The 57,129-nt window shown below is 66.9% G+C and carries 52 protein-coding genes and 3 tRNA genes (2 of these 55 cut by a window edge); 28 read left to right on the forward strand and 27 right to left on the reverse strand.

Translation table 11 applies throughout. The features are described 5' to 3' along the window. The 4 genes from murJ to trxA all read left to right on the forward strand — a co-directional run. On the forward strand, nt 1-1,417 hold the 3' portion of the coding sequence (gene murJ / locus ACX80F_RS05755; protein ID WP_459335437.1) for a murein biosynthesis integral membrane protein MurJ. 311 nt of this gene lie to the left of the window's left edge; only the last 1,417 of its 1,728 coding nucleotides appear in the window; the start codon falls outside the window, past its left edge; the stop codon is at nt 1,415-1,417. A gap of 74 nt (nt 1,418-1,491) precedes the next feature. Beyond that, nucleotides 1,492-3,108 carry an ABC transporter substrate-binding protein gene (locus ACX80F_RS05760; RefSeq protein WP_459335438.1) on the forward strand — a complete coding sequence of 539 codons (1,617 nt, stop codon included), beginning with the start codon at nt 1,492-1,494 and terminating at the stop codon, nt 3,106-3,108. Nucleotides 3,109-3,242: 134 nt separating this feature from the next. After that, nucleotides 3,243-4,334 (forward strand): thioredoxin-disulfide reductase, encoded by a 1,092-nt coding sequence (trxB, locus tag ACX80F_RS05765; RefSeq protein WP_459335439.1) that lies wholly within the window; start codon nt 3,243-3,245, stop codon nt 4,332-4,334. Between the two features lie 28 nt (nt 4,335-4,362). Further along, entirely contained in the window at nt 4,363-4,689 is a 327-nt protein-coding gene (gene trxA, locus ACX80F_RS05770; RefSeq protein WP_199278902.1) for a thioredoxin, read from the forward strand. Between the two features lie 1,984 nt (nt 4,690-6,673). Here trxA and ACX80F_RS05775 read toward each other — a convergent pair. From ACX80F_RS05775 to rpmH, 8 genes are all read right to left on the reverse strand, one after another. Further along, the gene (locus ACX80F_RS05775; RefSeq protein ID WP_459335651.1) at nt 6,674-7,948 is read right to left on the reverse strand and encodes a ParB/RepB/Spo0J family partition protein; all 1,275 of its coding nucleotides are present in this window, start codon (nt 7,946-7,948) and stop codon (nt 6,674-6,676) included. 322 nt (nt 7,949-8,270) lie between these two features. Continuing rightward, nucleotides 8,271-9,158, reverse strand: a complete 888-nt coding sequence (locus ACX80F_RS05780; protein ID WP_459335652.1) for a ParA family protein — start codon at nt 9,156-9,158, stop codon at nt 8,271-8,273. Between the two features lie 302 nt (nt 9,159-9,460). Beyond that, complete coding sequence (gene rsmG / locus ACX80F_RS05785; protein WP_459335440.1) at nt 9,461-10,129, reverse strand: 16S rRNA (guanine(527)-N(7))-methyltransferase RsmG; 669 nt, start codon at nt 10,127-10,129, stop codon at nt 9,461-9,463. Beyond that, nucleotides 10,122-10,679, reverse strand: a complete 558-nt coding sequence (locus ACX80F_RS05790; RefSeq protein WP_459335441.1) for a Jag family protein — start codon at nt 10,677-10,679, stop codon at nt 10,122-10,124. Before ACX80F_RS05790 ends, rsmG begins: the two co-directional genes overlap by 8 nt. Beyond that, nucleotides 10,676-11,638 carry a membrane protein insertase YidC gene (gene yidC / locus ACX80F_RS05795; protein ID WP_459335442.1) on the reverse strand — a complete coding sequence of 321 codons (963 nt, stop codon included), beginning with the start codon at nt 11,636-11,638 and terminating at the stop codon, nt 10,676-10,678. The genes ACX80F_RS05790 and yidC overlap by 4 nt, the downstream gene beginning before the upstream one ends. A 2-nt stretch (nt 11,639-11,640) precedes the next feature. Then, entirely contained in the window at nt 11,641-12,006 is a 366-nt protein-coding gene (gene yidD / locus ACX80F_RS05800; RefSeq protein ID WP_459335653.1) for a membrane protein insertion efficiency factor YidD, read from the reverse strand. Continuing rightward, nucleotides 12,000-12,377 carry a ribonuclease P protein component gene (gene rnpA, locus ACX80F_RS05805; protein ID WP_459335443.1) on the reverse strand — a complete coding sequence of 126 codons (378 nt, stop codon included), beginning with the start codon at nt 12,375-12,377 and terminating at the stop codon, nt 12,000-12,002. Before rnpA ends, yidD begins: the two co-directional genes overlap by 7 nt. Nucleotides 12,378-12,459: 82 nt before the next feature. Continuing rightward, entirely contained in the window at nt 12,460-12,597 is a 138-nt protein-coding gene (gene rpmH / locus ACX80F_RS05810; RefSeq protein ID WP_022892375.1) for a 50S ribosomal protein L34, read from the reverse strand. Between the two features lie 458 nt (nt 12,598-13,055). Between rpmH and dnaA the strand changes: the two genes are divergently transcribed. The 12 genes from dnaA (at nt 13,056) to ACX80F_RS05870 (ending at nt 25,965) form a co-directional block, all read left to right on the forward strand. Beyond that, a complete protein-coding gene (gene dnaA / locus ACX80F_RS05815) occupies nt 13,056-14,477 on the forward strand; it encodes a chromosomal replication initiator protein DnaA (RefSeq protein ID WP_459335444.1) in 1,422 nt (473 codons plus the stop codon). Nucleotides 14,478-14,961: 484 nt separating this feature from the next. After that, entirely contained in the window at nt 14,962-16,086 is a 1,125-nt protein-coding gene (dnaN, locus tag ACX80F_RS05820; protein ID WP_459335445.1) for a DNA polymerase III subunit beta, read from the forward strand. A gap of 64 nt (nt 16,087-16,150) precedes the next feature. Then, nucleotides 16,151-17,047: a phosphogluconate dehydrogenase (NAD(+)-dependent, decarboxylating) gene (gene gnd, locus ACX80F_RS05825; protein ID WP_459335446.1), complete on the forward strand. Its 897-nt coding sequence runs from the start codon at nt 16,151-16,153 to the stop codon at nt 17,045-17,047. Between the two features lie 10 nt (nt 17,048-17,057). Next, nucleotides 17,058-18,362: a DNA replication/repair protein RecF gene (gene recF / locus ACX80F_RS05830; protein WP_459335447.1), complete on the forward strand. Its 1,305-nt coding sequence runs from the start codon at nt 17,058-17,060 to the stop codon at nt 18,360-18,362. After that, nucleotides 18,355-18,975: a DUF721 domain-containing protein gene (locus ACX80F_RS05835; RefSeq protein WP_459335448.1), complete on the forward strand. Its 621-nt coding sequence runs from the start codon at nt 18,355-18,357 to the stop codon at nt 18,973-18,975. The genes recF and ACX80F_RS05835 overlap by 8 nt, the downstream gene beginning before the upstream one ends. Before the next feature lie 210 nt (nt 18,976-19,185). Next, a complete protein-coding gene (gene gyrB / locus ACX80F_RS05840; protein WP_459335449.1) occupies nt 19,186-21,258 on the forward strand; it encodes a DNA topoisomerase (ATP-hydrolyzing) subunit B in 2,073 nt (690 codons plus the stop codon). 68 nt (nt 21,259-21,326) lie between these two features. Next, nucleotides 21,327-23,996 carry a DNA gyrase subunit A gene (gyrA, locus tag ACX80F_RS05845; RefSeq protein WP_459335450.1) on the forward strand — a complete coding sequence of 890 codons (2,670 nt, stop codon included), beginning with the start codon at nt 21,327-21,329 and terminating at the stop codon, nt 23,994-23,996. Then, the gene (locus ACX80F_RS05850; RefSeq protein ID WP_459335451.1) at nt 23,993-24,526 is read left to right on the forward strand and encodes a DUF3566 domain-containing protein; all 534 of its coding nucleotides are present in this window, start codon (nt 23,993-23,995) and stop codon (nt 24,524-24,526) included. Before gyrA ends, ACX80F_RS05850 begins: the two co-directional genes overlap by 4 nt. Nucleotides 24,527-24,612: 86 nt before the next feature. Next, a tRNA-Ile gene (locus ACX80F_RS05855) sits at nt 24,613-24,686 on the forward strand. A 38-nt stretch (nt 24,687-24,724) separates the two neighbouring features. Next, a complete protein-coding gene (locus ACX80F_RS05860; protein WP_219815704.1) occupies nt 24,725-24,841 on the forward strand; it encodes a DLW-39 family protein in 117 nt (38 codons plus the stop codon). 43 nt (nt 24,842-24,884) lie between these two features. Beyond that, nucleotides 24,885-24,957: transfer RNA gene (locus ACX80F_RS05865), tRNA-Ala, on the forward strand. Nucleotides 24,958-25,044: 87 nt separating this feature from the next. Next, complete coding sequence (locus tag ACX80F_RS05870) at nt 25,045-25,965, forward strand: DMT family transporter (RefSeq protein WP_459335452.1); 921 nt, start codon at nt 25,045-25,047, stop codon at nt 25,963-25,965. 98 nt (nt 25,966-26,063) lie between these two features. Here the strand turns inward: ACX80F_RS05870 and ACX80F_RS05875 are convergent, their stop codons facing one another. Next, nucleotides 26,064-27,005 carry a hypothetical protein gene (locus tag ACX80F_RS05875; RefSeq protein WP_459335453.1) on the reverse strand — a complete coding sequence of 314 codons (942 nt, stop codon included), beginning with the start codon at nt 27,003-27,005 and terminating at the stop codon, nt 26,064-26,066. 164 nt (nt 27,006-27,169) lie between these two features. Here ACX80F_RS05875 and ACX80F_RS05880 point away from each other — a divergent pair, with 164 nt between their 5' ends. After that, nucleotides 27,170-27,712 carry a peptidylprolyl isomerase gene (locus tag ACX80F_RS05880; RefSeq protein ID WP_459335454.1) on the forward strand — a complete coding sequence of 181 codons (543 nt, stop codon included), beginning with the start codon at nt 27,170-27,172 and terminating at the stop codon, nt 27,710-27,712. A 5-nt stretch (nt 27,713-27,717) separates the two neighbouring features. Then, nucleotides 27,718-28,593, forward strand: a complete 876-nt coding sequence (locus ACX80F_RS05885) for a rhomboid family intramembrane serine protease (RefSeq protein WP_459335455.1) — start codon at nt 27,718-27,720, stop codon at nt 28,591-28,593. A gap of 238 nt (nt 28,594-28,831) precedes the next feature. Here ACX80F_RS05885 and ACX80F_RS05890 read toward each other — a convergent pair whose 3' ends face one another. Further along, nucleotides 28,832-29,080, reverse strand: a complete 249-nt coding sequence (locus ACX80F_RS05890) for a cell division protein CrgA (protein WP_459335456.1) — start codon at nt 29,078-29,080, stop codon at nt 28,832-28,834. Between the two features lie 177 nt (nt 29,081-29,257). Here ACX80F_RS05890 and ACX80F_RS05895 point away from each other — a divergent pair, with 177 nt between their 5' ends. The 3 genes from ACX80F_RS05895 to ACX80F_RS05905 are packed head-to-tail and all read left to right on the forward strand — an operon-like array spanning nt 29,258 to nt 30,888. Continuing rightward, nucleotides 29,258-30,073 carry a class E sortase gene (locus ACX80F_RS05895; protein WP_459335457.1) on the forward strand — a complete coding sequence of 272 codons (816 nt, stop codon included), beginning with the start codon at nt 29,258-29,260 and terminating at the stop codon, nt 30,071-30,073. 5 nt (nt 30,074-30,078) lie between these two features. Beyond that, entirely contained in the window at nt 30,079-30,240 is a 162-nt protein-coding gene (locus tag ACX80F_RS05900) for a hypothetical protein (RefSeq protein WP_459335458.1), read from the forward strand. Between the two features lie 3 nt (nt 30,241-30,243). Next, entirely contained in the window at nt 30,244-30,888 is a 645-nt protein-coding gene (locus ACX80F_RS05905; protein ID WP_459335459.1) for an aminodeoxychorismate/anthranilate synthase component II, read from the forward strand. On the opposite strand, the gene pknB is transcribed toward ACX80F_RS05905, so the two are convergent. From pknB to ACX80F_RS05940, 7 genes are read right to left on the reverse strand one after another with little or no spacing between them, the layout of a single operon-like run. Further along, the gene (gene pknB, locus ACX80F_RS05910; protein ID WP_459335460.1) at nt 30,885-32,969 is read right to left on the reverse strand and encodes a Stk1 family PASTA domain-containing Ser/Thr kinase; all 2,085 of its coding nucleotides are present in this window, start codon (nt 32,967-32,969) and stop codon (nt 30,885-30,887) included. The genes ACX80F_RS05905 and pknB overlap by 4 nt on opposite strands. Before the next feature lie 34 nt (nt 32,970-33,003). Beyond that, nucleotides 33,004-34,812, reverse strand: a complete 1,809-nt coding sequence (locus tag ACX80F_RS05915) for a protein kinase domain-containing protein (RefSeq protein ID WP_459335461.1) — start codon at nt 34,810-34,812, stop codon at nt 33,004-33,006. Next, nucleotides 34,809-36,251 (reverse strand): peptidoglycan D,D-transpeptidase FtsI family protein, encoded by a 1,443-nt coding sequence (locus ACX80F_RS05920; RefSeq protein WP_459335462.1) that lies wholly within the window; start codon nt 36,249-36,251, stop codon nt 34,809-34,811. Before ACX80F_RS05920 ends, ACX80F_RS05915 begins: the two co-directional genes overlap by 4 nt. Continuing rightward, on the reverse strand, nt 36,248-37,678 hold the full coding sequence (locus ACX80F_RS05925) for an FtsW/RodA/SpoVE family cell cycle protein (RefSeq protein WP_459335463.1): 1,431 nt from the start codon (nt 37,676-37,678) through the stop codon (nt 36,248-36,250). Before ACX80F_RS05925 ends, ACX80F_RS05920 begins: the two co-directional genes overlap by 4 nt. Beyond that, nucleotides 37,671-39,251 carry a PP2C family protein-serine/threonine phosphatase gene (locus ACX80F_RS05930; protein WP_459335654.1) on the reverse strand — a complete coding sequence of 527 codons (1,581 nt, stop codon included), beginning with the start codon at nt 39,249-39,251 and terminating at the stop codon, nt 37,671-37,673. The genes ACX80F_RS05925 and ACX80F_RS05930 overlap by 8 nt, the downstream gene beginning before the upstream one ends. 44 nt (nt 39,252-39,295) lie before the next feature. Beyond that, complete coding sequence (locus ACX80F_RS05935; RefSeq protein ID WP_459335464.1) at nt 39,296-39,784, reverse strand: FHA domain-containing protein FhaB/FipA; 489 nt, start codon at nt 39,782-39,784, stop codon at nt 39,296-39,298. Continuing rightward, entirely contained in the window at nt 39,781-40,521 is a 741-nt protein-coding gene (locus tag ACX80F_RS05940; RefSeq protein ID WP_459335465.1) for an FhaA domain-containing protein, read from the reverse strand. The genes ACX80F_RS05935 and ACX80F_RS05940 overlap by 4 nt, the downstream gene beginning before the upstream one ends. A 316-nt stretch (nt 40,522-40,837) precedes the next feature. Here ACX80F_RS05940 and ACX80F_RS05945 point away from each other — a divergent pair. Further along, a tRNA-Leu gene (locus tag ACX80F_RS05945) sits at nt 40,838-40,920 on the forward strand. Between the two features lie 60 nt (nt 40,921-40,980). On the opposite strand, the gene ACX80F_RS05950 is transcribed toward ACX80F_RS05945, so the two are convergent. From ACX80F_RS05950 to ACX80F_RS05965, 4 genes are all read right to left on the reverse strand, one after another. Beyond that, a complete protein-coding gene (locus ACX80F_RS05950) occupies nt 40,981-44,400 on the reverse strand; it encodes an error-prone DNA polymerase (protein WP_459335655.1) in 3,420 nt (1,139 codons plus the stop codon). After that, entirely contained in the window at nt 44,400-45,971 is a 1,572-nt protein-coding gene (locus ACX80F_RS05955; RefSeq protein ID WP_459335466.1) for a DNA polymerase Y family protein, read from the reverse strand. The genes ACX80F_RS05950 and ACX80F_RS05955 overlap by 1 nt, the downstream gene beginning before the upstream one ends. Then, a complete protein-coding gene (locus ACX80F_RS05960; RefSeq protein WP_459335467.1) occupies nt 45,968-46,762 on the reverse strand; it encodes a hypothetical protein in 795 nt (264 codons plus the stop codon). The genes ACX80F_RS05955 and ACX80F_RS05960 overlap by 4 nt, the downstream gene beginning before the upstream one ends. Nucleotides 46,763-46,860: 98 nt before the next feature. After that, nucleotides 46,861-47,253, reverse strand: coding sequence for a DUF5997 family protein (locus tag ACX80F_RS05965; protein WP_459335468.1), 393 nt, complete (start codon nt 47,251-47,253; stop codon nt 46,861-46,863). Between the two features lie 55 nt (nt 47,254-47,308). On the opposite strand from ACX80F_RS05965, the gene ACX80F_RS05970 reads away from it, so the two are divergent. After that, nucleotides 47,309-48,013: a LysR substrate-binding domain-containing protein gene (locus tag ACX80F_RS05970; RefSeq protein ID WP_459335469.1), complete on the forward strand. Its 705-nt coding sequence runs from the start codon at nt 47,309-47,311 to the stop codon at nt 48,011-48,013. A gap of 95 nt (nt 48,014-48,108) precedes the next feature. On the opposite strand, the gene ACX80F_RS05975 is transcribed toward ACX80F_RS05970, so the two are convergent. Further along, complete coding sequence (locus ACX80F_RS05975) at nt 48,109-49,509, reverse strand: GntP family permease (protein WP_459335470.1); 1,401 nt, start codon at nt 49,507-49,509, stop codon at nt 48,109-48,111. Between the two features lie 40 nt (nt 49,510-49,549). Next, on the reverse strand, nt 49,550-50,068 hold the full coding sequence (locus ACX80F_RS05980; RefSeq protein WP_459335471.1) for a gluconokinase: 519 nt from the start codon (nt 50,066-50,068) through the stop codon (nt 49,550-49,552). Nucleotides 50,069-50,217: 149 nt separating this feature from the next. Here ACX80F_RS05980 and ACX80F_RS05985 point away from each other — a divergent pair, with 149 nt between their 5' ends. Continuing rightward, nucleotides 50,218-50,937: a FadR/GntR family transcriptional regulator gene (locus tag ACX80F_RS05985; RefSeq protein ID WP_459335472.1), complete on the forward strand. Its 720-nt coding sequence runs from the start codon at nt 50,218-50,220 to the stop codon at nt 50,935-50,937. A 46-nt stretch (nt 50,938-50,983) separates the two neighbouring features. On the opposite strand, the gene map is transcribed toward ACX80F_RS05985, so the two are convergent. Continuing rightward, entirely contained in the window at nt 50,984-51,760 is a 777-nt protein-coding gene (map, locus tag ACX80F_RS05990) for a type I methionyl aminopeptidase (protein WP_459335473.1), read from the reverse strand. A gap of 65 nt (nt 51,761-51,825) precedes the next feature. On the opposite strand from map, the gene ACX80F_RS05995 reads away from it, so the two are divergent. The 4 genes from ACX80F_RS05995 to ACX80F_RS06010 all read left to right on the forward strand — a co-directional run bounded on the left by ACX80F_RS05995 (nt 51,826) and on the right by ACX80F_RS06010 (nt 54,408). Further along, on the forward strand, nt 51,826-52,128 hold the full coding sequence (locus ACX80F_RS05995; RefSeq protein WP_459335474.1) for a helix-turn-helix domain-containing protein: 303 nt from the start codon (nt 51,826-51,828) through the stop codon (nt 52,126-52,128). A 50-nt stretch (nt 52,129-52,178) separates the two neighbouring features. After that, on the forward strand, nt 52,179-52,781 hold the full coding sequence (locus ACX80F_RS06000; protein WP_459335475.1) for a helix-turn-helix domain-containing protein: 603 nt from the start codon (nt 52,179-52,181) through the stop codon (nt 52,779-52,781). Next, on the forward strand, nt 52,778-53,521 hold the full coding sequence (locus ACX80F_RS06005; RefSeq protein ID WP_459335476.1) for a B3/B4 domain-containing protein: 744 nt from the start codon (nt 52,778-52,780) through the stop codon (nt 53,519-53,521). The genes ACX80F_RS06000 and ACX80F_RS06005 overlap by 4 nt, the downstream gene beginning before the upstream one ends. Nucleotides 53,522-53,604: 83 nt before the next feature. Then, the gene (locus ACX80F_RS06010; RefSeq protein WP_459335477.1) at nt 53,605-54,408 is read left to right on the forward strand and encodes an EamA family transporter; all 804 of its coding nucleotides are present in this window, start codon (nt 53,605-53,607) and stop codon (nt 54,406-54,408) included. Nucleotides 54,409-54,626: 218 nt separating this feature from the next. Here ACX80F_RS06010 and ACX80F_RS06015 read toward each other — a convergent pair whose 3' ends face one another. The 3 genes from ACX80F_RS06015 to ACX80F_RS06025 form a co-directional block, all read right to left on the reverse strand. Beyond that, nucleotides 54,627-55,235 carry a flavodoxin family protein gene (locus ACX80F_RS06015; protein ID WP_459335478.1) on the reverse strand — a complete coding sequence of 203 codons (609 nt, stop codon included), beginning with the start codon at nt 55,233-55,235 and terminating at the stop codon, nt 54,627-54,629. Between the two features lie 138 nt (nt 55,236-55,373). Next, complete coding sequence (locus ACX80F_RS06020; protein ID WP_459335479.1) at nt 55,374-56,210, reverse strand: alpha/beta fold hydrolase; 837 nt, start codon at nt 56,208-56,210, stop codon at nt 55,374-55,376. Nucleotides 56,211-56,351: 141 nt separating this feature from the next. Beyond that, nucleotides 56,352-57,129, reverse strand: the 3' portion of a protein-coding gene (locus ACX80F_RS06025; RefSeq protein ID WP_459335656.1) for an APC family permease. It continues 464 nt past the right edge of the window; only the last 778 of its 1,242 coding nucleotides appear in the window; its start codon lies beyond the right edge, outside the window; its stop codon occupies nt 56,352-56,354.

A 57,129-nucleotide genomic window follows, 5' to 3' on the forward strand; every position in this document is an offset into this window, starting at 1 on the left:
CCGGGGGGCGGACTTCGTCAGCCGGCTCCTCACCCTCGCCGCCGCGGTCCTCCTCGTGCTGACCGTGCTCGTCACCCTCGCCGCGCCGGTCATCGTCGGTGTCATCACGAATTTCACGGGCGCGAACCTCGCCCTCACCACGGCCTTCGCCTTCTGGTGCCTGCCGCAGATCTTCTTCTACGGGATCTACGCGGTAACCGGTCAGATCCTCAACGCCAACGGGTCGTTCGGCCCGTACATGTGGGCGCCCGTCGTCAACAATCTGGTGTCCATCGCCTTCCTGGTGGTCTTCATCGTGCTCATGGGCGGCGAGCAGGCGGAACAGCACCGGCCCGAGACGTGGACGGTGGAGCAGACGGTCCTGCTGGCCGGCGGCACCACGCTCGGCATCGTGATCCAGGCGCTCGTGCTGTTCGTCCCGCTCAAGCGCCTGAACCTCGGACTGCGGCCGAAGTTCGGGATCCGCGGCACGGGCCTCGGGCGGACGGGCAAGCTCGCCTCGATCACGATCGTGACGATGCTCATCGGCAACGGTCTCTACCTCGTGAACCTGAACGTCGCCACCATCGCCTCCGATGCCCGCCAGAGGTTCCTCGACCAGGATCCTCCCGTGCAGATCGCGGGCTTCACGAACCTCGAATTCGGCGCCATGGTGTACCAGCTGCCGCACTCGGTCATTGCACTGTCGCTGGCCACGGTCATGTTCAACCAGCTCTCGTCCGCGCACGCCGACGGCGACCTGCGGACGGTGCGGGCCACCCTGTCCCAGGGCCTGCGCGTGATCGGCGTGGCCACGGTCTTCGGCGCCGCGGCCCTCCTGGCGTTCGCCGGACCGCTCGGCGTCCTGTTCAGCGAATCCCCCGAGAGCGCCGCGATCAACGGTGTGATCATCGCGATCCTCGCGGTCGGCGCCCCGTTCCTCAGCGCCAACTTCTTCCTCAACCGCGTCTTCTACGCCAGCGAGGACGTCAGGACCCCGCTCAAGATCCAGGTGATCCTGTCCGCCGTCGGGGTCGGCTTCGCCCTCATCGCGAGTACGTTCGACCCCCAGCTGATCGTGCCGGTCCTCGCTGTCGCCTACTCGCTCGGCAACGTGATCGCCGTCGTCGTCAGTCATCTGTTCCTCACCCGGAAGATCGGCTCCTACGGCGCCGGACATGTCTTCGACGTCCACGTGCGCCTCACCCTCGCCGGAATCACGGCTGCCGTCGTCGGCACCGTGCTGTGCTGGGCCTTCGGCGGGTACAGCGCGGACGGTTTCCTCTGGCAGTCGAAGCTGAACGCCCTCGTGGTACTCGCGATCGGCGGAGTCCTCATGTTCGCGGTGTACCTCGTCATGCTGAAGCTGCTGCGCGTCACGGAACTCACCGAGCTCGCGGGGCCACTCCTTGCTCGATTCCGCCGGAGCGGCGCCTGACGTACCAACCCGGAAACGGACCGACCGACCGGTAGCATGGGTAGAAATCAGCCAGCGTTTCCGGGGAGGAACACGTGCCAGAAGCAGTAGACGTCGGTTCAGTACTGGGCGGCCGGTACAAGGTGACCGCTTACGTCCTGGCATCTGCTGAGAAGGATCTCGTGCTCGACGGCGTCGACCAGGTCCTCAACCGGCCCGTCAGTATTCTCGTCGCCTCGGCCGACAACGCCGACCAGGTGGCCTCGAGCGCGCGCGACCTGGCCACGGGCGACCGGGACAGCAACATCCAGGTCCTCGACCTCGGCATCACCGACTCCGGCACCTACCTCGTGACGAACCGCGCCCCTGCCGCCGACATGCTCGACCTGATCGTGCAGCAGGATGCGCCGTCCCCCGAGGCGTCGTACATCGAACCGTTCTTCACCGACACGCTCGGTTCCGAGATCTTCGGCCGTCCGCGGTCCACGGAACCCGAGACCTACGAGGACGAGGACGACGACCACTACGAGGACTACGACGACCGGTCCTGGCGTCCCTCGCTCCTGTCCGGTCTTGCGCAGCGCTTCGGTCGGCGGGGATCCAGGAACGCACAGGAGGACGACACGTCGGATCTCGCGCCCGTGCCGGCGGAGCCGGTCGCCGCGCAGCCGGTGCACGACCATCGGCCGTCCTCGCATCGCGTGCCGCCGATGCCGAGCCGGCGGCCCGCCGGCGCCTCGGCAGCAGGCTCACGGGAGGAGCCCCGCGAGGGGAACCACGACGGAGACGGCCCGGGGCGACTGAGCCCCGCAGCGGTGGTCGCCGGCGCCGCAGCAGGAGCGGCGGTTGGCACCACGTCCGCGGCCGGGCCTGTCTCCGCCCCGGTACCGCAGAAGACCGGCCGGGCGGCGTCGATATTCCCGCTCTCCGCCGCCGGCGACACCGATGACCCCCACACCTCGGGGGACGTCGATCAGGACGACTACGACACGGAACATGCGGACAGGGACCACTACGACGACAACGACGGCGGTGGCCGCAAGTTCACCCGGATCCTCGTCGGGTTGGTGCTCGCCGTGGTTCTGGTGGTCGCCGTCGTCCTGGCGACCACCCACCTCGGATCGGTCTTCAGCGGAAGCAGTCCCGTCGCCGAGGACGATCCCGTCCAGTCCACCAGCGCACCCGCCGAGGACCCTACGACGCCGCCGGCCGCCGCGCCCTCGGCGGAACCGACACCGACTGCGGCGGCAAGCCCCGTGATCGCAGGCATCACCCGGCTCGTACCCGACAACCCCGGGCTCGACGCGGGCAACGACGGCACCCTGCCGTTGATCATCGATGGCAACCCGGCGACGTTCTGGGGTAACCAGGTGTACGCGAGCGACACCTTCGGAGGGCTCGCCACGAGCCTGGCACTCGTCGTCGAGTTGGAGGAGGAATCCGCCATCACGCAGGTCACCATCGACCAGTTGAACGCGGCCGGCGGCACGTTCTCCGTCCTGGTGAACGACCAACCCACGCTCGACGGCGCCGAGCAGATCGCGCAGGGCGGTTTCACGGCACCGACGGCGAGCCTGCCCATCCCTTCGGGCGCGAACGGTCCCGTCACGGGACAGTACGTGATCATCAATTTCACCCAGCTGCCCCGGCTCTCCAACATCCAGGCCCAATTCCCGTTCGGGCTCAGGATCGCCGAGATCGAGGTCAGCTGACCCGTCCATGCAGATCGTGCGGCTTAACAGACCGTGCGACGGGCGCGCCCGGACGCCCGGCGGCGGCGGAATAAGCGCACCTGTGCCCCCGTTGTGGGAGGTGTCCGCGAAAAGCGTTCGGCACGGCAGTACCGATGCAGGAAAAGACAGGAAGGTCATCCGGAAACGTGACAACTCACACCGACGTCCAGCTGGAAGCACCCACGGCAGATGCCGCCGGTGGTGAGCACAAGGTCCACGACGTCATCATCGTCGGCTCCGGGCCCTCCGGGTACACCGCAGCGGTCTACACGGCTCGCGCCAACCTCAAGCCGCTCATGATCGCCAGCTCGGTGAAGGCCGGCGGGGAACTCATGAACACCACCGATGTCGAGAACTTCCCCGGCTTCCCGGACGGCGTCATGGGCCCTGAGCTCATGGAACAGTTCGAGCAGCAGGCCCGCAGGTTCGGCACCGAGATCCTCTATGAGGACGTTGTCTCCGCGGACCTCTCCGGCGACATCAAGAAACTCACCATCGCCACGGGCGAGGAGTTCCTCGCACGTGCGGTCATCATCTCCACCGGGTCGGAGTACCGCGAGATCGGCCTCGACGACGAGAAGCGCCTGTCCGGGCACGGCGTGAGCTGGTGCGCGACCTGCGACGGATTCTTCTTCCGGGATCAGGACATCGCCGTGGTCGGCGGTGGCGACTCCGCCATGGAGGAAGCCCTGTTCCTGACGAAGTTCGCGCGCTCCGTGACGGTCATCCACCGGCGAGACAGTCTTCGTGCGTCCAAGATCATGCAGGACCGGGCCTTCGGCCACGAGAAAATCCGCTTCCTGTGGAACTCCGAGGTCGTCGGAATTCACGGCACCGAGAAGGTCACGGGAGTTCGGGTGGCGAGCACTGTGGACGGAACGACGAAGGACGTCGATGTCACCGGCATCTTCGTTGCTATCGGCAACGATCCGCGTGTCGACCTCGTCAAGGATCAGCTCCACCTGACGGAGGAGGGCACCATCGCCGTACAGGGACGGACGTCCAAGACATCCTTGTCAGGTGTGTTCGCCGCCGGTGACGTCATCGATCCGACCTACCGCCAGGCGATCACGGCAGCCGGCAGCGGCTGCGTTGCGGCCCTGGACGTGGAGCACTACCTGGCTGACACGGTCAGCACAAGCCTCACAGCGGCGACGGTGCCTACCCCGCCGGCCGAAGCCGTTTCCGAATCAGCCACCCTCTGATCGACCACCCCACCCAAGGAGAAACTCAATGAGCAACGCAAAAGATGTGACGGACGCGTCGTTCGACGCTGACGTCCTGCAGGCCAGCAAGCCCGTCATCGTGGACTTCTGGGCCGAATGGTGCGGTCCCTGCCGCATGCTGTCGCCCATCCTCGACGACATCGCTGCCGAGCACAGCGAGAAGGTCGACGTCGTGAAGGTGAACGTCGACGACAATCCGGCCATCGCCGCGAAGTACGGCATCACGTCGATCCCGGCCGTGTACGTCTTCAAGGGTGGAGAGGTCGCGGCCACCTCCATCGGCGCGAAGCCGAAGCAGGTCCTCGAGCAGGAGTTCGCCGCGTTCATCAACTGATGACGTAAGCTCGACGAGGGGCCCGACGGAATCATTCCGACGGGCCCCTTTGTCGTATTCGCTGACGACCGACGCGGTAGGAGGGGGCCTCGAACTGCTGGTACATCCTTCCTCCTCTCGCAGTCCCTGGGTGTCGCGCTCCTCAGGGGAGCCGTCGCTCCCGAGAAACTCGCCACCCGCCGATCGCTTCACGGATAGCGGCCACAGAACAGCTCATGAGTAGTGGTCACAGACCAACGCGTGGCCCGGTTCAGCCGCCGACGTGCTGGGCTCTGAACAGAATTGGGCCGAACGGACTCAGTGCGACAGCACCGACCGGGCCCACTCAGCGGGTTTCACGTGAAACGATGCCTCGCAGATCCGGTGGACGTAGGCAAAGCAGCGGCAACTCCGGCCTTGGGAATGTCATAAGCGCACCTTGCCCACAGCAAGCGCCGCCGTCGTCGCCTGCCCACCGGAACCGTGAAAGCAACCCCACATGCCCTCCTGATAGGGGGATGTCCGCTGAGATCTCCGCCGGTCCAGGTTTCGACCCGAGTCACGGTCTCGTCGGTGCCATCAGTCCGCCGCAGACGAGGCGTCGGGTTTCACGTGGAACAACACCCGAGCGCCGACAGGACCGGTGCCTCTCTCGATCAGTGCGGTCTTTATGCGGTACGCCCCCGTCCTCGGGCCGAGAGCCCCTTGATCGTCCCCGCACTGAAGGTCGGTGGAGCGACTGGTCGATTGCGATCTCCTAGGCTGAACGGCAGCATCCGCGGGTCACGAACCCACGCCGGCCGCATACGGACCTGAACGCACTGCGTTCCGTGAACCAGGACCGCGGAGCGGCGTTCCGCCGAGGCATCCAGGCAGCAGCGTCCCGCGAGGCACCAGACGAGCGGCCGTCGGAGACCGCCACTGCAGGCGAGCGAGGTCCGCAGGTCCATCCGACCTGAGGCACAGCAGTTCCTTGAGCCTCAGCCGGGGATCCGATGCCCTCCAAAGGGATCTCCCACCATGGCATCCGGCAGACCCGGGCACGCACACTGCGTGCAGCTCACCGCCCGCTGCGTTTCACGTGAAACTTCCGCACAGGCGTCAGGGCCTTGGCCGTTCGTGCTTCCTCAGCCCGGGCCGGATCACCTGAGCCGAGTACCTTGCCAATATTCGCAGTCTTCCGGTCAGCCAGTCGAGGCGGGACGACTAACCCCGCATACCGCGGATACAACCACGAGGCCCGTTCACGCAACCAGAGATGCCACTCCTCGAGATCACGGGCTGAGGCGAAAGACCCTAGTCTCACTTCCTCGCACAGTCCTGCTGGATCTTTTCAGCGGTAGTCCTCTCCTTCGCCATCGACCTGGCGCGGCGTCGCGCCGGCCTTGCGAACGCGGGCGCGGGTGCGGGTGCAAGGAGAGGCTTTGTTCCACGTGGAACGTTGCTGTCGCGGGGCCAGCAAGCAGCGCTCACACGAGGGATCCACCAGGCAGCGGAGCGAGGCAAGCGGGTCCCTTTCGGGTGGAACCATAGTCGAGAATGTCACAACCTCACGTACGCCGGTAAAGATTGCAGCCGGGCGGCGTTAGCGAACCGAGCAGAATGAACGGGAAGCGCGGGTCACAGCTCACGACCGCGGTTTGTGCATCGAGCACACTGAGTGTCGCCTACTGTCCGCGGCCGAAGGTCGGATTCGCACCAGCGGCGCAGCATAGCCAGTTATGAGGAGCGCTCATCGTGTTTCACGTGGAACATGACCGAGGATCGCGACCAAAGTCTCGACGGGTCCCGCGAGGATCGGTTGAAGCTGACCGCGAGAGGCAAGGGGATTCACCGAAGGCGGCTGCACCTTCATCAGCGCGAGAGAATGCCCACGGAACGAAATCACCATGTAGCTATAGGACACCCAACGCTAAGGAAACCGTTTCACGTGAAACAGTCCCCTTACCCGTCCCTCTGTATGGAGCGGTTCGAAGAGCCAGATCTCCGATACCGGCCGGGCCGGCTAGTCCTTGCCGGGAGACAGGACGCCGATGATCCGGTTGAGATCGTCCACACTAGCGAACTCGATGCTCACGCGACCTTTCTTCGCACCGAGGGTGATCTTCACGCTGGTGTCCAGACGATCGGACAGCGACGTCGCGAGGTAATCCAGGCGCTCATGCCGTGCGCCGTCCTTCGGAGTGGACGACTTGTTGATGCGTCGTAGTCCTCCACTCAATGCCACGATCTCTTCCGTGGACCTCACCGATAACCCTTCGGCGACGATTCTCTGAGCGAGCTTCTCCATCTCGGCGGCGTCTGCGAGCCCGAGCAGAGCCCGTGCATGCCCGGCGGAGAGAACACCCGCGGCGACCCGACGTTGCACGAGCGGGGGGAGCTTCATCAACCGGAGCGTGTTGGAGATTTGCGGACGGGAGCGGCCGAGTCGGCCGGCCAATTCGTCGTGGGAGCACCCGAAGTCGTCCAGCAGCTGCTGGTAAGCGGCCGCCTCCTCCAGAGGGTTCAGGGCGCTCCGATGGAGATTCTCCAGCAAGGCGTCACGGAGGAGGTCGTCGTCCAGCGTCGAGCGGATGATCGCGGGAATGGTCTCCATCCCTGCCTCGCGAGAAGCCCGCAATCGCCGTTCGCCCATGACCAGCTCGTAAGGGGCATCGCCGGCCTCCTTCGACGGGCGAACGACCACTGGCTGCAGCACGCCGATCTCCCGGATGGAGTGCACCAATTCCGCTAGTTCGTCTTCGTTGAACTCGATGCGCGGTTGCTTGCGATTCGGATGAATACTGTCGAGCGCAAGATCGGCAAAGGTCGCTCCTGGTACAGCAACGAGACCGTCCTCGGCTGCTGCACTCGCGGCAGGCTCCGACACCGGCGATCGAGGTGTTTCACGTGAAACGCCGATGGAGAGCGCGGCCTCCACCACGGCCGGGTCTATTGCAGCGCCGTCCGCGGAACCTGCCGGACGCGGGCCCTTCGCGCCAGATCCTTCTGCAGACCCGGGTCGATCGTCAGCCTGCTCCCCGGTCCGGACTGAGGACGACGTACCCGCTTCATCCCTGTCGGTGTGACGGGCACCGCCCCCGACCGCGCGGCCTGTCGTCGCGGGCGGAAGGACCCCAGCCGGATCGGGTGAGGCTGCCGGCACCGGGTCGGCGGACGTCGTCGAGGTTCGGCCGGGCGCAGCCCCCGCGGCCCCCTTCGGCCTCGCACCGCCCGCAGACTTACTAGTCGATGCTTTCGCAACCCTCTTCGTTTGAGCGTCGAGGACGTTCTTGTTGATCCCGCTGCGCAGTGCTGACGAATAGGACCGCGGCTGCTCAGCTACATCATCCTCCGTGACCCGCTCGAAGAAGAGGTCCACCGGCCGTCCGCCCTGCTTGCGGGGCGCCGGCGCGCTGTCGGACTTTCCCTCCGTCGAGCGTGCCCGTGTGGGTTCGGGCTCGCTCTGCTCGGGGATCTCCTCAGCAGGGGCACTCGGGATCAAAGCACCCAGTCCCCGGCCCAGGCCACGCCGCTTCTCCACCATGTTCTTCCTTCCACGATTCGGAGCGAGGCTCCGGCTCTACGTCTTGCTGGCCCGAAGGACCGCTGATCGGTCGCTCTCAGGACCGCGATGCGATTTCGGCCGCAGCTTCCTGGTAGGAGAGGGCTCCACTGGATGAGGGGTCATAGGTCATGACGGTCTGCTGATAGCTCGGCGCTTCCGAGATCCTGACAGAGCGCGGAACCACCGCCTTCAGCACCTGCTCGGGAAAATGCTCCCGCACTTCGGCCGCCACCTGGGCGGCGAGGTTCGTACGTCCGTCGTACATCGTCAGGAGTATCGTCGAAACCGAGAGATCGGCGTTGAGGTGCTTCTGGATCATCTCGATGTTCTTCAGGAGCTGGCTCAGGCCTTCGAGCGCGTAGTACTCGCACTGGATCGGGATGAGTACTTCCTTCGCGGCGACGAACGCATTGACTGTCAAGAGACCAAGGCTGGGCGGGCAGTCGATGAAGACGAAGTCCAGACGCGGCTCGCCGTTCTGCTCGCGCTGCCTGGCGTACACATCGATCGCCCGGCGGAGGCGCTGTTCGCGGGCAACGAGCGAGACCAGTTCGATCTCGGCACCGGCAAGATGAATCGTCGCCGGCGCGACGATGAGGTTCGGCACATCCGGGCACACGGCAACGACATCGCCCAGCGGGACGTCGTCGATGAGGACGTCGTAGATGGAGTCCACGTCGGCGTGGTGGTCGATGTTCAGTGCGGTCGAGGCGTTGCCCTGGGGATCGATGTCGATCACCAGCACCTGCAGTCCCGCAGTGGCGAGGGCCGCGGCTATATTGACCGTCGTCGTCGTCTTGCCGACCCCGCCCTTCTGATTGCTGATGGTCATGATGCGGGTGCTGGTCGGCCGAGGCAGTTCTTTGCCCAGAAGCTTCTCGCGACGCCTGGTCTCACTCGCGAGCTCGCGACCGAGGGGGGAGGATTCGTCCATCGCCTCCATCACGCTTTTGCCTTTGGCGGGCTTCTTCGTAGCGGGAGACTCGACCGACCCTACTGGGCCCGCAGGAGTTTCACGTGAAACGACACCGATATTGGCCGGGTCGGCAAACGCACCCGTTTGAATTTCGCGCACACCGACGGCAAGAGCGCGTCCGCCCGCCAATTGTGGTTCGGACTTCTTCGCGGGGGCGTCCTTGATGGTCACTCAGTAGCTCACTCTCACATACCAGACGTCGTTATCTACAAGGGTAACGGGATACCCGTGCGCTACGGGACGGCGACGCCGCAGTTGCCGGGCGAACCTCAGACGGAACGAACAGGTATACGGACGACGGTCGTGGGTTCCTCGAGGACCTCGGCACCGACCACGACGATCTCCGCCGTTCCACCGCCGAGCTTCCGGATCACCTTGCGGGCCTTGTCGATCTCCTCGCCGGCGCTGCGTCCCTTGATAGCGAGAACCTGCCCGCCGGCCCTGGCGAGGGGAATGGTCCAGCCGGCCAGCGTCGAGAGGGCGGACACAGCGCGCGCGGTCACGTAGTCGCCGTGAAGGATGCCCACCATCTCCTCCGCACGCGTCCGGTGTACGGTGACATTGCCCAGCCCGAGATCGTCGACGACCTCCTTCAGCCAGATGACGCGTCGCTCGAGCGGCTCGACCAGTTCGAGGCGGAGATCAGGTCGCGCGATCGCGATCGCCAGACCGGGCAGCCCCGCACCGCTCCCGACATCCACGACAGACGCGTCTGCGTCCATCAACTCGGCCACGACGGCACAGTTCAGCACATGACGTCCCCACAGCCGGGGCACCTCCCTCGGTCCCAGTAACCCACGCTCGATCCCGGATGAGGCGAGGTGTGCCACGAAGCTGCGGGCCAGGGGGAGCCTGTCTCCGAAGACGACGGTAGCCGCCGTCAGTTCGTCGGCCGTCGGGTCAGGGCTTCCTGCGTCGAAGCGGTCAGCATCAGTCATCGCTGGGAGAGATCACGATGTGCCGCGCCTGGCCCTCGCCTTCGGACTCGCTCACGAATCCGAGATCGGCGACGACGTCGTGCACGATCTTCCGCTCGTACGCAGACATCGGTGCCAGCACCAGGTCCTCACCGGTCTCCTTGACCTTCTCGACCGCGTCCCGGGCGATCGTCGTCAGCTCGCGTCCGCGCCGATCGCGATACCCGTCCACATCCAGGATCAACCGCGACCGTGCATCAGTGGCTGTCAGGACGCTGAGGCGTGTCAGCTCCTGCAGGGCCTCCAGTACCTCGCCGTCGCGTCCGACGAGCAGGCCGAGTCCCGTGTCGGAGCCTTCCTCGGACACGATCGAGATGTACGTGCGGCCGCTGCGGACCTCGATGTCGATATCTCCGTCGATATCCGCGATGTCGAGCAGTTCCTCGAGGTAGTCAGCGGCGACGTCACCCTCCTCGTCGAGCCGGGATGCTTTGCTGGCCGAAGGAGTCCCGGCGTCGTCGTCGGACTCCGGTTCGCTGTCGGCGATCTGTTCCTCGTTGTCTACCGTCATCGCCTCTTCCTCTTCTTACGCTGGGGCTGAACACGCTGGCCCCTGGGTTCCGGTACCGTCTCGATCGCCGGTTCCGTCTTCCGCTCCCCGAGGAGCGGCACCATGGGCAAACCCTTCTTGGCTCGCCGGTCCGCGAGGGCCTTGGCGGCGGGAGACCCCGGCGTGGGCATCCTACGGATGACGTAGAACTGCTGGGCCATCGTCCACACGTTGGTGGTCGTCCAGTAGACCAGGACACCGATGGGGAAGTTGATCCCACCGATGCCGAACACCAGCGGCAGGATGTAGAGCATGATCTTCTGCTGACGCATGAAGGGGCTCTGCATGGCCTCTTCGGACATGTTCTTCGCCATGATCTGCTTCTGCGTGATGAACTGAGATGCCGTCATGGCGATGATCATGATCACGGACAGGATGATGACGCTGATGTTGCCGTCGGCGCCGAAGCTGCCGAGGAACGTCGAGGACAGCGGCGCACCGAAGATCGTCGCATCGTCGAACTGTCGCACCGATTCCGGGGACAGTGCACCGATCCCCTCGTTCTCGTCACTGGCCCGTGAGATCCCGTTGAGAACGGTGAAGAGGGCGAAGAAGAACGGCATCTGGATCAGGATCGGCAGGCACGCGGCAAACGGGTTCGTCCCGTGCTTCTTGTACAGGGCCATCTGTTCCTGCGTCATCGCCTGACGCGAGAGCTGGTCCGTCTTCCCCTTGTACTTCTGCTGCAGCTTGCGCAGGTCCGGCTGGAGCGCCTGCATGCCGCGCTGCGCCTTGATTTGCTTGACGAAGACGGGGATGAGCGCAGCACGGATGATGACGACGAGGCCGACGATCGACAGCACCCAGGTCCACCCGGATGCGGGATCCATTCCGAGGAACGTGAAGCCCTCGTGGAACATGAACATGATCCACGACACGAGCCACCTGAACGGCGCCAGGATCGTCTCAAAAAAACCCATAATCAGTCTGCTCCTCGGGCCGCGGGGCGGCTTTCGTCATCGGCCGGAATCACCGGGTGGTTCAACACAACTATCGCTGGCACGTTCCCCTCGCGGAAATGCCTGCCACCCGGCGGGACGTGATCCACACCGCCGGCGTTCCATGGATGGCACCGCGCCAGCCGCCGCGAGGCGAGCCACGTCCCTCGCAGGAAGCCGTGGACGGTCACGGCTTCGAGGGCATACGCCGAACAGCTGGGGTAGAACCGGCACACCGGGCCGTACAACGGAGAAACGACCTTCCGGTACGCGATCAGGAGTCCGATCACCGTCAGGCGCGGTATCCCGACGACGAGGGCCAGCGCTCGGGGAGCGACGTCACTCACGATACTCCGCCCTGCCTTCCCGGTGGTTCCGAGTCCTTCAGCTTCCGGGCGACCGCGGACACGCAGTTCCCGAAGTCCCTGGTCAGGGTCGGCCAGTCGCTTGCGGCAGACGCTGGGAGGGCCCGGACGACGACGTCGTATCCGCGGGGATGCGCACCGACCCACTCCGCCGCCATCTGGCGCAGCCTCCGTTTAACGAGGTTGCGCGTGACCGCGTTCCCGACGTTTTTCCCGACGATGAATCCGACCCTCGAGGGGGCCGATTCGGTCCTGACTCCATATAGCACAACGTTCCGGCGCCCTGACCGGGCACCGGAACGTACGGTACGTGCAAAATCCGCTGCCGTTCTCACCCGGTTGATCATCGGCAGCATGGGAAGTTCCTGTTCCTCATCGAGGGAGGGAACCCCGTGCCGACGCGATCACCCGGAGGATGCATGGCGAGGGAGGGACCGCTTATGCCGAGAGTTCGGTACGGCCCTTGCCGCGGCGTGCCGACAGGATGGCACGACCAGCGCGGGTCCGCATGCGAAGGCGGAAACCGTGCTTCTTGGCACGACGGCGGTTATTCGGCTGAAAAGTCCGCTTGCTCACTGTAGTTACTCCAGAACGATCTGAGATGCGTCCGGCCCATTGCAACAAGGGGGAAGAACAGACTGACGCGATGAAGGTGTACATCCGACACTCGCGTGGAGAGCTGTCACATCCCGAGGCCTCTTAGTACCCGGGAACACCTGTGATGGCATGCGAAATGCAGACATGTTGGACTACATAACGGTAGGGGACAGCGCCGATGGCCGTCAAACTCACCGCGGGCGGCCTGTGGACGGGTTATGCACTGCCCTGTGGACAACCGGTGCTCGACTCACCCTACACGCACCCTCGCCGGCCATGGCCGCCACCCGTTGCAGGGGCCCTGCGGCCGCGCCAGTCCGCTATCTTCTGTACTTTCCATCCTCTAGTCTTGGCTCTGCTCCGTTTATCCACGCCATGTGCACAACTCTGTGGAGAACGGACATTTTTGACGGGAAGCACAGCCAAGAGGGGTGTTCGTGGGTACAGATGAGGTAAACGACGTCGGGAGCTCCTGGCGTAAAGTCATCCGGACCCTCGAACAGGACGACCGCGTCACTCCCCGCCAGCGTGGCTTCATGGTTCTTGCACAGGCCCAGGGACTCATCGGGACGACGATGCTCATCGCCGTGCCGAACGAATTGACCCGCGAGGTGTTGCAGACCCAGCTCAAGGGAGCCCTCGATGAGGCGCTGCGCGATGTGTTCCGCGAGGACATCCAGTGTGCGTTCGTCATCGATCCGGAGCTGACCCCCGTCGCCGAGGACGTTCCGGACCAGGAGCCGGCCCAGCCGCCGTCACCGTCGCCGGAACCGAAGGGTGAGGCGAAACCGTCCCCGACACCGCCCAGCAATTCGCACGAGTTCGGCCGGCTCAACCCGAAGTACATCTTCGACACCTTCGTCATCGGGTCCTCGAACCGCTTCGCCCACGCTGCCGCGGTGGCGGTGGCGGAGGCTCCCGCGAAGGCCTACAACCCGCTGTTCATCTACGGCGACTCCGGATTGGGCAAGACCCACCTCCTGCACGCGATCGGCCACTACGCGAGGCATCTCTACACCGGGATCCGCGTGCGGTACGTGAACTCCGAAGAGTTCACCAACGACTTCATCAACTCGATCCGCGACGACGAGGGCTCGAGCTTCAAGCAGACCTACCGCAACGTGGACATCCTGCTGATCGACGACATCCAGTTCCTCTCCGGCAAGGACCGGACGATGGAGGAGTTCTTCCACACCTTCAACGCGCTGCACAACCACAGCAAGCAGGTGGTCATCACCTCCGACCTGCCACCCAAGCAGCTCATCGGGTTCGAGGAACGCATGCGCTCCCGCTTCGAGTGGGGCTTGCTGACCGACATCCAGCCTCCGGAGCTCGAGACACGCATTGCCATCCTCCGGAAGAAGGCGATCAGCGACAGCCTGAGCGCCCCGGACGACGTGCTCGAGTACATCGCCTCCAAGATCGCAACGAACATCCGTGAGCTCGAGGGCGCTCTCATCCGCGTCACGGCCTTCGCCAGTCTGAACCGCCAACCCGTGGACGTGAATCTGGCGGAGATCGTCCTGAAGGACCTGATCTCCGCCGACGGCGCCCAGGAGATCACGTCGACGGTGATCATGGCGCAGACAGCCGATTACTTCCAGATCAGCATGGAGGAACTGTGCAGCAAGTCGCGGACGAGGACCCTCGTGACCGCACGGCAGATCGCCATGTACCTCTGCCGTGAGCTGACCGACATGTCCTTGCCGAAAATCGGGCAGGAACTCGGCGGCCGGGACCACACCACCGTCATCCACGCAGATCGCAAGATCCGCGAGCTCATGGCTGAACGACGCGCGATCTTCAACCAGGTCACCGAGCTCACCAACCGGATCAAGCACAAACAACGCGAAACGTGAGCCCCCGGTGCGCCTCCCGGCGGCGGGTGGCGTAATTAACAGGTGTGGACACAGCTGTGGATAACCGGGGGAACATCCCGGTCCAGCCTGAGGATAAACCCCTCCTCGCCTGTGGATCCGCAGAATCACAAGGATTCTGCCCACAACCCCCACCTGTGAGGCGTCGGCCCGACGCACACCTTGTCCACAGCCCGGATCCGCGGCGCCGCGCCGAGCAGCGGGGTTATCCACAGAATCCACAGCAGTTATTAACACTACGAACCTTAAACTTCAAAAGCTCGTCAAATAACATTCCACGTCCCGCACGCCTCGCCCCGCCCTCCCAGCAGCACCGGCTGGGCCGGACGCTATCCGGCTAAGCTTTGACCCAGTAGGGTTGTAGTTCCCGTGCCGTGGGAACATCCGTCCAGGCATCGGGTCCGACCATCCGCCGGCGATTCGCCGGTGGCTGTTTTTTTGATCTGGCGAAAGGCGGCACTGCTCCGTGAAATTCAGAGTTGAGCGGGATGTACTTGCGGAGGCAGTGTCCTGGACCGCTCGTTCCCTGTCCCCACGACCACCCGTGCCCGTCCTCGCCGGTCTCCTCATCAAGGCAGAGAGCGGCATGCTCAGCCTTGCGAGCTTCGACTACGAGATCTCGGCTCGCCTCGAGATCCCTGCGGATGTCCTCGAAGAAGGAACCATCCTGGTCTCCGGACGACTCCTTGCCGACATCTGCCGCAGCCTGCCCTCGGCGCCGGTCGAGGTCGCCACCGACGGCTCCAAGGTCACGCTCACCTGCCGCAACAGCCGCTTCAACCTCGCGACTATGCCCGAAGGGGAATATCCCGAACTGCCAAAGCTTCCCGCCGTGAGTGGTGTCGTCGACGGGGACGCCTTCGCCCAGGCCGTATCGCAGGTCATCATCGCCGCAAGCCGCGACGACACGCTGCCGATCCTCACCGGTGTTCGCATGGAGATCGAGGACGACCTGATCACACTGCTCGCCACCGACCGGTACCGGCTGGCGCTTCGAGAGGTGGCGTGGAAACCCTCCACCCCCGGTATCTCCACCAGCGCTCTCGTGAAAGCCAAGACGCTGAGCGAAGTAGCCAAGACCCTCGGTGGGGCCGGTGAACTGAACATCGCGTTGTCGGACGACTCCGAGCTGATCGGCTTCGAATCCGGAGGTCGCCGCACCACGTCGCTGCTCGTGGACGGGGACTACCCCAAGATCAGGTCGCTGTTCCCCACCACCACGCCGATCCATGCGACCGTGCAGACCAGCACCCTCGTCGAAGCGGTGCGCCGGGTCTCCCTCGTCGCTGAACGCAACACCCCGGTCCGCCTCGCCTTCTCCGAGGGCCAGGTCACGCTCGACGCCGGCACCGGGGAAGACGCCCAGGCGTCCGAAGCGATCGAAGCCACACTCGACGGCGACGACATCACGGTCGCTTTCAACCCGCACTACCTCAGTGAAGGCCTCGGAGCCTTCAGCAGCCCGTACGTACGGTTCTCCTTCACCTCGCCGCCGAAACCCGCGGTCATCTCGGCCCAGCAGGACGCATCAGGTGAAGACCAGGCGGACTACAGGTACCTGCTGATGCCCGTGCGGCTGCCCAATCTGTAGCGCGCCCACCGGGTCAGCAGCCCCGGCCGACGGCCGGACGACCCCACCATCAGGAAGAGAGCTCATGCACATCGGTCTTGTCGGACTCGGCAAAATGGGATTCAACATGAGAGAACGGCTCCGGGCGACCGGTATCGAGGTCACCGGCTTCGATCGGGCTCCGGATCGTACGGACGTTCCAAGCCTCGAAGACCTCGTGTCCTCCCTCCCCACGCCCCGCATCATCTGGGTGATGGTGCCGGCCGGTGAGGTCACACATGCCGTGATCACCGATCTCTCCCGCCTCCTGTCCGAGGACGACCTCGTCATCGACGGCGGGAATTCCAGGTTCACGGATGACCAGGTCCACGCAGCACTGCTCGCCCAGCAGGGAATCCGATTCCTCGACTGTGGCGTTTCCGGCGGCGTGTGGGGACTGGAGAACGGCTACGGCCTGATGGCCGGAGGGAGCGACGAGGACATCGAGAGGGCCCTCCCGATCTTCGACGCACTGCGCCCGGAGGGCGATCGTTCCGAGAGCTTCGTGCATGTCGGCGACGTCGGCGCCGGACACTACGCCAAGATGGTCCACAACGGGATCGAGTACGGACTCATGCAGTCCTACGCCGAGGGCTACGAACTCCTCGAGGCCAAGGACATCGTGAAGGATGTGCACGGCACGTTCGCGGCCTGGCAGAAGGGCACGGTTGTCCGGTCCTGGTTGCTCGACCTGGTGGTCAAGGCGCTGGAGGAGGACCCGGGACTGGCGACGATCGCCGGGTACGTCGAGGATTCGGGAGAGGGTCGCTGGACCGTCGAGGAAGCGATTGCCAACTCCATCCCCGCTCCGGCGATCACCGCCGCGCTGTTCGCCCGCTTCAGCTCGCGGCAGGAGGACGCCCCGTCCATGAAGATGGTCGCAGCGCTGCGCAACCAGTTCGGCGGGCACGCCGTCAAGCCCGCCCGAGCGAAGCCCGAGTAAGTGCGTTCCGGTGTATGTTGAGCACCTCTCGCTCACCGGGTTCCGGAGCTATGGGCAGCTCGACACGGCCATCGAGCCGGGTATCACCGTCTTCGTGGGGCCCAACGGCGTGGGGAAGACGAACATCGTGGAGGCGATCGGCTACCTCGCGACGCTGTCCTCGCACCGGGTCAGCACCGACAAGCCGCTCATCGCCTTCGGCGAGGAGCGCGCCATCATCAGGGGCAGACTGGTCCGCGGTGCGCAGCGCACGAGCGTGGAAGTCGAGATCAATGCCGAATCACCGAACCGCGCCCGGATCAACAGGTCCAATCCCGTACGTGCCAGGGATGCCGCGGGGATCCTGAAGACCGTTCTCTTCGCACCCGAGGACCTCACCCTCGTCAAGGGTGATCCGTCGGTGCGGCGCCGGTATCTGGACGAAGTCATGGTGTCGCTGCTCCCGCACCAGTCGGCACTGCGGACGGACTACGAGCGTGTGCTCAAGCAACGCAACGCCCTGCTCAAGTCGGCCCGCGCAGCGGGCAGGTTCTCGACGGCGCACGAAGTCACCCTCGATGTCTGGGACCAGCATCTCGCCGAGTCGGGGGCCCGGTTGCTGTCTGCCCGGTTGATCCTCGTCGACAAGCTCAGACCCCATGTGCAGCGCGCGTACCAGGAGCTGACGGACGGTTCCAAGGCGGCGGGCATCGGCTATCTGTCGAGCGTTTCGTCGTCGTCGGACCCCTCCGCGGACATCGAGGGCGCCGGGCCGGGGCGGGACGGTGCCGACGACGGTCTGGGCGAACTCGACCAGGGTGCACTCGTCGAGTTGTTCACCGCCGGCCTCCTCCGACACCGCAAGAAGGAACTCGAGCGCGGGATCTCCCTCGTCGGCCCGCATCGTGACGAGCTCACGCTGCTGCTCGGAGATATGCCTGTCAAGGGATATGCATCCCACGGTGAGACCTGGTCGATGGCGCTGGCGCTACGGCTGGCGTCGTACTACCTCCTGCTGGAGGAGGACCGGACGCCGGGTGGGGATCCCGTGCTCATCCTCGACGACGTCTTCGCGGAACTCGATGTGCAACGGCGGACCCGGCTGGCGGCCATCGTGGCTCCCGCGGAGCAGGTCCTCGTCACCGCCGCCGTGGGTGACGACATCCCGGCGGCGCTCCTCGGACGCCAAGTGAGGGTGGTGCCCGGCGCGATCGCGGAGCATGGCGTCGAGAGCGCCGACGGAAGCGACGAGGTCGCTCCTGAGAGCGCGGACCAGCCGTCCGACCGCGGGGGTGTCCCCGATCATTTACATGCCGCGGGAGGAATGGATGACTGACCGGTCCGCGGGAGACGGTCCTCCCCCCGACGGACCGGCTACACCGCGCTCCGAGGGCCGATCGTCCGACCCCGCGTCGGGAAGTCAGGGATCATCGCCCGACGACGACGGGACGTTCCCTGAGCAGGATGCTCCGCAAGCCCTGCTCAACCGGTTGCGCAGCGCATCCCAGGCCAGGGGCACGCCCCGGGAGGCTGCGTCGAAGCGGTCGGCGAAGACGTCGCGTCGCCGGTATTCGCCCGAGCCGGTCTACGGCGGCAGGGATCCCGAGGGTGTGGGAAACGTGTTCTCGCGGATGCTCGCCGAGCGGGGATGGAAGTCGCCTGTCGCCATCGGATCGGTGCTGTCGCGCTGGAGCGAGATCGTCGGCACCGATATCGCAGCGCATTGCGTCCCGGAGAGCTTCGACGCGGACACCGTGCTGGTCCGGTGTGATTCGACGGCCTGGGCCACTCAGTTGCGGCTCATCACCCCGCAGGTACTGCAGCGGTTCGAGGCCGAGCTCGGCCCGGGAGTCGTCACGCGCCTGTCCGTCATCGGACCTGCCGCTCCGAGCTGGCGCAAGGGCGGACGCTCCGTGAAAGGACGAGGCCCCCGGGATACGTACGGATGATCCCGGAGTCCCGCTCGCGCTGTCCGCTGAGTGGCCTGTGGCGCAATCGGGGTCCCGGTGGTCGTATCCGGACTCACGGATGGTGGTTCCGTCCGGTCTGATGTGGGTTTATTGGCCGGGGAGGGGGTGTTCGCGCCGGACCGCGGCCCTCCTCAGGGTAGAATGGACAAGATTGTTTTGGTCGATCCAGCTGAGGAGCCGTCTACGCCTGTGGCACACGAGAACGAGTTGAATGCAAGCGACGTGAGAATAGGCGACGGCGAGTCCCCGATCCTGGAGGCCGCCACGGAGCACGCCTACGGTGCCAGCGAGATCACGGTGCTCGAAGGTCTCGAAGCGGTGCGGAAGCGCCCGGGTATGTACATCGGATCCACCGGGCCCCGCGGTCTCCATCACCTCGTCTACGAAGTCGTGGACAACTCGGTCGATGAGGCGCTGGCCGGCTACTGCGACCACATCGAGATCTCGCTCCAGACCGACGGCGGCGTCAAGGTCGTCGACAACGGCCGAGGCATCCCCGTGGACATGCACCCCACCGAGGGTCGGCCCACGGTGGAAGTGGTCATGACGATCCTCCATGCGGGCGGCAAGTTCGGGGGCGGCGGTTACGCAGTGTCCGGCGGCCTGCACGGTGTCGGTATCTCGGTCGTCAACGCCCTGTCCGAGCGCGTGGAGACGGAAGTGCGGCGCCAGGGCCACGTGTGGCGGCAGTCCTTCGCGGACGGCGGGAAGCCCGTTGGTGAATTGCGGAAGGGCGAGCCGACGTCCGAGACGGGTACCACGCAGACGTTCTACCCGGACGACTCGATCTTCGAGAGCACCGAGTTCGACTTCGAGACACTCCGCGCACGATTCCAGCAGATGGCGTTCCTCAACAAGGGACTGCGCATCACCCTGACGGACGAGCGCGTGGACGCCGTGGAGACGGACGAGGTCGCGGAGGTCGACGCGGCGCAGGATGCCGGTGGGGAGCCGAAGCACCGCTCCGTGGTCTACCTGTACGAGAACGGGCTGCTCGACTACGTGCGCCACCTCAACTCGTCCAAGCGCGTGGACGTCATCCACCCCGACGTGATCGCCTTCGAGACCGAGGACACGGATCGGAGGATGGCGGTCGAGGTCGCCCTGCAATGGACCTCCGCGTACTCGGAGAGCGTGCACACCTACGCGAACACCATCAACACGCACGAAGGCGGGACGCACGAAGAGGGATTCCGTGCGGCCATGACCACGCTGATCAACAAGTACGCACGCGAGAAGAACATCATCAAGGAGAAGGACGACAACCTCACGGGCGACGACATCCGTGAGGGCCTGACCGCCGTCATCTCCGTCAAGCTGTCCGAGCCGCAGTTCGAGGGCCAGACGAAGACCAAGCTCGGCAACTCCGAGGCGAAGGGCTTCGTCCAGCGCGTGGTCACGGACCAGCTCGGCGACTGGCTGGAGCGCAACCCCGGGCCGGCCCGCGACGTCATCCGCAAGTCGATCCAGGCGTCGCAGGCGCGCCTCGCGGCCCGCAAGGCGAGGGAGTCCACGCGCCGCAAGGGACTGCTCGAATCCGGCGGTATGCCCGGCAAGCTCAAGGACTGCCAGTCCAAGGACCCCGCACGGTCCGAGATCTACATCGTCGAGGGCGACTCGGCCGGTGGCTCCGCGGTCCGCGGACGGAACCCCGAGACCCAGGCCATCCTGCCGTTGCGCGGCAAGATCCTGAACGTGGAGCGAGCCCGGCTGGACCGTGCCCTCGGCAACAGCGAGGTCCAGGCCATGATCACCGCCTTCGGCGCGGGGATCGGCGAGGACTTCAACGTGGAGAAGGCCCGGTACCACAAGATCGTGCTCATGGCCGATGCGGACGTCGACGGCCAGCACATCACCACCCTCCTGCTGACCCTGCTGTTCCGCTACATGCGACCGCTCATCGAGAACGGCTTCGTGTACCTGGCGCAGCCGCCGCTGTACCGGATCAAGTGGTCCAACGCGAAGCACGACTACGTGTTCAGCGACCGGGAGCGCGACGAGGTGATCAAGATGGGCATGGCGAGAAACCAGCGACTGCCCAAGGACAACGGGATCCAGCGCTACAAGGGCCTCGGCGAGATGGACTACACGGAACTGTGGGACACCACCATGGACCCGGAGCACCGCACCCTGCTGCAGGTGACCATGGACGACGCGGCGGCCGCCGACCAGGTGTTCTCCGTCCTGATGGGCGAGGACGTCGAATCCCGCCGCAACTTCATCCAGCAGAACGCCAAGGACGTGCGTTTCCTCGATATCTGAGGGCCGGCTACCGGCCTGCGGTCGAGTGATCTTTGTGGTTGAAAACCTTTACGAACGGACGATGATTCATGAGTGACGACATCACGGGCAACGGACCGGACGAGCCCCTCGAGGGTGAGGTCCTGACGGACCGCGTCGAGCAGGTCGACCTGCAGACGGAGATGCAGCGGTCCTACCTGGACTACGCGATGGCCGTCATCGTGGGCCGGGCACTGCCCGACGTCCGCGACGGACTGAAGCCCGTGCACCGGCGTGTGCTCTACGCGATGTTCGACGGCGGCTACCGGCCGGACCGTTCGTTCAACAAATGTGCCCGCGTGGTCGGCGAGGTCATGGGCCAGTACCACCCGCACGGCGACTCCGCGATCTACGACGCCCTGGTACGCCTCATCCAGGACTGGACGATGCGCTACCCGCTGGCGCTCGGTCAGGGGAACTTCGGATCACCGGGCAACGACGGCGCTGCGGCGCCACGATACACCGAGACGAAGATGGCCCCCCTCGCCATGGAGATGGTGCGGGACATCGATGAGGAGACCGTCGACTTCCAGGACAACTACGACGGCAAGAACCAGGAGCCGACGATCCTCCCGTCGCGCTTCCCGAACCTGCTCGTCAACGGATCGTCCGGCATCGCCGTCGGCATGGCCACCAACATCCCGCCGCACAACCTCCGCGAGGTGGCCGACGGGGTCCAGTGGTACCTCGAGAACCCGGATGCCACCAAGGAGGAACTCCTCGAGGCACTCATCGTGCGCATCAAGGGACCGGACTTCCCCACCGGTGCCCAGATCCTCGGGCACAAGGGCATCGAGGACGCCTATCGGACCGGTCGAGGTTCCGTCACCATGCGGGCCGTCGTCAACGTCGAGGAGATCCAGAACCGGACCTGTCTCGTCGTCACGGAACTGCCCTACCAGGCCAATCCCGACAACCTCGCGATCAAAATCGCGGAACTCGTCAAGGACGGCAAGGTCAGCGGCATCGCCGACCTCCGCGACGAGACGTCCGGCCGCACCGGCCAGCGCCTCGTGATCGTGCTGAAGCGCGACGCCGTCGCGAAGGTGGTCCTCAACAACCTGTACAAGCACACGCAGCTGCAGGACAACTTCAGCGCGAACATGCTGGCGATCGTCGACGACGTACCCCGCACGCTCAGCCTCGACGCCTTCATCCGCCACTGGGTTACCCACCAGCTCGAGGTCATCGTGCGCCGCACCCGGTACCGGCTGCGCAAGGCGGAGGAAGAAGCGCACATCCTCCGCGGACTGCTGAAGGCCCTCGACGCCCTGGACGAGGTCATCGCACTGATCCGGGCCTCGTCCACGACGGACCAGGCCCGCGACGGGCTGATGGAGCTGCTCTCGATCGACGAGCTGCAGGCCACGGCCATCCTGAACATGCAGCTCCGGCGCCTGGCCGCCCTCGAGCGGCAGAAGATCCAGGATCGCCACGCCGAACTCGAGTCGATGATCACCGAGTTCAACCGGATCCTCGCCTCCGAGGACGTGCAGCGCGGGATCGTCAGCACGGAACTGGCGGAGATCGTCGCCAAGTTCGGTGACGACCGCCGTACCGAGATCCTCATGGGCTACGACGGCGACATGAGCATGGAGGACCTGATCCCCGAGGAGGAGATGGTCGTCACCATCACCCGCGGCGGGTACGTCAAGCGCACACGGAGCGACAACTACCGTCAGCAGGCCCGCGGCGGCAAGGGCATCCGCGGGGCGCAGCTGCGCGGCGACGACGTCGTCGAGCACTTCTTCGTCACGACCACCCACCACTGGCTCCTGTTCTTCACCAACCTGGGCCGGGTGTACCGCGCGAAGGCGTACGAGCTCGTCGAGGCGGCACGGGACGCCAAGGGGCAGCACGTGGCGAACCTCCTGGCCTTCCAGCCCGACGAGACGATCGCCCAGGTCCTGGACCTGCGCGACTACCAGCAGTCGCCCTACCTGGTCCTCGCGACCAAGCGGGGTCTGGTGAAGAAGACACGGCTCGAGGACTACGACACGAACCGTACCGCGGGCGTCATCGCCATCAACCTGCGCGACAACGACGAGCTCGTCTCGGCGCAGCTGGTGTCCGGCGACGACGACATCATGTTGGTCTCCCGCAAGGGACAGTCGCTGCGGTTCACGGCCGACGACGACGCCCTGCGGCCCATGGGACGTGCCACCTCCGGCGTGACCGGCATGAAGTTCCGCCCCGACGACGAGCTGCTGGCCGCGAAGGTGGTCACGGACGACTCGTTCGTCTTCATCGTCACCGAGGGCGGTTTCGCGAAGCGGACGAGGGTGGACGAATACCGCGTGCAGGGCCGCGGCGGACTGGGCATCAAGGTCGCGAAGCTGGCCGAGGAGCGCGGAGACCTCGTCGGAGCGCTCGTGGTCCAGGAAGAGGACGAGGTCCTCGTGGTCATGGGCGGCGGCAAGGTGGTGCGCTCCGCCGTGGCAGGTGTCCCCGCGAAGGGCCGCGACACGATGGGGGTCATCTTCGCGAAGCCCGACAAGACCGACCGCATCATCGCCGTCGCCCGCAACAGTGAGCGCAGCGTCGCCGTCGAGGAGGGTCTCATCGAGGATCCGACCGAGGGCAGCCCGGATGTGGACGTGATCGGAACGCTCACCCCCCAGGAGGATCCTGCGGAGTTCACAGCCGATGAAGTACGGTTGTCGACAGAAGAAACGGCTGAGCCCGACGCTGAGTCGCCCGAACACGGAGGTAACGAGTGAGCTCGGCCAACACCAATCCGCGGCCGCCCAGCGGACAAGTGAAGACGTCCGGGGCGCCGCGGACGAACGCTCCCGCCCGCCCACCGCAGCGACCCGCATCCGCAGGACAGGGCGGCCGACCGGGACAGCAGCGGCCCGGCCTCGTGAAGCCGGTGCCCAAGGCGAAGGCACGGAAGGCACGCCTGCTCGTCAGCAAGGTCGATCCCTGGTCGGTCCTGAAGATGTCGTTCCTGTTGTCCGTCGCGTTGGGCATCGTGACCGTCGTGGCGTCCTTCGTCATCTGGACCGTCCTCGACCTGACCGGCATCTTCGACGGTGTGAACGAGCTGCTCCGCGAGATCGCCGGGTCGGAAAGCGGCGGATTCGACCTCCGCCAGTTCGCCTCCCTGCCGCAGGTACTCTCCTTCGCGACGATCATCGCCGTCGTGAACGTCGTGCTCCTGACCGCTCTGGCCATGCTCTCGGCGGTGCTGTACAACATCTCGTCCACCCTCGTCGGCGGTATCGGCGTCACGCTGACCGACGACTAGGAGACCGGCCCCTTCGGCGCCCCCGGGCGATTTGATGAATGCCGAGACACTACTGTAAAGTCGTATCTCGGCCCGAAGAGGTATCGGGGCGTATAGCTCAGGCGGTTAGAGCGCTTCGCTGATAACGAAGAGGTCCCAGGTTCAAGTCCTGGTACGCCCACGGATCCACCACTCGCAGGGAACCGCAAGGAGACTGTCGTGAAGAAGTTGCTCGTCGCAGCAGCGGCTGCCGCAAGTGTCCTCGTGTACAAGCGGTGGAAGGATTCGGAGAAAAGCAAGAGCGTCTGGAGCAGTGCGACGGACGAAGTGGTATAGCTTCACGGAACGGAGTCCGGCAGGACCGGACGTCGTCCACTTCGGGGGCATGGCGCAATTGGTAGCGCACCTGCTTTGCAAGCAGGGGGTTCGGGGTTCGAGTCCCCGTGCCTCCACCGAAGAAAAGTCCCGGCCATCGGCCGGGACTTTTCACGTTCCACGGCAGATCACGCGGCGCTGATGCCGTGCCCTACAGTTGCCGGGTGACTATCTTCCTCTCGATCCTCGGCGTCATCGGAGTCTCCGCGTCAGGACCGATCATGGCAGCCACGGCGGCGCCCGTCCTGGCCATCGCCTTCTGGCGCAACCTGCTCGGCGCCGCTCTGATGGGAGGACCGGCGGTCGTCTCCAAAAGGGCCGAGTTCGCTGCCCTGACGCGAGTCGATTACCGGCGCCTGGGTATCGCGGCCATAGCCCTCGCCCTCCACTTCGCGTGCTTCATCACGGCGCTCAAGCTGACGTCCGTCGCGGCTGCCACGGCCCTCGTGTGCCTGCAGGTGGCGTGGATCGCGCTCTTCAACGCGCTGCTGGGATCGCGGCCGCACGCGACGGTGGTGGCGGGGCTCGGTGTGGCCTTCGTCGGCGTCGTCATCATCACCGGGTTCGACCTGTCGCTGTCGCGGGAGGCACTCCTCGGCGACCTGCTGGCCCTGGCCGGCGGCGCCCTGGCGGCGGTCTACCAGATGGCCGGTGCTGCGGCCCGGCGGACCATGTCCACGGGGACCTACACGACGCTCTGCTATGGAGCCTGTGCCGTGATCCTCCTGGCCCTGTGCGGGGCGACCGGGCAGCCGATCGTCGGCTTCAGCCCCGCCGCCTGGGCGGGTATCCTCGCCGTGACCCTGCTGGCCCAGATCATGGGCCACTCCGTCTTCAATCATCTCCTGGCGGTCATGAGCCCGCTCGTCGTCTCCATGATCATCCTGCTCGAGATCCCGGGAGCAGCCATCCTGGCGGCGATCTTCCTCGGCGAGACGCTGCCGCTCGGGACCTACGGCGGCCTGGTCCTCATCCTGGTGGGCCTCGCCGTCGTCATCCGCGGTCAGCAGCGACGGAAGGCACGCCACATGCCCGTCGGAGCAGAGGCTGGAACGGTTCCCCCTCCCGGGCTGGGCGGCGAGTAACAGTCGCTCCCAGTTATATGAAGCAGTTGTAATAAAGGTTAATGAAGGAACCCCCAGGCCTTCAGGCCTGGGGGTTCCTTCATGCAGTACGGGACGGGTCAGGCCTTCGGCTCGTCCGAGGGCTTTGTCGCATCCTTGGCCTTGGCGGCCTCGGTGGCGTCCTTCGCCTTGTCGGCAACGGTCTGGGCCGCGTCCGCGGCCTTGTTCTTGCCGTCGTCCTTGGCGCCGGTCGTGGCGGCATCCTGCGACGCCGCGGCACGATCGGCCGCTTCCTTGATGGAGGTGACGACCTCCTTGGCTTCACGGGTCTTCTCGCTCGAGACCGGAGCGGGAGTGGCCTTGATCGGAGCCGGCGTCTTCCAGGGGTCCTCGACGGGCTTCGACGCCCGCCAGACGGCAACACCGGCGACGACCGCGCTCAGGATGATGCCGAAGATCAGCCAGCCCTTGCCCTTGCTGCGTCGCTGGCTCTTCTTCAGGTCCTTGGAGGCCTGCAGGGTTGCGGCCACCAGGCGCTTCTGGGCCTTCTTGACGGCCTTCTTGTCTCCGGTGATCCTGATGACGGCCTTCTCGACGGAAGGGTGCACCTGGGCGGAGGCGAGCGACTTGGACGCCGTGTCCGCCGCGTCGCCCAGCTTGGTGGACAGGGTCGGCAGGTAGCCGTCGACCACCCGGACCTTCGCCGAGGTCAGTGCCGGGCCGGCCTTGTCGAGGGTTCCCTGGATCTTCGGGGTGGTGTCGTCGATGACCTGGGAGATGCGCGGGCCGACCTTGTCGATCCCGTCCTGGATCTTCGGCGCGACGACGGCGATGCCGCCGGCAATACCACCGGAGATTCCCTCGGTGGCCTTGCGGACGGTGTCCTGCAGGGCGGGGCCGGCGGTCTCCCTGCCCTTTTCCCACCGTGGCTTCGCCCACTCGTATGCGGCGTCGACCCGTGGTGTGGCCCAGTCCCGTGCGGCAGCCAGCCCGGCAGCGGCAGCCAGTCCGAGTGCGACGCCTTCTTCGAGTTCGTGGGTAGCGCGTACGTTCTTCTTCACAAAAACCTCCAAGGGGGTGGTTACTCGTTTTGATCAGCCTACGTTGCATGGGCAGAGGGTGCTATCCGACCGGTACACGGGAGTCCCGGAGGGCTGTTATTTCACTGTGCGCGGAATGGCCCCGCCCCAGCTTATTGTCAGAAGGCGCATGGAAGAATGGACCAATGACTGCTATTCCGACAGCAAAAGCGACCATCCACACCACCCAGGGCGACATCGAGGTGAACCTCTTCGGCAACCACGCGCCGAAGACGGTGAAGAACTTCGTGGGACTCGCGACCGGTGAGATCGCCTGGACCCACCCGCAGACCGGCGAGAAGAGCAATGCGCCCCTCTACGACGGGACGATCTTCCACCGCATCATCAAGGACTTCATGATCCAGGCCGGGGATCCCCTCGGCCAGGGCACCGGCGGCCCCGGCTACAAGTTCGACGACGAGATCAACCCGGACCTCTCCTTCAAGGAGCCGTACAAGCTGGCGATGGCGAACGCCGGCACGCAGGGCGGCCGCGGTACCAACGGCTCGCAATTCTTCATCACCGCCGTGCCCACCACCTGGCTGCAGGGCAAGCACACCATCTTCGGCGACGTCACCGACGAGAAGTCGCGTGAGGTGGTTGAGAAGCTGAACTCCATCGCCACCGACATGCGGGACAAGCCCCTCGAGGATGTCGTCATCAAGAGCATCACCGTGGAACAGCTCTAACCCAGATGTCTTACGGTGTCCCCGCGCCTGACGCCGGAAGCCGGCAGGCGCCGGTCTGCCCACGGCACCTCGACCGCGTCAGCTATGTGAGATGCCAGCGGTGTGAGCGGCCGGCGTGCGCGGAGTGCCAGAGACCAGCGGCCGTCGGTTTCCAGTGCGTGGATTGCGTACGGGAGCAGGCGGCCGCCGCCCCGGTCTACCGGACCGCTTTCGGCGGCGTCGCGCGCGTGGGCACCACCGTGGTGACCTACACCCTGATCGGTATCTGCCTGGTGACCTTCTTGCTGCAGCTGGTGCTGCCCGGGGTCACCAGCGCCTTCATCTACGCGCCGTTCTTCACCGCCGGGGTGGAGGGCGCGGTCCCGGCCCAGCCCTGGCGCATGCTCACGGCGGCGTTCCTCCACTCGCCGGGGTCGTTCCTGCATATCGCCTTCAACATGTACGCCCTCTACATCCTGGGGAAGGTCCTGGAGCCCGCACTGGGTCGGGCGAGGTTCCTCGCCCTGTACCTGATCTCGGCCCTGGGTGGATCGGTCGGCGTCCTGCTGCTGTCCGGGAACCCCGGACAGGGTGTGGTCGGCGCCTCCGGTGCGGTGTTCGGGCTGTTCGGCGCGCTCTTCATCGTGCAACGGAAGCGGGGCGGGGACGTCCGGCAGATCGTCGTCCTGATCGCGATCAACGCCGCGCTGGGATTCCTGATCCCCTCGATCGCCTGGCAGGCGCACCTGGGAGGGCTCGTGGCCGGCGCTGCATGCGCCGCAGTGGTCGCCTACGTCCCCCGCGGTCCGCGCCAGGCGCGGCTCCAGTGGCTGGGACTCGGAGGCGTCGTCGCCCTCCTGGTCCTGTTGACTGTGCTGGGAGTCTCGCTCCTCCCGTTCTAGCGAAGCACGCGAACGGAATGGATACGGGGAAGGCCGGTGCGCAGTGCACCGGCCCTCCCCGAGTTGTCCACACCCCTTATCCACATGGGGGATAACTTACACACATGTAATTCCACAGCTGTGGATAAGCGCCCGCCCGGGATTCCGCGGCTGTTCCTGAATCATCAACACGTCTGTGCACATCTGTGGATAACTTTCTGCACACCGTGTGTACAGAGCGTCGGCACCGGCCGGGCTGCTACCGCCAGCGCGTCGTCATGAGGAAGCCGACGATCGCGATGCCGAACCCGGCGAGGATGTTCAAGGACCCCCACGCCTCGACGGGGAAACGGGACTCCGAGATGTAGAACGTGATGATCCACAGCAGGCCGATGATCATGAGGCCGAACATGACGGGCTTGTACCAGACGGGGTTCGGCTTCGGCTGCGAGGACTTTACTGCGGGAGCAGCGGATCTGGCTCTTTTACGGGGCTTCGACTCGGGCACGGTTTCTCCTCGGCAGGGCACGGCTTGGGTCAGCTGCGCCGGTGGTCGGACCGGCCGCCGGAGAGTGCCCAGACCCGCAGGTTATCCTGAAGGAGAACGACGTCCGGCGGCCCGGTTATCCCCACGATTCTAGCCAAGATCCGTTCGATACCCGTGCAACCCAGGGCAGGAGCGGTAATGGTCAGATCAGTCATCGACGCCGCGCCGCAACGCCGGACGGGCCGGGTGCGTCCGGAACGCCGCCGTCGTACGCCGTTCCAGCTGGTCGCCCAGGTGTTCGGCGAGCTGCTGATCACCGTGGGTGTGATCCTGTTGCTGTTCGTCGGGTGGGAGCTCTGGTGGACCAACATCGACGCCGGGGTCAAGCAGGACCAGGCGCTCGAGGAATTCTTCTCCGACGTGCCGTCCGTTCCGGGCGGTCTTAAATCCCCGGTGCAGGATGACGCCGCAGCTGGTCCGGAGGATTTCGGCGACCCCGCCGTTCTTCCGCAGGCCGACCTCACCGGGACATTCGGAGCCGTCTACATCCCCCGCTTCGGTGCGGATTACTCACGGCCGGTCACGGCCGGCGTCGGCTCCGACGTCCTCGACAACCTCGGACTCGGACACTATCCCGGGACGGGTGCACCCGGCGCCATCGGGAACTTCGCCCTCGCCGGGCATCGCCAGACCCACGGGCAGGTCCTCGACCAGATCCACACACTGGTGCCGGGCGACAAGATCTACGTCCAGACACGCGAGGGCTACTACACGTATGTCTTCCGCAACACGGAGATCGTCCTGCCGGACAGGGCGGACGTGATCGCGCCGGTGCCCACGGATCCAGGGGCGCAGCCGGTGGACCGGATCCTCACCCTGACCAGCTGCAATCCGAGGTTCGGCGCGCAGGAGCGTATTATTGCTTACTCGGTGCTGGAGTCCTGGCGTCCCTCGGACGCCGGACCTCCGCCCGGGATTGCGGAGCAGGTCGCCCGCGCAGCAGGACGGGGATAGCCGCCATGTACGGATGGATCTTCCGGGCCCTCCCCGGACCACGGTGGCTGCGTATCATCCTCTCCGTAATCCTGGCCCTCATGGGAATCGCGGCGCTCATGCTCTTCGTCTTCCCCTGGGTCTCCCAGTTCAACCCGCTCACAGACTCAACGATTGGTTCCCCCTAGCTCATGGCCGACACCACCAGAATCCTCGTCGTCGACAACTACGACAGCTTCGTCTACACGCTGGTCGGGTATCTCCAGGAACTCGGTGCCGAGACGACCGTGGTCCGCAATGACGACCTCACGCTCGCCGAGGCGCAGGAGATGGCCGCCTCACGGGATGGCGTCCTGATCTCGCCCGGTCCGGGGACACCCGCGGATGCAGGGGTGTGCGTCGATCTGATCAGGTGGTGCGGCGAGAGCGGCAAGCCCATGCTCGGGGTTTGTCTCGGTCACCAGGCGCTCGCCGAGGCCTACGGCGGAACCGTCACTCACGCGCCCGAGTTGATGCACGGCAAGACCTCCCTCGTGGAACACGACGCCACCGGCGTGTTCGCGGGTCTTCCCTCACCGGTGACGGCGACGCGCTACCACTCGCTCGCGGCGGTGAGCGACGACGTCCCGGCCGAGCTGTCGGTGACGGCACGGACGGCCAGTGGCATCATCATGGGCCTCGAACACCGGAGCGCCCCGCTGTGCGGGGTCCAGTTCCATCCGGAATCGGTCCTCACGGAGGGCGGGTACCGGATGCTCGGTAACTGGCTCGAGTCCCTGGGGCTCGAGGGCGCATCCGCGAAATCGGCCGGACTCAGCCCGCTCATCGCCCGTTAGTTGTCCAGCTGGTCGTCGTCCTCCGTCGGACGAGATCCGGAGGGCTCCGTCGGCCCGCCCGTCGGCTCGTCGGTCGCGTCGTCGTTCGGCGGATCTGTCGGCTCCTCGGTTGGTTCCTCCGTGGGTTCCTCGCTCGGTTCCTCGCTCGGTTCCTCTGTCGGTTCCTCTGTCGGTAGCTCTGTCGGTTCCTGAGTTGGCGCCTCGGTTGGCGCCTCGGTTGGTTCCGGGACCGGTTCCGGGGCCGGCTCCGGAGCGGGCGGGGCCGGTGCTGCCGCGACGCTGAGGACGATCTCGGTCCCCTGCGGGACCTCGGATCCCGCCGGTTCCGACTGTGCCGTGATGATCCCGGGCTGCACGACGCTGTTCTCGACCTTACGGACGCTGAAGGGCAGCTGTACCGCCGGGTCCTCGAGCAGGGCCTGCGCCTGCGCAAGGGTGAGGTCGGTGAGCAGGGGAACCGTCACCCTCCCGCTGGAAAGCACGAGGTCCACCGCACTGCCGACCGGCACGGACTGCCCGGCCTGCGGTTGCGTGGTGATGACCCTTCCCTGCGCGACGGCGGCGCTGGTCTCCTCGGTGACCTCACCACCCCGCAGCCCCAGGACCTCGAGCGCATCCCGCGCCGAGGATTCCGTGAGTCCGGCCAGGGATCCGGGCAGCACCACGTTCGCCGGGCCGCGCGAGACCGTGATGTTCACGCGGGAGTCCGGTTCGACCGACGCACCCGCTGACGGGTCCGATTCGATGACGTCCCCGGCGTCGACCGACGCGTTGAACTCCTCGTCCGTGGACGGAACGAGGCCCGCATCCACGATGGCGTCCCTCGCATCGGACTCCGGCATACCGACCAGGTCGGGGAGCTTGACCGTCGCCGATTGCTGGACGGGCTGGCTGGTGAGGGAGGTCACGACGAAGTAACCGGCTGTGAGGACGAGCAGCAGCGCTGCGAAGAACACGGTGGTCCAGGCCGCCCGGGAGGCCCTGCGGCGTCGCTCGTCCCGTTGGTCCGCCTCGTCCTGATCCCGCAGGAGGTCCAGACGGTCGTCGGGGTCCTCGTCCTGCTCGATGCCCAGCTGCGCCGGCGACGCGCCACCGGTGACCCTGCCCATGGCACGCGTACCCGGCCCATCCAACCCTGCCGCAGCCGCGCCGACGATGGCAGGGCGGACCCGCACCGGGGACACGTCCATCGTCTCCGTGGCGTCACCCACCGCAGCAGCGAGCACCACACCGCGGCCGGCGTCGAGCAGGGCCCTCCGGAAAGCGTCGGCATCCTCGAACCGACGGTCACGGTCCTTCTGCAACGCCCTGGCGAGCACGGAGTCGAGGGCCGGGGTCACCTCGGGATTCAGGCTGCTCGCGAGGGGAGGTGCCTCCCGCACATGCTGGTAGGCGACGGAGACCGGACTGTCACCGATGAAGGGTGGCCGGCCGGTGAGCAGCTCGAACAGCAGGCAGCCGGTGGAGTACAGGTCGCTCCGTGCATCGACGGCCTCGCCGCGCGCCTGCTCGGGCGAGAGGTACTGCGCCGTCCCCAGCACGGCCTGGGTCTGCGTCATGGTGGCCTGTGAGTCGGCGATGGCCCGTGCGATGCCGAAATCCATCACCTTGACGGCACCGGACGGCGTGATCATCACATTGGCAGGCTTGATGTCGCGGTGGACGATGCCCGCCCGGTGGCTGTACCCGAGCGCGCGGAGGACGTCCGCCACGTGGCTCACGGAGTCCTCCGGGGTGAGGTCGCCGGCCTTGACGTGGTCGCGCAGGGTGAACCCCTCCACGTACTCCATCACGATGAACGGGACCCGCACCTCGTGCTGCGGCCGGTCGGGGATCTCCTCCTCGCCCGTGTCGTACACCGCCACGATGTTCGGATCGTTGAGCCCGGCCACGGCCTGGGCCTCCCGCCGGAACCTCGCCTGGAAGAGCGGGTCCCGTGCGAGGTCCTCACGCAGCACCTTGACGGCGACCGACCGGCCGAGGCGCAGGTCCACGCCCCGGTAGACATCGGCCATGCCACCGCGGCCGATCAGCTCACGAATCTCGTAGCGCCCGTTCAGGATGCGCTCGCTGGTCGTCACGCCGCGGCCCTCCTGCGCCGTCCCGGGCCGCCGGTCACGGGCCGGTGGTGGCTGTCGACGTCGGCGTGGGCGTCGCCGGCTGGGGGGCCGCTGCCGCAGCAGTCGCGGGCGTCGTCGTCGGAGCCGCTGGTTGCGGGGCCGGTGGCTGCGTCGGGGGAGGGCCGGACGAGACGACGTAACTCACTTCGCTGTCGACCGGTACCTCGGCGCCGGGTCCAGGGCTGGTCCGCAGGACCGTCCCCTCGGGTTCCTCCGATTCCTCGGTTCCGGCACTCACGGGTCGCAGCCCGAGGTCCACGAGGGCCGCCTGGACCTCGGCCTCGGTGCGTCCCTCCAGTCCGGCGGGAATGGTGACCTGCTCCGGTCCGGCCGACACGGTGAGGGTGATCGTCTCTCCCGGGCTGAGCGCGCCGACGGGCGCGACGCCGATCACGAGCCCTTCGGCGTACTCGGCGGACGGCTCCCGCTGGGATTCGATGCGGAACCCGAGGCCACCGAGCTCGGCCGAGACCTCCGTCTCGGGCCGACCCAGGTATTGGCTAGGGGTGATGACGATCTCTTCGGCTTCCGTCGTGCTGGGAGACGGTGAGGGAGTGGTGGGCGACGGTGAGGGTGTGGTGGGTGACGGCGAGGGGCTCGCGGACGCGCTCGTCTCCACCGGTGCAGGGTCCCCGTCTGCGGTCAGCAGCGGCTGCAGGACCAGGAACGCGATGGCGCCGAGGGCCAGCAGGAGTAGCACGATCAGCGGAATCAGCCAGGGGCTCCGGCGGTTGTCGTCCTCGTCGCGGGCCGGCCGGCCGGGCGGCGGAGTATCGACGTCGTTGTCCGACCAGTCCCGCGATGCCGCGATGCCCGCGGCGGTCCCGGCGGCGGCGGGTGTGGCGACCGTGGGCAGCGCAGACGTCGTCGGTGCGGGAACCATCGTCGTCGCCTGCGTGTTCTGGCGCGGAATTGCTTCGGTCGCGCCGTCGTGGTCCGCCGCGAAGGACAGCAGGCCGGGGACGGCCGCCTCCGCGGCACGGATGTCCCCCGCGCGGATGGCGTCGACGGCGCGCGCGAGGGATTCGGCGTCGCGCGGGCGATCCGCGGGGTCCTTGGCCAGCATGGAGCCGATGAGTCCCCGGACCGGACGCGGGATGGACTGCGGCAGCGGCGGCGGGGCATCGTTGACCTGCGCGAGGGCGATCGCGATCTGCGACTCGCCGGAGAAGGGGCGCCGTCCGGCCAACAGTTCGTAGCCGATGACGCCGAGCGCGTAGATGTCGGACGAGCCGGTTGCCGGCTGCCCGGTCGCCTGTTCCGGCGCGAGGTACTGCGCCGTGCCCATGACCTGCCCCGTGGCCGTCAGCGGGACCTGATCGGCCAGGCGGGCGATGCCGAAGTCCGTGATTTTGACGCGGCTGTCCGGCATCACGAGGATGTTGCCGGGCTTCACGTCACGGTGCACCAGTCCCTGGCGATGCGCGACGGCGAGGGCCGTGGCGGTCTGCCCGACGATCGAGAGGGTGCGGTCGGGGGAGAGCACCTGCTCCTTCTCGATGACGGCAGAGAGCGGCTGCCCGGGGACGAGCTCCATCACGAGGTAGGCGGATCCGCCTTCCTCGCCGTAGTCGAAGACGTTGGCGATGCCCTCGTGGTTCAGCAGCGCCGTGTGCCGTGCCTCGGCGCGGAAACGGTTGAGGAACGCCGGATCGCCCGAGTACTCCTCCTTGAGGATCTTGATCGCGACGACGCGGCCGAGGATCTGATCCCGGGCTTTCCACACCTCGCCCATGCCACCGATGGCGATCCGTTCGGTCAGTTCGAACCTGCCGCCCAGGGTGATGCCTGATGTGGGCCTCATCTGTTCAACACCGCCTCTATGAGTCTCTTGGCACTGGGTGAGGTCAATTGCTGACCAGTGGGGATGTCCACGTTCTCCATCACGATCGAAAGGGCTACCTGGGGGTCGTCCGCGGGCGCGAAGCCCGTGAACCATGCGTTGTCGCCGGTGTCGGAGAATTCCGCGGTGCCTGTCTTGCCGGCCACCTCGACCCCCGGTACCTGGGCGCCCGTCGCCGTGCCGTTGTCCACCACGTTGACCATCCATTCGGTGAGCTGGTCCGCGGTGTCCTGGCTGACCGACTGTCGAAGCAACTCCGGCTCGGGCTCCTCGATGAGTTGCAGGTCCGCGGCCCGGACCGATTTCACGAGCTGCGGTTTCATCAGCTGGCCATCGTTGGCGATGGCTGCGGACACCATCGCCATCTGGAGGGGCGTCACACGCGTATCGAACTGGCCGACGGCGGACTGCGCCAGTTCGGGATCCGTCAGGTCCGAGGGGAAAGTACTCGCGATGACGTTGGTGGGGATGGCCATCTCCTTACCGAAGCCGAACTTCGCGGCCTGCTCCTGGATGGCCTCCTCCCCGAGGTCCAGCGCGATCTGCGCGAACGGCGTGTTGCACGACTGCTCCAGCGCGAATTCCAGGTCCGCCGTCGTCCTGCTCGCGCAGCCTCCCGAGACGTAGTTCGGCAGGGTGTACTCGATCCCGGGGAACTCGAGCGCCGGGGGATTCGGGATCTGCGTGTCGGCGTCGTACTCACCGGACTCGAGGGCGGCGGCGGCGTCGATGAGCTTGAAGACGGACCCGGGCGAGACGAGCGACTCGGTGGCCGGATTCGAGTAGATCGAGAGGCCCGGCTCCTCCGAGAGCCTCGCAGCGTTTTGTTCGATGACCGCCGTGTCGTGCCCGGACAGGAGGTTGGGGTCGTAGGAGGGCTTCGAGACCATCGCGATGATGTGGCCGGTGGAGGGCTCCATCACGACGATCGATCCGCGCTGTCCGTCGGGGATGAGGTCGGAGGCGAGCTGCTGGATCTGCGGGTCGATCGTGAGCTCCACGGACGCACCCTGCGGATCGACGCCGGAGAAGAGCGTCACCACGCGGTCGTAGAACAGTGAGCTGCTGGTTCCCGCGAGGATGTCCGTCTCCGTCTTCTCGAGTTGCGATGACCCGAGGGAGAGCGAGTAGTACCCGGTCAGGTGCGCGTACAGTTCCGGTTCGTTGTACACGCGCTGGTAATTGAACTGGTCGCCCGAGGGCACCGACTCGGCGATGGCACGACCGTCGACGAGGATAGCCCCCCGCTGCCGCCCGAAGTCCTGGTACAGCTGGCGGCTGTTCCACGGGTTGTCCTTCAGTTCCTGCGCCTGGAAGAACTGCACGTAGGTCAGTGACCCGAGCACGAGAGCGAACATGCTGATCGCGACGACCCACGCCCTGCGGATGGCCTGGTTCATCGGGTGGCCGCCTTCGTGGTCCGCTTCTTCACGGGTTTGCCGCTGACCCCGAGCGCCTGGGGGAACGAGTCCTTCATGGGGGGCGTCGGCGCCGGGCGGCGCGCGGACTCGGAGATGAGAAGGATCAGGGCCACGATGAGCCAGTTTGCCAGCAGGGACGAGCCTCCGGCCGACATGAACGGCGTGGTGAGTCCGGTCAGGGGGATCAGGCGTGTGATGCCGCCGATGACCACGAAGCACTGCAGGGCGATGGTGAAGGAGAGACCGCAGGCGAGGAGCTTGCCGAACCCGTCCTTCGTCCCCAGGGCCGCCCGGATGCCGCGGGACACCAGGAGCACGTAGAGCATGACGACGGCGACGACGCCGATGAGCCCCAGCTCCTCTCCCAGGGCCGCGATGATCATGTCGCTGTTGGCATAGGTGACGAGGTCGGGGCGCCCCGCGCCGAGGCCCGTCCCCGCGAGTCCGCCGTTGGCCAGCCCGAACAGGCCCTGCACCACCTGATGGCTGCCGCCGGGCGCCCGGTCGTAGACCTCCGGGGAGAAGGCATTGAGCCATGAGTCGAATCGCAGGGCGACATGACTGAACAGCTCGAGGGCCACGAAGATCCCGACGCCGATCATGGCCAGACCGATGAGCACCCAGCTGACACGGCTCGTCGCGACGTAGATCATGACCATGAACAGGCCGAAGAAGAGGATCGACGAGCCGAGATCCCGCTGGAAGATCAGGACGCCGATGCTCACGAGCCAGGCGGCCGCCATGGGCGCGAGGTCCCGGAAGCGGGGGAACTGGAGAGGGCCGAGCTTCTTGCCCGCCAGCAGGATGAGGTCACGGTTCGTCGAAAGATACCCGGCGAAGAATATGGCGAGGGTGATCTTCGCGATCTCGCCGGGTTGGAAGGTGCCGAACCCGACCGAGATCCAGATCCTCGCCCCGTTGATCTCCAGGCCGATCGGCGCGGGGGCGAGCGGCAGCAGGAGGAGGACGGCGCTGACGATCAGGGAGATGTAGGTGAAACGACGCAGCAGCCGGTGGTCCCGCAGCACGATCAGGAGGGCGGCGGCGGCGCCCATCGCAACGGCCGTCCACATCACCTGCTGCGAAGCGACGGGGGCGAACTCCGGGTTGGACTGTATCGCCGACAGGTCCAGCCGGTGGATCATGGCCAGGCCGATCCCGTTCAGTGCCACCACGATCGGAAGGATGAGTGGATCCGCATACTTCGCCCGGAGACGCAGGATGATGTGCAGGAAGAGGCTCATCAGGGTGAGGGTCAGGGCCTGTGTCCAGAAGAACTCACTGAGCGCCTCGTCGCTGTTGACGCCTGCCAGGTAGCTGGCGGTGACGGCTACGATCAGCGCAAGGAGGAGCAGGAGCAGCTCGACATTGCGCCGCGACCGGGGCGCGGTCAGGACATCACTCATCTGCTGCACCTTCACATTCGACGGCCTGGGACGACACCGCGGGGGAGGACGCCGTCGCCCGCGGTGATGCGGACGCGGCGGCAGGACCCGGCGACGGCGATACGGACGACGGCGACGCCGTGCCCGTCGGGCCGGCCGACGGTGAACCGGACGGCCGGGGGGACTCCGTGGCGGAGGGCCCGGGTGTTCCGGTCGCGCCGGCGGTCGGGCGTGGGGAGCCGGACGCCGTCGGCGACTCCACCGGGTCGCAGTTGACGGCCCGCAGTTCCCCGCGCAGGTCGCCGACAATCCGTTCGGCCTCCTCGAGGGTCGCCGCCGGGAGCGTGTTGGCCAGCTGGGATCGCTGGTACTCGGGCAGGTTGGACACGGGAATGTCCGTCACCTCGTACAGCTCGCCGAGGCTGATCGGTCCGATCCGCTGGGGAACGCCCGTGTAGATCGCGACACGGTTCTCGGAGTCCGCGACGTAGTAGCGCGTCTGGGTCCAGGTGTAGCCCAGACCGACGACGGCGATCAGGATGAGGGACATGAGGGTGAGGATCGCGGGGAGGAGCCAGTGCTTCCTCCGCGCCGGGGCGTCGTCCTCGCTGTCCTCCGCGGCTTCCGGTTCCGCCTTGTGGGTCAGCATCATCGCGGCCCGCCGCTCCGTCGACCGCTGGGTCACGATCGGGATCTGGCCCGTCTCGGTGGCGAGTGCCGCGGATCCCACGAGCATGTGGGGTCTCGTGAGCAGGTCCTGACGGATCACGTCGGCGCGGATCGCCGCACCGGGCAGGTCACCGTTCCGGTCGATCTCGTGGGAACCCGCAGCGGGATCGGTCGGCGTGTCGCGTTCTCCGGCGGCCTGCCGCGCAGGGGGGATGAAGGCCGGCGGCATTGCGTCGTCGTCGTCCGCCTCGATGACCTCGACGACGGCGATGGTGATGTTGTCCGGGGAACCGCCCTCGAGGGTCAGCTCCACGAGGGTGTTGACGCACTCGCGGATGCTTGCCGACCCACGCATGACCTGCTCCACCGCGCCGTCCTGCAGGACCGCGTTCAGGCCGTCCGAGCAGAGCAGCCAGCGCTCGCCCGGCTCGGCGTCGAACTGTGCGAGGTCCAGCTCCGGGCTCGCGTCGACGTCGCCGAGGACCCGCATGAGGACGTTCTTGTGCGGGTGGGTCTCGGCCTCCTCGGGCCGGAGCCGCCCCTCCTCGATGAGGCGCTGGACGAACGTGTGGTCCGTGGTGATCTGCTCGAAGACGCCGTCCTTGAGACGGTACGCGCGTGAGTCCCCGATGTGGGCGAGCTGCAGGGTGCTGCCATCGAGCAGGATGGCGGTGACCGTCGTCCCCATGCCGGCGAGCTGTGGATTGGTGGCGACGAGTTCGGAGAGCAGGGAATTCGCGGTCTGGATCTCGTCTGCCAGGTGCGTCCCGGCATCGCCGTCGTGTCCTGCGTGATCGAGGTGGACCAGGTCGAGGACGGTGGAGGCCGAGGCGACGTTGCCGCCGGCGTGGCCGCCCATGCCGTCGGCGACGACGGCGAGGTACCGGCCCACGTACGCGGAGTCGTCGTTCTTCGCCCGTACCATGCCCACGTCGGAGCGGGCAGCGAACCTCAGGACGAGCCGCACTCCTACGGCCTCAATTCGATGACCGTCTTACCGATCCGGATGGGGATGTTCGGTTCGACCGGCAGTGCGCGCGTCAACTGGGCCCCGGCGAGGTAGGTGCCGTTCGTGGAGCCGAGATCCTCGATGAACCAGCGGCTGCCCTGCGGGAAGAGGCGGGCGTGACGACCCGAGGCGTAGTCGTCCTCGAGCACCAGGGTGGCTTCCTGGGCGCGGCCCAGGAGGATGGGACTCGCTGCGAGGTCGAGGCTGGTGCCGGTGAGCGGACCCTCCGTGACGACCAGCTGCCGGGCAGTGGTGCGCGCCGGGGGCGGCTCCTGCATGAGCTCGGGATTCTTGCGGATCTCGCGCGCGGTCGGCTCTCCCACCCTGTTGCGGCGTCCCACCGCGAGGTCGCGGCGCAGGGCACCGACCGTGCTGAGCACCAGGGCCCACAGCAGGATCAGGAACCCGAAGCGGAACAGGGTGACTGTGAGCTCTCCGGCCTCGCTCATCGGTGGCCCGCCCCGTCCTGGAAGGGGAGGAGGTGGAACGTCAGGCGTGAACGCCCCATGGTGATCATGGACCCGTCGGTGAGTTCCGCCTGTCCGACGACCCGCTGCCCGTTGACGTAGCTGCCGTTGGTGGACCCGAGGTCCACGGCGTAGATCCGGCCGCCCTGCGCTCGGATCTCGAGGTGGCGCCGGGAGACTCCGGTGTCATTGACGAGGATGTCCGCGTCCGAGGAGCGTCCGAGGACGATCGACCCGGAATTGATCGAGTAGCGCTGTCCGTCCATCTCGAGGACCGGCTGGTAGCGCGTGGGCTGGCGGCGCGGGGGTACGGGTGCCGCCGGACCCTGGGAGCGCGGTGCGTCGGCCTGTTTCTCGATGGAGGAATCGATCTCGAAGACGCCGGCCCTGAGCTCCGGATCGTGCTCGAAGGAGACGCGCACAGGGCCCTGGAGACTGTACTGCTGACTGTTCACATGGGCGATGACGACGTCGCAGAGTTCCTCGGCGAGGGCGGAGCCCCACTGCTGCGCGAGGTCGAAGTCGGAGTCGGACAGCCGGGCGGCGAACACGTTGGGGGCGAGGGTGCGGCCCTGCGCGAGGACGAGGGAACGGTTGTCCAGTTCCTTGCGGAGGGCGCTGGCGATCTCGAGGGGCTGCACCTGGGAGCGGGTTCCGGTGGTGAAGGCTCCGCGGACCAGTTTTTCGAGTCCGCGCTCCACATTGTCGAGAATGCCCATCGTCCGCCTCCTCCCTCCGTCGCACAGGTGTCCGGGCCCCGATCAGCAGGGTGCTGAGGGGCGTGGTCCGGCCAGGGTCATGGGAATGTCCAGCCGGGCATGTTCCCTCCGATACTACTGGGAGCCTCCGGTAATGGGCTCCAAGCAGCGACGTCGCCGGTTACTTTGTCCTAACGATCAGGTGCCGTCGCGGCCACGATCTGCGCGCCGCCGAGCGTGCAGCGGCGGCGGTTTAGGTAATTGCTGCCGCGCTCCGTTATGCTTGTCTCTGCTGTTCACAACACCTGCTGCGTGCAGATGTTGGAATCTCGAAATTGCGCGAGTGGCGGAACGGCAGACGCGCTGGCTTCAGGTGCCAGTATCCGAAAGGGTGTGGGGGTTCAAATCCCCCCTCGCGCACAGATGAACGACACGGAGGGGCTCCCGCTGAGCGGGGGCCCTTCCGTGTCTCCCGGCCCGTCAGCGGAAGTCGCGGGACTTCGTGGTCGCCCTGAGCTGCAGGACCTCGATGCGGTCCGCCACGACGTTCACGATCCCTTCGGGGGACCGCTCGAGGATGCCCCTGACGATCACGCTACTGGCCTCCCGGGCCACCCGGCGGTAGCGCTGCCACACCCCCACGGAGCAGATGACGTTCACCAGTCCCGTCTCGTCCTCCAGGTTCATGAAGGTGATCCCGCTCGCCGTCGCAGGCCGCTGCCGGTGCGTCACGACCCCCGCCACCTCTATCCGCCGGCCGGATTCGGACGTCCTGAGCTCCTGCGCCGTCAGTGCTCCCCGGCGCTTCAGCCGGGCCCGGGCATGGCGCACGGGGTGGTCGTCGGGTGTGATGCCCGTGGACCACAGGTCGGAGCCCACCTTGTCGATGTCCGAGAGTTCAGGCATGAGGGGGGGCTGGATGTAGACGGCCGTTCCCCTGATCTGGCCCTCGCGCTCCGTCGACGCCGGACCGGCGTTCCACAGCGCCTCGCGGCGGCTCAGGCCCATCGAGTCGAACGCCCCGGATGCCGCGAGGGCCTCGAGCTGGCCCGCATTGGTGCCCGTGCGGCGCGCGAGGTCCGGCATGTCCTCGTACGGCCCGTTGCGCTCCCGCTCGGCGACGATCCGCTCGGCCAGTTTCACGCCGACGGATTCGACGCCGGCCAGCCCGAGCCGCACCGCGTAGTTGCCGTCGCGGCGGTGGGGGGTCGAGTCGAACGGTGTGTCCTGGTCGAAGTAGCCGACCGGGGGCTGCTCGTCCTCCGTGCAGGAGTCCCTGCCGGTGGTGCGCGCCGACGGGTCGGCGACGGGCTCGTAGCCCTCGAGCGGTTCGAGGTCGGCGTGCACCCCGGAGTGCAGGATGTCGGGCCGCAGGACCACGGCTCCGTGCCGGCGGGCATCGGCCACCAGTGTCTGCGGTGAGTAGAAGCCCATGGGCTGTGCCCGCAGGAGCGCGGCGAGGAACGCCCCGGGGTAGTGCAGGCGCAACCATGCGCTGACGTAGACCAGCAGGGCGAAGCTGATCGAGTGGCTCTCCGCGAACCCGAAGTTCGCGAAGGCGTGGATCTTGTTGTAGATGGTGTCCGCGACGTCGCCGGTGATCCCGTTCGCGGCCATGCCCTCGTACAGCGTGGCCTTGAGGGAGTCGATCCGTTCCTCGCCGCGCTTGGACCCCATGGCGCGGCGCAGGAGGTCGGCGTCCGCTCCGGAGCAGCCGCCCACCACCATCGCCATCTGCATGAGCTGCTCCTGGAAGAGCGGGACGCCGAGGGTTCGTTCGAGGACCGGCTCGAGGTCGGGGTGGATGTACCGGACCTCCTCCTCGCCCGTCTTCCGCTTGATGTAGGGATGCACGGCCCCGCCCTGGATGGGGCCGGGACGCACCAGGGCCACCTCGATGACGAGATCGTAGAACTGCCGGGGCTGCAGCCGCGGGAGCATGCCCATCTGGGCCCGGCTCTCCACCTGGAAGACGCCCACCGAGTCCGCGAAGCACAGCATGTCGTAGACGCCCTGCTCCTCCTTGGGGATCGTGTGGAGTTCCCACTTCTCCCCGAGATGTTGCTCCACCAGGTCGAAGGTGTACTGGATCGCAGCAAGGATGCCGAGGCCCAGCAGGTCGAACTTCACCAGCCCCATCCAGGCGCAGTCGTCCTTGTCCCACTGCAGGACCGTCCGACCCTCCATCCGTCCATGCTCAATTGGGCATACTTCTCCGACGGGACGGTCGGTGAGCACCATGCCGCCCGAGTGGATCCCCATATGGCGAGGGAACTTCAGGACCTCCTGAGCCAGGCCGACCACGGACTCCGGGATGTCGTGGTCGCTGCTGGAGACGAGACCTCCCCACCGCTCGATCTGCCGGGACCAGGCGTCCTGCTGGCCGGGGCTGTGGCCGAGTGCCTTCGCCATGTCCCGAACGGCGAACTTGGGCCGGTAGGTGATGACATTGGCCACCTGGGCGGCGTTGAAGCGCCCGTACTTCCGGTAGACGTATTGGATGACCTCCTCACGGCGGTCCGAATCGAAATCGACGTCGATGTCCGGCTCCTCGTCGCGCATGCTCGAGAGGAAGCGTTCGAAGGGGAGCTGGTACTTGATGGAATCCACGGCGGTGATCTCCAGCAGGTAGCAGACCGCCGAGTTGGCGGCCGACCCCCGCCCCTGGCACAGGATCCCGTGCCGGCGGGCATAGTGCACCAGGTCGTGGACGATCAGGAAGTATCCCGGGAAGTTCTTGCTCTCGATGACGTCGAGTTCGCGTTCGATGCGGTCCCGGACATCGGCGCGGTTGCGATAGAGCCTGTCTGCCCCGTCCCAGACGAGCTCGCGGAGGTAGCTCATCTGGGTGTGGCCCTCGGGCAGGTCGATGTTCGGCAGCCCGGGCCTGACGCTGCGCAGGGTGAAGGAGAGATCCGCTGCGATGTCGACCGTGCGCTCCACCGCCCCGGGATAGTCCCGGAAACGCCGCGCCATCTCCGCCCCGCTGCGCAGGTGGGCGGCGCCGGCCGCGGGGAGCCAACCGTCCATCTGGTCCAGGCTCCGGCGGGCCCTGACCGCGGCCAGGGCGGAGGCGAGCCGGTGCTGCTTCGGTGTCGCGTAGTGCACGTTGTTGGTCGCCACGGTGGGCAGTCCCATGCGGGCCGCGACGGCACTCAGGGCGTCGTTGTGCGCCGTGTCCAGGGGGTTGCCCTGGTTGACGAGCTCGACGGCGACCGACTCCCGGCCGAACAGGTCGACGAGCCGCCCGAGCTCGGCCTCGGCCGCGGACTCACCCATCGCGACGAGCGCCGAGCGGACAGCACCTTTCCGGCACCCCGTGAGGATCATCCACTGACCGGCGGCATGTCCCGCGAGGCGCTCCAGATCGTAGCGGGGCTTCCCCTTCTCGGCGTCCGCGTCGAGCTGTGCCTCGGTGATGGCGGTGGAGAGGCGGTGGTAACCGGCCGATCCGCGTGCGAGGACCAGCAGGTGCTGCCCCTCCGGGTCGGCCTCCCCGTTCTGCGGCCGGGACAGTCCGAGCGAGAGCTCCGTGCCGTACATGGTCGAGATCCCGGGGTATTTCTCGGCGGCCTCCGCGAAGCGCACCGCGCCGTACAGCCCGTCATGGTCGGTGAGCGCCATGCCGGTGAGTCCCAGCCGCTGGGCTTCCTCGGCGAGGTGCTCGGGGCTTGAGGCGCCGTCGAGGAAGCTGAAGTTGGAGTGGACGTGCAGTTCCGCGTACGGCACCACGGGTCCCTCGGGGGCCGGGACGTCGGCGGGGGCGGTGTAGGGCTGGCGCTTACGTGACCAGGCGGGGCTGTCGCCGCCGTCGGCGCCCACGGGCGGCACGCCGGGCCGGGTGTCGGAGAGGTCCCGTTCGAAGTCCGACCACGGGATGGGCGGGTTGTTCCAGCCCATCAGTCGTAGCTCGCCTCGACCCACCACGCGTGGTCCTCGAGCAGCAGCAGCCAGGCCGATCCCGAGTGGTCCACCAGCTGGAAACGGTTGAGGATGCGCCCCTTGGGGTCCCACCAGCGTTCGTTGATCGGCCAGGGGCCCGCCCAGGAGTGCACGGACCGTCGATCGTCGTCGGGCCCGGCGCTGAAGAAGGAGGGATCGGCGGTCACCAGTCCCCGGGGATCGACGTCGACCGGCGTGCCCCGGGAATCGACGACGACGGCGGGCACGGGATCGGCGAACACCGTGGCCGGGGCCGGGCCCGGCAGGCGACCTGGCCAGGGCTGGGTGCGGTCCCGGACCCGTGCCGCGGGGGAGTGCGTGGGCGCGTCTCCCCAGGGGATGAAGACCCTGCGGTCCGCGAGGAGCCGCCCCCCGGCGATGATCCCGGTCAGGACGGCGCCGTGGCCGAGCATGCTCTGCACGCGGGCCAGGCCGTGGTGGATCCCCGCGTCCGGTCCCGTTCCCCACAGTCCGTCCGCATGGTCGGCGAGGTCCTCCACGGTGTCGGGCACGATGTGGACCCGCGTGATGCCGGAGGTCAGGCCGTGGTCCGAGGCGTTGGTGCCCTGGAGCTGCCAGCGCACGCGGTCCACGACGTCGTCGGCGTCGAACCAGCGCGGATGCCGCCACCGGCGCTCGGAGACCTCGCCCGACTCCGTGTGCAGGTGGACCTGCAGTGCCGTGCAGACCAGTCCCGCTTCCCGCAACCCGTCGACGAACTCGCCGGCCCGGGTGCGGAACGCGAAGGCCAGCTGGTCAATGCGGGCCAGGGGCGGTTCGAAGTCCGCGGCGGCATCGAGGTGCGGCGGAGGTTTCCGGGCGACGACGTCCCGGTGGTCGAGTCCGCTCGCCTGCCGGTGCGCGAGGGCACCCTCGACGCCGAAGCGGTTGCGCACGTCGGAGGCCTTCAGGGCCGCGAAGTCCGCGAGGGAACGGATACCGAGGCGCTTGAGCAGTACCGTGAGCTTCGGCTGTTCGAGGACTTCCAGGGGGTAGCTGCCGAGGAACCAGGGCGAGCCACCCTCCGGGATGATGACCAGCTGCTCGACGTCGTCGTCCAGTTCATCGGTGGCCTTGGCGGCCTGTTCGGCCGCGAAGGGTCCGTCCGCGATGCCGATCCGCAGGTCGGTGAGGCCGATGGCCGCGAGGGTCCGGAAGACCACGGCGGAGGCTTCGCGCTCGCCGCCGTAGTAGCGCGCCGGACCCTGGACCCTGACGGCGCACAGCCCGGGGCGGAGGACCTGGACGCCGGGCATTATCGTCTCCACTGCAGCAGTCACCGGTTCGAAGGTGCGCTCATCCAGTGACGGGTCGTACGGGAGGGCCACGAGCCCCGAGCCGCGGGCCTGGGCCTCCCGGATGCGCAACCCCCTCCTCACGCCGTCCTGCCGTGCTGCGGGGGAACACGCGAAGACCTCACCACGCTCCACGAGGACGAGTGCCGTGTCGGTGGGCAGTGCATGCTCGCGCAGGGCTGCCGTGATCGGCCAGTCGGGGCACCAGAGCATCATGGTCCGGGTGGAGGTCATGAGGATTTCATCAGCTGTGGTTCGAACAGGGACGTCGGGCCGGAGGAGGTTCCGGGGGACGCGAGGGCGGTGAGTGCCGGCGTCGTCGGGGCGGTGCCCTGCAGATCCGCGAGCCCCACGTAGGCATGGCGCAGGCGCCCGGAGGGCTGGGTCGCGGTGATCTTCAGGCGCCTGGCCCGCAGGTGGCCCGTTCCCGAGCCGAGGCCCTCCCACGCGCTCTCCGCCACGCCGAGGGTGGAGTCGCTCTGCTTCCAGTTGCCGAGGGTGATGAGTGCCGCCCCGCGCTGACGGAGGCGTGCCTTGAGGCGGGCCCATTCCGTGGGCGCCAGGTGGTCCGGGGCCCGGGTCAGGATGACGGAGACGACGTCCACGAGGGCAGCCGTGACCGTGAGCCACTGGGAGCCGGGATCCGGGATCAGGATGAGGCGTTCGAGGTCGATGCCGAAACCGTGGGCCGCTTCCACGCTGAAGTCCGGCATGCCGATGACGCTGCACCACGCGCCGGTCGAGGACGGGCCGGCGAGCAGGGCCATGGCCAGGGTGGTGGAGTTGCGGACGGTATAGGAGCCCCCGGACTGGAGGCCTCCGCCCGGCAGGATGTGCGCGAGGGCCGGAACCGTGGGCAGGCGGCGTGAGTCCAGCGTGCTGGCCTGCATGCTGTTGATACGGGCCTGGAGGTCGAGGGTGGTGTCCGAGGCTCCCCGCCGACCGGAAGGCCCCGGGTGTGCCGGCCCGATGTCGGGGGAGGGCTCATTCCCGTCGAGGGCATAACCGGCAGCTGGAGGCGTCACTCGTCAATATTCGAACAGGTGTTCGAATAAGTCAATCGTCCTGCGTCAGCCCCGAACGATGCTTCGTGGGGTGGACGGGACCCTCCCCGAGGCGGTACTCAGGCGTCGGACGCCTTGCGCGCGGCATCGCGTTCCTTCACGCGCGCCGCCTCGGCGCGGACGGCCGCCTGCGTGGCCCGCTCCGCGACCAGCCAGGCGGGCGGGTCCTGCAGCAGGGCGGTGATCTGCTCGCTCGTCAGGGGATCCGTGAGGCCTCCGCGGGCCAGCCCGCCGTTAGAGATGCCGAGCTTCTGCGCGACGACGGGACGCGGGTGCGGGCCCGTGCGGCGCAGTTCGGCGAGCCATTCCGGTGGGGTCTGCTGCAGTTCGTTGAACTCCGCGCGCGTCAGTTCGGTCTCCTGGAAGTCGGAGGGGGCGGCGGGCAGGTAGATTCCCAGTTTCTTGGCCGCCGTGGCGGGCTTCAGGGTCTGGGGGTTCTTCGCGGGAGTCATGGTCCCAGCTTAACCGTCCGCTTCGCCCGTGGCCGGTAGGCGCTACTGTGATCAGATGCCCGCAGACCAGCCCCGAACCCTGTCCGTCGGCTTCGTGCCGGGTGTGACGCCGGGGAAGTGGGTGGCCCGGTGGCGGGAACGGCATCCCGGGGTGAACCTCGAACTCCACCAGCACGACGACGCCCTGACGGCGTTGCTGGAGGCCTCCGACGACGTCGTCTTCGTCCGCCTGCCGGTGGAGCGCGCCGGGATCCACCTGATCCCGCTCTACGAGGAGCAGCCCGTCGCGGTCATGTCGCGCGACAACGAACTGTCACTGTACGACGACGTGCCGCTCGGGGAACTCGAGGGGGAGTCCCTGCTCGACATCGACGAGTGCGGCGGCCCCAAGGCGGCCGTGGAGGTCGCCGCGAGCGGCGCCGGCGTCGTCGTCCTGCCGATGTCCCTCGCCCGCCTGTACGCCCGCAAGGACGCCGTCCACCGCCCCGTCCCGGGGCTTCCCGCGACGACCATCGGGATCGCCTGGCGTGTGGAGGACGAGTCCGACGACGTCGAGGAGTTCATCGGCATCGTGCGCGGACGTACGGCCCAGAGCTCACGGCAGCCCTCGCAGCGCGAGGCCCCGAAGAGGACCGCGTCCCAGAAGGCGGCCGCGAAGAAGGCCGCTGCTGGTGGTAGCCCCAAGGAGCAGAAGGGGGTCAGGAAGCCGCAGCCCCGGAAGCCGGCGCGCCCCGCCGGATCCCGCGGAAAGCGGCGCTGACCCCTCCATAGCTGCGCACCGAAGCGCCGAAGCACATGGAAAGGCCCGCCCCGCACGAGTGCGGGGCGGGCCTTTCTCGGTGATGTTGTGGTTCGTCAGGCCGCCGAGGCGAGCGCGAAGACGGAAGCGGCGATGGCGAAGCCCATGACGCCGATCGTCGTCTCCATGACGGTCCACGTCTTCAGGGTGGTCTTGACGTCCATGTTGAAGAAACGGCCCACGAGCCAGAACCCGGAGTCGTTGACATGGCTCGCCACCACGGAACCGCCGGCGACGGCCACCACGAGGGCTGCCAGCTGCAGCCCGTTGTAGTCACCGGCCAGGATCGCGGGGGAGATGAGGCCCGCGGCGGTGGTCAGTGCCACGGTCGCCGAGCCCTGGGCGATGCGCAGGATCGCGGCGATCAGGAAGCCCGCGAGGATGATCGGGATGCCGAGATCGCCGAGGACGTCGGCGAGTGCGTCGCCGATGCCGCTGGCCCGGAGGACACCGCCGAACATGCCGCCGGCACCGGTGATGAGGATGACGGAGCAGACCGGGCCGAGTGCCGATTCCAGCGTGCTCTCGAGCGCGGTCTTGTCGACGCCCCGACGGCGGCCGAGCACGTAGGACGCCACGAGGAGGGTGATCAGCAGGGCGACCGGGGTCTCCCCGAGGGTCCGCAGGAACTGGAACCATCCCTGCTCGGTCACGCTCTCGTCCACGGCACCCGAGCGGGCCAGGGTGTTCAGGCCGGTGTTGAGGAAGATGAGCGCCAGGGGTAGCAGCAGGATCCCGACGACGGTGCCGAACTTCGGCGGGTTCGCCTCGGCGTGCGCGTCGGCCGTACCGAGCAGCTCGGGGACGGGCAGGACGTACTTCTTGCCGGCCCAAAGCCCGTACAGGTAGGAGGTCACGTACCAGGTGGGGATCGCGGCGAGGAGGCCGATCATGATGACGAGGCCGACGTTCGCGCCGAAGAACTCGGAGGCGGCGACGGGTCCCGGGTGCGGCGGGACGAAGATGTGCATGACGGAGAAGGCACCCGCGGCGGGGAGGCCGTAGCGCAGCACACCGCCGCCGAGGCGGCGGGCGACGGAGAAGACGATGGGCAGCATGACCACGAGGCCGGCGTCGAAGAAGATGGGGAAGCCGAAGATCAGCGAGGCGACGCCGAGCGCGAGGGGTGCCCGGTGCTCGCCGAAGACCCGGATGAGGTAGTCGGCGAGCACCTTCGCGCCGCCGCTGGTCTCGACCAGGCGGCCGAGCATCGCGCCGAGACCCACGAGCAGCGCCACGGCGCCGAGCGTCGACCCGAAGCTGCTGACCATCACGGGCACGATCTGCGACGTGGGGATCCCGGTGGCGAAGGCGGTGAGGAGGCTGACGAGGATCAGTGCGACGAACGCGTGGATGCGGAGCTTGATGATCAGGAACAGCAGCGCGAGGATCGCGGCTGCGGCGATCAGGAGGAGCGGACCGGCGGTGAGGCTCTGGGTCCATCCTTCGATGGGCATGTTTTCTCCGTTGAAAGTGGTGCGGATCGGGGGGTGGGGGTCAGTTGCTGGGCAGGCCGAGCTGGTCGATGACCTCGGTCGTGACCTGGTCGGGCGTGCCGGTGTTCTGGATCCTGATGCCCAGTTCGTCGGGCTCCAGGGGCTCGAGCGTGCTGAGCTGCGAGGGCAGGAGCGACTCCGGCATGAAGTGGCCACTGCGGGTCTTCATGCGTTCGAGGATGAGGTCGGCGTCGCCGAGCAGGTGCACGAACCGCACCTGGCCCTCTGCTCCGGTGAGGAGGTCCCGGTAGGAACGCTTCAGGGCGGAGCAGGTGACGACGGTACTGCGGCCGGCCTGGGACTGGAGGGTCATCCAGTCGCGCATCGATTCCAGCCAGGGCCAGCGGTCCTGGTCGGTGAGCGCCGATCCGGCGGTCATTTTGGCGATGTTCGCAGCGGGGTGGAAGTCATCCGCCTCGGCGAAGACCCAGCCCAGCCGTTCGGTGAGCCGGGTGGCGATGGTGGTCTTCCCGGACCCGGAAATACCCATGACGACCACATGGTGTGGTTGTACATCCATGCTGACTCCCTTGTCGGTGCTGTGGAACGGATCACGATCCGAATAAAGGTAACACCTTTCGAATCAAAGGTAGTACCTTTCTGGATCTGCTGAATCGCTCTATCGTTAGGGGTCGGTCGGGTGGCCGCCGGCGCAGGGAGGAGAGGACGATGACGTCGCAGACAGTACCTGCGGGATCACCCGAGGGAGCAGCCGTGGTGTTCCACACGCGGATCATCGACGCGTTGGGACAGGACATCGCGGACGGCGTGCTGCCCGAGGGGACGCGCCTGACGATCGAGGGACTGCAGCAGCAGTTCGGGGTCTCACGCACCGTGGTGCGGGACTGCATGCGCGTGCTGGAGTCGATGAACCTGATCGTGCCCAAGCGCCGTATCGGGCTCGTGGTCCAGGGGCACGAGCGGTGGAACGTCTACGACCCCCGGGTCATCAGATGGCGGCTCCACGGGCCCGGGCGGGCGGACCAGTTCCGTTCCCTCACGCACCTGCGCCGCGCCGTCGAGCCGGTCGCGGCTGCGCTCGCGGCCCAGCATGCCTCCGGCGAGCAACGCCAGCGGATCGCGGCGCTCGGGGCGGACCTGCGGCGGTTGGGCGAGGCGGGGTCGCTCGAGGAGTTTCTGGCGGTGGACATCGCGTTCCACACGCTCGTCCTCGAGGCAAGCGGCAACGAGATGTTCGTCGCCCTGCGGGAGGTGATCGCCGAGGTCCTCTCGGGCAGGACGCGACAGGGCCTCATGCCGCACCATCCGAAGGAACACGCGCTGCAGACGCACGAGCAGGTGGCGTCGGCGATCATGGACGGCGACGCGGCGACCGCCGAGGCTCGGATGGAGTCACTGCTCGCCGAGGTCAGCGAGGCCATCGACTAGCGGTGCGAGCGAGATCTGCCGACCTGCTGGATGTAGCTGTGGCCGTTCAGTGTCGTGAGGGAAGGGTGAGGATGTCTGCTCCGTCGGGGGTGATCGCGATGGTGTGCTCACTGTGTGCTGTTCGGCATCCGGTTGCACTACGGAGTGTCCACCCGTCAGCGTCGGTGACCAATTTGTCGGTGTCGACCATGACCCAGGGCTCGAGCGCGAGGAGGAGCCCGGGGCGCAGCTTGAAGCCACGGCCGGGTCGGCCGGTGTTCGTGATGTGGGGGTCCTGATGCATGGTCGATCCGATTCCGTGCCCGCCGAATTCGGTGTTGATAGAATAGCCCGCCGCGCTGAGGACTGAGCCGATGGCGTGGGATATGTCGCCCGTATGGCTTCCCGGTCTCGCGGCCATGATGCCGGCAGCCAGCGCGCGTTCGGTTGCGTCGATCAGTGCGAGGCTCTCTGTCGGGGCGGAGGTGCCCACGATGAAGCTGATGGCGGCGTCTGCGGCAATCCCGCGCAGTGAGACGGCGAGATCCAGTGTCAGCAGGTCACCCTCAGCGAGAGCGTGGTCATAGGGTCGTCCATGGAGAACGGCGTCGTTCACCGACGTGCAGATGTAGTGTCCGAACGGTCCGCGACCGAACGGCGGTGCGTAATCGACGTAGCAGGACTGCGCTCCGGCCTCGATGATCATGTCCCGGGTCCACCGGTCGAGGTCCAGCAGGTTCGTTCCCACGGTGCAGCGGGTTTTCACCGCCTGGAGGATGTTTGCCACGAGTGTTCCCGTGTCTCTCGCTCGAGAGACTTCGGCGGGCGTCAGAATCTCGATCATGGGTATGCCTCGCTCGTCGTCCAATTATTATCCCGGTAAGACTATCCCGGTATTATAATTGGATTATGGTCAGACTGCCCCATACTCCTGCCGACATCGCACGTGGCGAGCGGCTGGGTGCCCTCCTGCGGCGTGCCAGGGCGGATCGGTCGATTCTTCATGTCGCCCTGGCGGCAGGTGTATCGCCGGAAACCCTTCGAAAGATCGAGACCGGGCGGGTGGCGACTCCGGCATTCCCGACGATCGCTGCGGTCGCCGGCGTCCTTGGTCTTTCCCTCGATGCCCTGTGGGCGGAGATCGACGCCCCTGAGCGCAGTAGCGGATCCTCCGGGTCGGACCGGAACCTCAGCACGAGGTTGGCCTCGTAGCGTCAAGATCACCCCAAGCTAGTGCACTCTAAGTGCAGTATGCTGCACTTATGGATACAGATACTTCTGCTCTGGCAGCAGCAATTGGTGGGCGGGTGCGGCAGGAGCGGCAGTCGCGGGGGTGGACGCTCGATCAGCTGGCGGAGGCCGCCGGGGTAAGCCGGCGAATGGTGGTCAATGTTGAGCAGGGTGCCGCCAACCCCAGCGTAGGAACCCTGTTGAGGCTCAGTGATTCGCTCGGAGTCGGGTTGCCGGCGTTGGTGGAGTCGCCCGAGCCGAAGCCGGTGAAGGTTGTTCGGAGTGGTGAGGGCGCCGTGCTGTGGAGCGGGGAGTTCGGTGGCCGCGGGGTGCTGGTGGCGGGTACCGAATCGCCGGACGTGGTGGAGTTCTGGGACTGGAGCCTGATCCCCGGGGATCGGCACGAAAGCGAGGCTCACTCACCCGGCACGAAGGAACTGCTGCAGGTGCAGCAAGGCACTGTCACGGTGGTGATCGGAGAACAGTCCGTGGTCCTCGAGGTCGGGGACTCTCTCACGTTCCCCGGCGACGTCTCCCACTCTTATGCCAACCCGGGCAACGAACCGGCGCGATTCTCTCTGGCAGTCTTCGAGCCCGGCGTTGGGTCCGGGCACCGGCCGGAGGTGGCCCGATGACTGATGTGAGCGTTCTCCAGGAGTTCGTTGATGATGCCGTGGTCGACGCTGCGGTGTTCTCGTTGCGGCCTGACTATCGGGCAGCCCTGCTCGCCGTCGACGGGCTCGTTCCTGGCCCGAGCGATCAGGCCGGTGAAGCGCTGCTCCAGGCCGCGGAAGCCTCTGCACGTGAGGCACTGAGCACCCACTCTGTCGAGGACCTGCCGCATGTGGCTGCCTGGCGTGCGGCGTACAGGTCCTTCGGCGCGAAGCCGCAGCGCACCCGCAACAGTCTGGAGGCACTGCTGCGCCGCGCCGGGTCCGGTCTGCCCCGGGTCAACCGTCTCACCGACCTCTACAACGCCGTCTCGGTGCTCCACCAGGTTCCGCTGGGCGGGGAGGACCTCACCGGTTACACCGGCGCACCTCGCCTGGCCCGCGCCACCGGCACCGAGCCCTTCGACACCGTCGCCGGCGGTATCCCCACGATCGAACACCCCGAGACGGGTGAGGTCATCTGGTGCGACGACGCGGGGGTGACGTGCAGGCGCTGGAACTGGCGCCAGGGACGCCGCACCCAGCTGACCGACGACACCGTGACCGCCCTGTTCATCCTCGACGCGCTCGAACCCATGAGCGATGAGGCCCTTCACACGGCAACTGACGACCTCGCCACCCACCTGCTGCGCCTGGGTCCTGATGTACGCATCGTCCGTCGCCTGATACGGCACGGCCGGTCCACGGAGGACGAACGGATATGACCGGGCGCATCTCGTACCGGCTACCCAGTGGGGTCCGTGGGTCAGGGGCTCCGGTGCCGGCGTGGAGCCTGGCCGTGGGAGCAATGCTCTCGATCCAGCTCGGTTCCGCCCTGTCGATGGACATGATCGCAGCCGTAGGCCCGGCCGGTACAGGCTGGTTGCGACTGAGTCTGGGTGCCCTCATCCTCCTGGCCCTGGTCCGCCCACCGCTGCGTACTATTCGCCGTCAGGACGTGCCAACCCTGCTGGCCCTGGGTATCGCAACCGGTCTGATGTCCATTGCGTTCCTCGCCGCGATCGAGCACATCCCCCTCGGCACGGCCGTCGCCATCGAGTTCCTGGGCCCACTAACCGTCGCGGCCATCCGCAGCCACAGTGCCCGGGCGCTCATCTGGCCCGTCGTCGCGCTGGGCGGCGTCATTCTGCTCACCGAGCCCTGGCACAGCGATTTCAACGCCGTCGGTGTCGGATTCGCCGGCCTCGCGGCCCTCGCCTGGGCCTTCTACATCGTCCTCACCCAACGGATCGGTGACCGCTACACCGGCATCGGGACACTCTCCCTCACCGTTCCCATTGCGGCCATGACCGCCGCCGTCATCGGGATACCGCAAGCCGCAGGGCATATGACTCCCGGAACCCTCGCCGCCGCGGCCGGGCTGGCCATCCTGCTGCCCGTCCTCCCGTTCGCGCTCGAGATGCTCGCCCTGCGCCGGATGACGCCGACCGCATTCGGGACCCTGATGGCCCTCGAACCCGCCCTCGGCGTCCTCCTTGGCCTGCTGATCCTGCACCAACAACCCACAGCCGTCCAGTTCGCCGGCATCCTGATCGTCGTCCTCGCCGGCGCCGCCGCGCAACGCGGCGGCAACCGCCACCAACCGGTCTGAGTGCTTGCCCCCGACTCCACCGGCACAGGGCGTGGTTCGTCCGGCTCGACAAGGCTCACGCCCTGCTCCCTGGCCTGGGCGAGCAGCCGTTCGGCAAGGTCCTTCCGATCGATGATCTCTCCCGTCACAGGATCGGACAGTGCCTGGACGTGCATTACTGGCCGGCTCGATAGCGACGATGGCCCCGGGGTGCGGGGTATATGTGCGGCGTCGCGGGGTCAGCCGGCGGGGTATTGCTCACGGGTGAGGTAGGCGGCGAGGTGGGTGGCATTGCGGGCGAGACCGGAGTTGGTGGATGCGACGGGATCGGGGACCTGGGCGAGGTCTTTGAAGTCGACGGTCTGCATGGCTTCGCCGACCCAGTAGGTGCCGCCCTGCGCGGGGAGGGTGAAGCCGATGTCGTTGAGTCCCTGCATCATGTCGGCGATGGTCTTGTGGGCGCCGTCCTCGTTGCCGACGACGGCCACGGTCGCGACTTTCCCGTACATGCTGGGCCGGCCTTCATCATCGGTTTCGGACAGTTCAGCGTCCAGGCGTTCGAGCACTTGCTGGGCGACGCTGCAGGGGTGTCCCATCCAGATCGGGGTGGCCAGGACCAGGATGTCCGCGGCGAGGATCTGCTCCCGGATGGTTGGCCACTGGTCTCCGTTGCCCATGTCGGTCTTCACGCCGCGTTTGACGTCGTAGTCCACGACCCGCAGCGAGGAGGTGCGCACTCCGTGGCCCTTGAACTCGTCGAGGATGTGCTGGGCCATGAGCTCGGTGCTGGACGGGTCCGGCGATGGGGTGAGCGTGCAGACGAGAGCGATAGCGGACAGATCAGCCATGACAGGGTGTTCCTTTCGATGGGGCGATCAAACCCACACCGTTGGCACGGCGCAGGTAGGGACAGTATGCCGGGTAGGCGATATCTTAGGTCGGACGGTGTCCCAGGGTCAGGGAGTGCCTTCGGGCCGGTGTCGTGCTTATCCGGCGAGGAAGGTGATGAGGGCCTGGTTCCATTCGTCGGCGTGGCTGACGTTGCAGCCGTGCGGGCCGCCGGCGATCACGTGGAGGTCGCTACCGGGCAGGGCCGCGTGGGTGCGCCGGCCTGAGCCTTCGAAGGGGACGGTCGCGTCGGCGTCTCCGTGCAGGACCAGGGCTGGGACGGTGATCTTGGGCAGGTCGTCGCGGAAGTCGGTGGAGCCGAATGCGGCCATGCACGCCAGGGCTGCTTTCTTGTCGGCCTGCCGGCAGAGTGCCAGGGCTTCCTGGCGCTGGTCCTCGGTGACCTTCAGGTTCCCGTGCGCGGAGAAGAACTCGGTGGTAAACCCGTCGTAGAAGGACTCTTCATCCTTGGTGAGGTCGGCGGTCATGCCGGCGGCGGCGTCCTTGGTGAGAGGGCCGTCCGGGTTGTCGTCGCCCTGGAGCATGTAGGGCGGGACGGCGGAGGCGAACACGACGCTGCGGATCCGCTCCGGCGTGTACGTGCTGAAGTAGCGGGCCACTTCGCCGCCGCCCATGGAGAACCCGACCAGGGTCACGTCGGTGAGGTCCAGCTGCTCGAGCAGGGCGTGGAGGTCCTCGGTCAGGGTGTCGTAGGTGTACCCGGTCTTGGGTTTGTCGCTGCGACCGAAACCGCGCCGGTCGTAGGTGATGACCCGGTAACCGGCCGCCTGCAGGGCCGGCACCTGATGCGCGAAGGCCTCACCGGACAGCGGCCACCCATGGAGCAGGACCACCGGTCGGCCGGACCCGCCCGTGTCATCGACGTGCAGGTTCGTGTCCTTGAACAATCCGTGGTGCGCGACAATCTCCGTCATGGGTTTCCTCCAGTGGTGGTTTCCAGCAATCCCGGTCAGCCCGCGAACCATCTCGAGGAGCCGACACCGAAGGATTCGTAAGCATGCTGTCCTTCGGATGGGATGTTCCCTGGATTAGGTGGAGGTGGCTGCTTGGTTGCCCTAGGTGTTCTTCGAGTCTTCGCGGAGGTGGACCATGAACCACTGGGTGGTGACGAGGATGATGACGGTCGCTGCGGTGATGATCAGGGTGAGCGGGTCCGATTGGACCTTGAGGAACAGGAAGGGGATGAGGACAGCGAGGTCCAGGATGATGGCGATCGCGGGGATCCATGGTTTCACCTGGATGTCGTGTCCGAGGTGTCGGATGATGCCCCAGTGGATGGCGATGTCCATGGTGAGGTAGAGGATCGCTCCGAGGGAAGCGATCTGGGAGAGGTCGAAGAAGGCCGCCATGAGGATGGCGAGGCCTGCCGTGATGAGCAGTGACTGGTGCGTGGTGTGCCGGGGGAGACCGGGTGCCTGGCCCATGTCGTGGAGCATGTCGTAGAGCTTGGACACGGAGAACAGGCTTGCGATCAGCCCGGACAGGGTGGCGATGATCGCGATGATGACAGTCAGTCTCACGCCCCAGGCCCCGAAGGCGGGCTCGGCTGCTTCGGCCAGGGCGTAGTCGCGGGCGGCGACGATCTCGGGGACTGTGAGGCTCCCGGTGACGGCGACGGTGATCAGGAGGTAGAGGACGGTGCAGAGGCTGATGGCGATCATGATGGACCGCCCGATGTTGCGTTGGGGATTCTTCAGGTCGGCGCCCTGATTGGTGATCGTGGTGAAGCCTTTGTAGGCGAGGATGCACAAGGTGACGCCGGCCAGGAAGCCCAGCCATCCGGAGTCCGGCGGTGTCCGGCCGGTGGTGGTGAAGAGCCTGCCGAGGGAGGAG

Source organism: Arthrobacter sp. TMS2-4 (assembly GCF_054511075.1).

Excerpts from the sequence above, each read along its gene's own strand:
- trxB (WP_459335439.1), top strand. The coding sequence starts at position 3,243 with ATGCAGGAAAAGACAGGAAGGTCATCCGGAAACGTGACAACTCACACC.
- trxA (WP_199278902.1), top strand. The coding sequence starts at position 4,363 with ATGAGCAACGCAAAAGATGTGACGGACGCGTCGTTCGACGCTGACGTC.
- ACX80F_RS05780 (WP_459335652.1), bottom strand. The coding sequence starts at position 9,158 with ATGGAGGCGATGGACGAATCCTCCCCCCTCGGTCGCGAGCTCGCGAGT.
- rsmG (WP_459335440.1), bottom strand. The coding sequence starts at position 10,129 with ATGACTGATGCTGACCGCTTCGACGCAGGAAGCCCTGACCCGACGGCC.
- ACX80F_RS05790 (WP_459335441.1), bottom strand. The coding sequence starts at position 10,679 with ATGACGGTAGACAACGAGGAACAGATCGCCGACAGCGAACCGGAGTCC.
- yidC (WP_459335442.1), bottom strand. The coding sequence starts at position 11,638 with ATGGGTTTTTTTGAGACGATCCTGGCGCCGTTCAGGTGGCTCGTGTCG.
- rnpA (WP_459335443.1), bottom strand. The coding sequence starts at position 12,377 with ATGCTGCCGATGATCAACCGGGTGAGAACGGCAGCGGATTTTGCACGT.
- gnd (WP_459335446.1), top strand. The coding sequence starts at position 16,151 with ATGCACATCGGTCTTGTCGGACTCGGCAAAATGGGATTCAACATGAGA.
- ACX80F_RS05835 (WP_459335448.1), top strand. The coding sequence starts at position 18,355 with ATGACTGACCGGTCCGCGGGAGACGGTCCTCCCCCCGACGGACCGGCT.
- gyrA (WP_459335450.1), top strand. The coding sequence starts at position 21,327 with ATGAGTGACGACATCACGGGCAACGGACCGGACGAGCCCCTCGAGGGT.
- ACX80F_RS05880 (WP_459335454.1), top strand. The coding sequence starts at position 27,170 with ATGACTGCTATTCCGACAGCAAAAGCGACCATCCACACCACCCAGGGC.
- ACX80F_RS05885 (WP_459335455.1), top strand. The coding sequence starts at position 27,718 with ATGTCTTACGGTGTCCCCGCGCCTGACGCCGGAAGCCGGCAGGCGCCG.
- ACX80F_RS05895 (WP_459335457.1), top strand. The coding sequence starts at position 29,258 with ATGGTCAGATCAGTCATCGACGCCGCGCCGCAACGCCGGACGGGCCGG.
- ACX80F_RS05900 (WP_459335458.1), top strand. The coding sequence starts at position 30,079 with ATGTACGGATGGATCTTCCGGGCCCTCCCCGGACCACGGTGGCTGCGT.
- ACX80F_RS05905 (WP_459335459.1), top strand. The coding sequence starts at position 30,244 with ATGGCCGACACCACCAGAATCCTCGTCGTCGACAACTACGACAGCTTC.
- ACX80F_RS05915 (WP_459335461.1), bottom strand. The coding sequence starts at position 34,812 with ATGAGGCCCACATCAGGCATCACCCTGGGCGGCAGGTTCGAACTGACC.
- ACX80F_RS05920 (WP_459335462.1), bottom strand. The coding sequence starts at position 36,251 with ATGAACCAGGCCATCCGCAGGGCGTGGGTCGTCGCGATCAGCATGTTC.
- ACX80F_RS05925 (WP_459335463.1), bottom strand. The coding sequence starts at position 37,678 with ATGAGTGATGTCCTGACCGCGCCCCGGTCGCGGCGCAATGTCGAGCTG.
- ACX80F_RS05930 (WP_459335654.1), bottom strand. The coding sequence starts at position 39,251 with ATGGTACGGGCGAAGAACGACGACTCCGCGTACGTGGGCCGGTACCTC.
- ACX80F_RS05935 (WP_459335464.1), bottom strand. The coding sequence starts at position 39,784 with ATGAGCGAGGCCGGAGAGCTCACAGTCACCCTGTTCCGCTTCGGGTTC.
- ACX80F_RS05940 (WP_459335465.1), bottom strand. The coding sequence starts at position 40,521 with ATGGGCATTCTCGACAATGTGGAGCGCGGACTCGAAAAACTGGTCCGC.
- ACX80F_RS05950 (WP_459335655.1), bottom strand. The coding sequence starts at position 44,400 with ATGGGCTGGAACAACCCGCCCATCCCGTGGTCGGACTTCGAACGGGAC.
- ACX80F_RS05955 (WP_459335466.1), bottom strand. The coding sequence starts at position 45,971 with ATGACCTCCACCCGGACCATGATGCTCTGGTGCCCCGACTGGCCGATC.
- ACX80F_RS05965 (WP_459335468.1), bottom strand. The coding sequence starts at position 47,253 with ATGACTCCCGCGAAGAACCCCCAGACCCTGAAGCCCGCCACGGCGGCC.
- ACX80F_RS05970 (WP_459335469.1), top strand. The coding sequence starts at position 47,309 with ATGCCCGCAGACCAGCCCCGAACCCTGTCCGTCGGCTTCGTGCCGGGT.
- ACX80F_RS05975 (WP_459335470.1), bottom strand. The coding sequence starts at position 49,509 with ATGCCCATCGAAGGATGGACCCAGAGCCTCACCGCCGGTCCGCTCCTC.
- ACX80F_RS05980 (WP_459335471.1), bottom strand. The coding sequence starts at position 50,068 with ATGGATGTACAACCACACCATGTGGTCGTCATGGGTATTTCCGGGTCC.
- ACX80F_RS05985 (WP_459335472.1), top strand. The coding sequence starts at position 50,218 with ATGACGTCGCAGACAGTACCTGCGGGATCACCCGAGGGAGCAGCCGTG.
- map (WP_459335473.1), bottom strand. The coding sequence starts at position 51,760 with ATGATCGAGATTCTGACGCCCGCCGAAGTCTCTCGAGCGAGAGACACG.
- ACX80F_RS05995 (WP_459335474.1), top strand. The coding sequence starts at position 51,826 with ATGGTCAGACTGCCCCATACTCCTGCCGACATCGCACGTGGCGAGCGG.
- ACX80F_RS06000 (WP_459335475.1), top strand. The coding sequence starts at position 52,179 with ATGGATACAGATACTTCTGCTCTGGCAGCAGCAATTGGTGGGCGGGTG.
- ACX80F_RS06005 (WP_459335476.1), top strand. The coding sequence starts at position 52,778 with ATGACTGATGTGAGCGTTCTCCAGGAGTTCGTTGATGATGCCGTGGTC.
- ACX80F_RS06010 (WP_459335477.1), top strand. The coding sequence starts at position 53,605 with ATGCTCTCGATCCAGCTCGGTTCCGCCCTGTCGATGGACATGATCGCA.
- ACX80F_RS06015 (WP_459335478.1), bottom strand. The coding sequence starts at position 55,235 with ATGGCTGATCTGTCCGCTATCGCTCTCGTCTGCACGCTCACCCCATCG.
- ACX80F_RS06020 (WP_459335479.1), bottom strand. The coding sequence starts at position 56,210 with ATGACGGAGATTGTCGCGCACCACGGATTGTTCAAGGACACGAACCTG.